60 protein-coding genes and 1 tRNA gene (1 of these 61 cut by a window edge) are annotated in these 54,683 nt (G+C 72.6%); 29 read left to right on the top strand and 32 right to left on the bottom strand.

The genetic code is table 11. The features are described from left to right. The 3 genes in view from ACZ4TR_RS16130 to ACZ4TR_RS16120 are tightly spaced (each overlapping or abutting the next) and all read left to right on the top strand, a layout consistent with a single transcriptional unit that may run on beyond the window. Positions 1-684: the 3' end of a LuxR C-terminal-related transcriptional regulator gene (locus ACZ4TR_RS16130; RefSeq protein ID WP_465287749.1), read on the top strand. 1,515 nt of this gene lie to the left of the window's left edge; 684 of the gene's 2,199 nt are visible here — the last part of the coding sequence; its start codon lies off the left edge, out of view; the stop codon is at positions 682-684. Next, positions 668-3,415, top strand: coding sequence for an ATP-binding protein (locus ACZ4TR_RS16125; protein ID WP_465287748.1), 2,748 nt, complete (start codon positions 668-670; stop codon positions 3,413-3,415). Before ACZ4TR_RS16130 ends, ACZ4TR_RS16125 begins: the two co-directional genes overlap by 17 nt. Next, positions 3,412-6,192: an AAA family ATPase gene (locus ACZ4TR_RS16120; RefSeq protein WP_465287747.1), complete on the top strand. Its 2,781-nt coding sequence runs from the start codon at positions 3,412-3,414 to the stop codon at positions 6,190-6,192. The genes ACZ4TR_RS16125 and ACZ4TR_RS16120 overlap by 4 nt, the downstream gene beginning before the upstream one ends. A 136-nt stretch (positions 6,193-6,328) precedes the next feature. Here the strand turns inward: ACZ4TR_RS16120 and ACZ4TR_RS16115 are convergent, their stop codons facing one another. Continuing rightward, entirely contained in the window at positions 6,329-6,976 is a 648-nt protein-coding gene (locus ACZ4TR_RS16115) for a response regulator transcription factor (protein WP_360669923.1), read from the bottom strand. A gap of 86 nt (positions 6,977-7,062) precedes the next feature. Continuing rightward, complete coding sequence (locus ACZ4TR_RS16110; protein WP_465287746.1) at positions 7,063-7,956, bottom strand: TIGR03619 family F420-dependent LLM class oxidoreductase; 894 nt, start codon at positions 7,954-7,956, stop codon at positions 7,063-7,065. A gap of 159 nt (positions 7,957-8,115) precedes the next feature. Here ACZ4TR_RS16110 and ACZ4TR_RS16105 point away from each other — a divergent pair, with 159 nt between their 5' ends. From ACZ4TR_RS16105 to ACZ4TR_RS16090, 4 genes are all read left to right on the top strand, one after another. Beyond that, a complete protein-coding gene (locus tag ACZ4TR_RS16105; protein ID WP_465287745.1) occupies positions 8,116-8,478 on the top strand; it encodes a DoxX family protein in 363 nt (120 codons plus the stop codon). Then, positions 8,475-9,353, top strand: a complete 879-nt coding sequence (locus ACZ4TR_RS16100) for an RNA polymerase sigma-70 factor (protein ID WP_465287744.1) — start codon at positions 8,475-8,477, stop codon at positions 9,351-9,353. The genes ACZ4TR_RS16105 and ACZ4TR_RS16100 overlap by 4 nt, the downstream gene beginning before the upstream one ends. Positions 9,354-9,842: 489 nt before the next feature. Beyond that, entirely contained in the window at positions 9,843-10,301 is a 459-nt protein-coding gene (locus ACZ4TR_RS16095; protein ID WP_364528512.1) for a hypothetical protein, read from the top strand. A 64-nt stretch (positions 10,302-10,365) separates the two neighbouring features. After that, positions 10,366-12,660, top strand: coding sequence for an ATP-binding protein (locus ACZ4TR_RS16090; RefSeq protein WP_465287742.1), 2,295 nt, complete (start codon positions 10,366-10,368; stop codon positions 12,658-12,660). Between the two features lie 155 nt (positions 12,661-12,815). On the opposite strand, the gene ACZ4TR_RS16085 is transcribed toward ACZ4TR_RS16090, so the two are convergent. The 7 genes from ACZ4TR_RS16085 to ACZ4TR_RS16055 form a co-directional block, all read right to left on the bottom strand. After that, entirely contained in the window at positions 12,816-13,628 is an 813-nt protein-coding gene (locus ACZ4TR_RS16085) for a hypothetical protein (protein ID WP_465287741.1), read from the bottom strand. Then, positions 13,625-14,254 carry a hypothetical protein gene (locus ACZ4TR_RS16080; RefSeq protein WP_465287740.1) on the bottom strand — a complete coding sequence of 210 codons (630 nt, stop codon included), beginning with the start codon at positions 14,252-14,254 and terminating at the stop codon, positions 13,625-13,627. The genes ACZ4TR_RS16085 and ACZ4TR_RS16080 overlap by 4 nt, the downstream gene beginning before the upstream one ends. Positions 14,255-14,302: 48 nt before the next feature. Then, on the bottom strand, positions 14,303-15,259 hold the full coding sequence (locus ACZ4TR_RS16075; RefSeq protein ID WP_465287739.1) for a hypothetical protein: 957 nt from the start codon (positions 15,257-15,259) through the stop codon (positions 14,303-14,305). Positions 15,260-15,545: 286 nt separating this feature from the next. Beyond that, complete coding sequence (locus tag ACZ4TR_RS16070) at positions 15,546-16,136, bottom strand: GTP-binding protein (protein ID WP_465287738.1); 591 nt, start codon at positions 16,134-16,136, stop codon at positions 15,546-15,548. Continuing rightward, positions 16,117-16,488 carry a DUF742 domain-containing protein gene (locus tag ACZ4TR_RS16065; RefSeq protein WP_465287737.1) on the bottom strand — a complete coding sequence of 124 codons (372 nt, stop codon included), beginning with the start codon at positions 16,486-16,488 and terminating at the stop codon, positions 16,117-16,119. Before ACZ4TR_RS16065 ends, ACZ4TR_RS16070 begins: the two co-directional genes overlap by 20 nt. Further along, positions 16,485-16,910 (bottom strand): roadblock/LC7 domain-containing protein, encoded by a 426-nt coding sequence (locus tag ACZ4TR_RS16060; protein ID WP_155545909.1) that lies wholly within the window; start codon positions 16,908-16,910, stop codon positions 16,485-16,487. The genes ACZ4TR_RS16065 and ACZ4TR_RS16060 overlap by 4 nt, the downstream gene beginning before the upstream one ends. A gap of 52 nt (positions 16,911-16,962) precedes the next feature. After that, on the bottom strand, positions 16,963-19,374 hold the full coding sequence (locus ACZ4TR_RS16055) for a sensor histidine kinase (protein WP_465287736.1): 2,412 nt from the start codon (positions 19,372-19,374) through the stop codon (positions 16,963-16,965). A 410-nt stretch (positions 19,375-19,784) separates the two neighbouring features. On the opposite strand from ACZ4TR_RS16055, the gene ACZ4TR_RS16050 reads away from it, so the two are divergent. The 5 genes from ACZ4TR_RS16050 (at position 19,785) to ACZ4TR_RS16030 (ending at position 23,766) form a co-directional block, all read left to right on the top strand. After that, positions 19,785-20,150, top strand: a complete 366-nt coding sequence (locus ACZ4TR_RS16050; protein WP_465287735.1) for a hypothetical protein — start codon at positions 19,785-19,787, stop codon at positions 20,148-20,150. 246 nt (positions 20,151-20,396) lie between these two features. Beyond that, entirely contained in the window at positions 20,397-21,791 is a 1,395-nt protein-coding gene (locus ACZ4TR_RS16045; protein ID WP_465287734.1) for a fatty acid desaturase, read from the top strand. Further along, positions 21,791-21,982 carry a ferredoxin gene (locus ACZ4TR_RS16040; protein ID WP_364520855.1) on the top strand — a complete coding sequence of 64 codons (192 nt, stop codon included), beginning with the start codon at positions 21,791-21,793 and terminating at the stop codon, positions 21,980-21,982. The genes ACZ4TR_RS16045 and ACZ4TR_RS16040 overlap by 1 nt, the downstream gene beginning before the upstream one ends. Before the next feature lies 1 nt (position 21,983). After that, entirely contained in the window at positions 21,984-23,138 is a 1,155-nt protein-coding gene (locus ACZ4TR_RS16035; RefSeq protein WP_465287733.1) for an NAD(P)/FAD-dependent oxidoreductase, read from the top strand. A gap of 1 nt (position 23,139) precedes the next feature. Continuing rightward, positions 23,140-23,766, top strand: coding sequence for a TetR/AcrR family transcriptional regulator (locus tag ACZ4TR_RS16030; RefSeq protein ID WP_364520857.1), 627 nt, complete (start codon positions 23,140-23,142; stop codon positions 23,764-23,766). 1 nt (position 23,767) lies between these two features. Here ACZ4TR_RS16030 and ACZ4TR_RS16025 read toward each other — a convergent pair whose 3' ends face one another. From ACZ4TR_RS16025 to ACZ4TR_RS16010, 4 genes are all read right to left on the bottom strand, one after another. After that, positions 23,768-24,592: a haloalkane dehalogenase gene (locus ACZ4TR_RS16025; protein ID WP_465287732.1), complete on the bottom strand. Its 825-nt coding sequence runs from the start codon at positions 24,590-24,592 to the stop codon at positions 23,768-23,770. Positions 24,593-24,603: 11 nt separating this feature from the next. After that, entirely contained in the window at positions 24,604-25,041 is a 438-nt protein-coding gene (locus ACZ4TR_RS16020; RefSeq protein WP_465287731.1) for a MarR family winged helix-turn-helix transcriptional regulator, read from the bottom strand. A 121-nt stretch (positions 25,042-25,162) separates the two neighbouring features. Beyond that, positions 25,163-26,368, bottom strand: a complete 1,206-nt coding sequence (locus ACZ4TR_RS16015; RefSeq protein WP_465288119.1) for a kynureninase — start codon at positions 26,366-26,368, stop codon at positions 25,163-25,165. Then, a complete protein-coding gene (locus tag ACZ4TR_RS16010) occupies positions 26,365-26,736 on the bottom strand; it encodes a DUF5997 family protein (RefSeq protein WP_364520860.1) in 372 nt (123 codons plus the stop codon). The genes ACZ4TR_RS16015 and ACZ4TR_RS16010 overlap by 4 nt, the downstream gene beginning before the upstream one ends. 42 nt (positions 26,737-26,778) lie before the next feature. Between ACZ4TR_RS16010 and ACZ4TR_RS16005 the strand changes: the two genes are divergently transcribed. Next, positions 26,779-27,492: a substrate-binding domain-containing protein gene (locus tag ACZ4TR_RS16005; protein WP_465287730.1), complete on the top strand. Its 714-nt coding sequence runs from the start codon at positions 26,779-26,781 to the stop codon at positions 27,490-27,492. 10 nt (positions 27,493-27,502) lie between these two features. Here ACZ4TR_RS16005 and ACZ4TR_RS16000 read toward each other — a convergent pair whose 3' ends face one another. Beyond that, on the bottom strand, positions 27,503-27,784 hold the full coding sequence (locus tag ACZ4TR_RS16000) for an early set domain-containing protein (RefSeq protein ID WP_364520862.1): 282 nt from the start codon (positions 27,782-27,784) through the stop codon (positions 27,503-27,505). A gap of 207 nt (positions 27,785-27,991) precedes the next feature. On the opposite strand from ACZ4TR_RS16000, the gene ACZ4TR_RS15995 reads away from it, so the two are divergent. Both ACZ4TR_RS15995 and ACZ4TR_RS15990 read left to right on the top strand, forming a co-directional pair. Next, on the top strand, positions 27,992-28,507 hold the full coding sequence (locus ACZ4TR_RS15995) for a hypothetical protein (protein ID WP_465287729.1): 516 nt from the start codon (positions 27,992-27,994) through the stop codon (positions 28,505-28,507). A 62-nt stretch (positions 28,508-28,569) separates the two neighbouring features. Then, on the top strand, positions 28,570-28,758 hold the full coding sequence (locus ACZ4TR_RS15990; protein ID WP_465287728.1) for a hypothetical protein: 189 nt from the start codon (positions 28,570-28,572) through the stop codon (positions 28,756-28,758). Positions 28,759-28,846: 88 nt separating this feature from the next. On the opposite strand, the gene ACZ4TR_RS15985 is transcribed toward ACZ4TR_RS15990, so the two are convergent. Next, positions 28,847-29,902, bottom strand: coding sequence for a hypothetical protein (locus ACZ4TR_RS15985; protein WP_465287727.1), 1,056 nt, complete (start codon positions 29,900-29,902; stop codon positions 28,847-28,849). 136 nt (positions 29,903-30,038) lie between these two features. On the opposite strand from ACZ4TR_RS15985, the gene ACZ4TR_RS15980 reads away from it, so the two are divergent. Genes ACZ4TR_RS15980 through ACZ4TR_RS15970 form a run of 3 tightly spaced genes read left to right on the top strand, consistent with a single transcriptional unit; the run spans position 30,039 to position 32,442 of the window. After that, positions 30,039-31,007 carry a hypothetical protein gene (locus ACZ4TR_RS15980; protein ID WP_465287726.1) on the top strand — a complete coding sequence of 323 codons (969 nt, stop codon included), beginning with the start codon at positions 30,039-30,041 and terminating at the stop codon, positions 31,005-31,007. Between the two features lie 47 nt (positions 31,008-31,054). Beyond that, on the top strand, positions 31,055-31,846 hold the full coding sequence (locus ACZ4TR_RS15975; protein WP_465287725.1) for a metalloregulator ArsR/SmtB family transcription factor: 792 nt from the start codon (positions 31,055-31,057) through the stop codon (positions 31,844-31,846). After that, positions 31,843-32,442 carry a dihydrofolate reductase family protein gene (locus ACZ4TR_RS15970; protein WP_465287724.1) on the top strand — a complete coding sequence of 200 codons (600 nt, stop codon included), beginning with the start codon at positions 31,843-31,845 and terminating at the stop codon, positions 32,440-32,442. The genes ACZ4TR_RS15975 and ACZ4TR_RS15970 overlap by 4 nt, the downstream gene beginning before the upstream one ends. 166 nt (positions 32,443-32,608) lie before the next feature. Here ACZ4TR_RS15970 and ACZ4TR_RS15965 read toward each other — a convergent pair. Beyond that, positions 32,609-32,682 (bottom strand) — tRNA-Ile (locus ACZ4TR_RS15965). A 187-nt stretch (positions 32,683-32,869) separates the two neighbouring features. On the opposite strand from ACZ4TR_RS15965, the gene ACZ4TR_RS15960 reads away from it, so the two are divergent. Next, positions 32,870-33,145 (top strand): hypothetical protein, encoded by a 276-nt coding sequence (locus tag ACZ4TR_RS15960; RefSeq protein ID WP_465287723.1) that lies wholly within the window; start codon positions 32,870-32,872, stop codon positions 33,143-33,145. A 60-nt stretch (positions 33,146-33,205) separates the two neighbouring features. Here ACZ4TR_RS15960 and ACZ4TR_RS15955 read toward each other — a convergent pair whose 3' ends face one another. Both ACZ4TR_RS15955 and ACZ4TR_RS15950 read right to left on the bottom strand, forming a co-directional pair. Beyond that, positions 33,206-33,727, bottom strand: coding sequence for a dihydrofolate reductase family protein (locus tag ACZ4TR_RS15955; RefSeq protein WP_465287722.1), 522 nt, complete (start codon positions 33,725-33,727; stop codon positions 33,206-33,208). A gap of 61 nt (positions 33,728-33,788) precedes the next feature. Then, positions 33,789-34,763, bottom strand: a complete 975-nt coding sequence (locus tag ACZ4TR_RS15950; protein WP_465287721.1) for a bile acid:sodium symporter family protein — start codon at positions 34,761-34,763, stop codon at positions 33,789-33,791. Between the two features lie 96 nt (positions 34,764-34,859). On the opposite strand from ACZ4TR_RS15950, the gene ACZ4TR_RS15945 reads away from it, so the two are divergent. Continuing rightward, positions 34,860-35,693: a LysR family transcriptional regulator gene (locus ACZ4TR_RS15945; RefSeq protein WP_465287720.1), complete on the top strand. Its 834-nt coding sequence runs from the start codon at positions 34,860-34,862 to the stop codon at positions 35,691-35,693. A 150-nt stretch (positions 35,694-35,843) separates the two neighbouring features. On the opposite strand, the gene shbA is transcribed toward ACZ4TR_RS15945, so the two are convergent. Both shbA and ACZ4TR_RS15935 read right to left on the bottom strand, forming a co-directional pair. Further along, positions 35,844-36,443, bottom strand: a complete 600-nt coding sequence (gene shbA, locus ACZ4TR_RS15940) for an RNA polymerase sigma factor ShbA (protein ID WP_465288118.1) — start codon at positions 36,441-36,443, stop codon at positions 35,844-35,846. Between the two features lie 146 nt (positions 36,444-36,589). Further along, positions 36,590-37,078 carry an RNA polymerase sigma factor gene (locus ACZ4TR_RS15935; RefSeq protein WP_465287719.1) on the bottom strand — a complete coding sequence of 163 codons (489 nt, stop codon included), beginning with the start codon at positions 37,076-37,078 and terminating at the stop codon, positions 36,590-36,592. A 160-nt stretch (positions 37,079-37,238) separates the two neighbouring features. On the opposite strand from ACZ4TR_RS15935, the gene ACZ4TR_RS15930 reads away from it, so the two are divergent. After that, the gene (locus ACZ4TR_RS15930; RefSeq protein ID WP_364520884.1) at positions 37,239-37,871 is read left to right on the top strand and encodes an endonuclease; all 633 of its coding nucleotides are present in this window, start codon (positions 37,239-37,241) and stop codon (positions 37,869-37,871) included. Positions 37,872-38,064: 193 nt separating this feature from the next. Then, entirely contained in the window at positions 38,065-38,328 is a 264-nt protein-coding gene (locus tag ACZ4TR_RS15925) for a WhiB family transcriptional regulator (protein WP_364520886.1), read from the top strand. A 176-nt stretch (positions 38,329-38,504) separates the two neighbouring features. Here ACZ4TR_RS15925 and ACZ4TR_RS15920 read toward each other — a convergent pair whose 3' ends face one another. After that, on the bottom strand, positions 38,505-39,482 hold the full coding sequence (locus ACZ4TR_RS15920) for an RNA polymerase subunit sigma-70 (RefSeq protein ID WP_465287718.1): 978 nt from the start codon (positions 39,480-39,482) through the stop codon (positions 38,505-38,507). 114 nt (positions 39,483-39,596) lie between these two features. Between ACZ4TR_RS15920 and ACZ4TR_RS15915 the strand changes: the two genes are divergently transcribed. Both ACZ4TR_RS15915 and ACZ4TR_RS15910 read left to right on the top strand, forming a co-directional pair. Continuing rightward, positions 39,597-40,337 carry an SDR family NAD(P)-dependent oxidoreductase gene (locus ACZ4TR_RS15915; protein ID WP_465287717.1) on the top strand — a complete coding sequence of 247 codons (741 nt, stop codon included), beginning with the start codon at positions 39,597-39,599 and terminating at the stop codon, positions 40,335-40,337. 205 nt (positions 40,338-40,542) lie between these two features. Beyond that, on the top strand, positions 40,543-41,742 hold the full coding sequence (locus tag ACZ4TR_RS15910) for an LCP family protein (RefSeq protein WP_465287716.1): 1,200 nt from the start codon (positions 40,543-40,545) through the stop codon (positions 41,740-41,742). A 4-nt stretch (positions 41,743-41,746) separates the two neighbouring features. On the opposite strand, the gene ACZ4TR_RS15905 is transcribed toward ACZ4TR_RS15910, so the two are convergent. From ACZ4TR_RS15905 to ACZ4TR_RS15855, 11 genes are all read right to left on the bottom strand, one after another. Next, a complete protein-coding gene (locus ACZ4TR_RS15905) occupies positions 41,747-42,937 on the bottom strand; it encodes an acyl-CoA dehydrogenase family protein (RefSeq protein WP_465287715.1) in 1,191 nt (396 codons plus the stop codon). 1 nt (position 42,938) lies between these two features. Further along, on the bottom strand, positions 42,939-43,850 hold the full coding sequence (locus tag ACZ4TR_RS15900; protein ID WP_465287714.1) for a 3-hydroxyacyl-CoA dehydrogenase NAD-binding domain-containing protein: 912 nt from the start codon (positions 43,848-43,850) through the stop codon (positions 42,939-42,941). Continuing rightward, complete coding sequence (locus ACZ4TR_RS15895; RefSeq protein ID WP_465287713.1) at positions 43,847-44,593, bottom strand: acetoacetate decarboxylase; 747 nt, start codon at positions 44,591-44,593, stop codon at positions 43,847-43,849. The genes ACZ4TR_RS15900 and ACZ4TR_RS15895 overlap by 4 nt, the downstream gene beginning before the upstream one ends. A 1-nt stretch (position 44,594) precedes the next feature. Continuing rightward, complete coding sequence (locus ACZ4TR_RS15890; RefSeq protein WP_465287712.1) at positions 44,595-45,338, bottom strand: crotonase/enoyl-CoA hydratase family protein; 744 nt, start codon at positions 45,336-45,338, stop codon at positions 44,595-44,597. A 90-nt stretch (positions 45,339-45,428) separates the two neighbouring features. Beyond that, the gene (locus ACZ4TR_RS15885; RefSeq protein ID WP_465287711.1) at positions 45,429-46,583 is read right to left on the bottom strand and encodes a CaiB/BaiF CoA transferase family protein; all 1,155 of its coding nucleotides are present in this window, start codon (positions 46,581-46,583) and stop codon (positions 45,429-45,431) included. Positions 46,584-46,698: 115 nt separating this feature from the next. Next, on the bottom strand, positions 46,699-47,604 hold the full coding sequence (locus tag ACZ4TR_RS15880) for a LysR family transcriptional regulator (protein ID WP_465287710.1): 906 nt from the start codon (positions 47,602-47,604) through the stop codon (positions 46,699-46,701). Between the two features lie 200 nt (positions 47,605-47,804). After that, a complete protein-coding gene (locus ACZ4TR_RS15875; protein ID WP_465287709.1) occupies positions 47,805-49,160 on the bottom strand; it encodes a HAMP domain-containing sensor histidine kinase in 1,356 nt (451 codons plus the stop codon). Then, the gene (locus ACZ4TR_RS15870) at positions 49,157-49,843 is read right to left on the bottom strand and encodes a response regulator (RefSeq protein WP_465287708.1); all 687 of its coding nucleotides are present in this window, start codon (positions 49,841-49,843) and stop codon (positions 49,157-49,159) included. Before ACZ4TR_RS15870 ends, ACZ4TR_RS15875 begins: the two co-directional genes overlap by 4 nt. A gap of 39 nt (positions 49,844-49,882) precedes the next feature. Then, positions 49,883-50,068 (bottom strand): hypothetical protein, encoded by a 186-nt coding sequence (locus ACZ4TR_RS15865; protein WP_465287707.1) that lies wholly within the window; start codon positions 50,066-50,068, stop codon positions 49,883-49,885. Continuing rightward, positions 50,065-50,469 carry a hypothetical protein gene (locus ACZ4TR_RS15860; RefSeq protein WP_364520908.1) on the bottom strand — a complete coding sequence of 135 codons (405 nt, stop codon included), beginning with the start codon at positions 50,467-50,469 and terminating at the stop codon, positions 50,065-50,067. Before ACZ4TR_RS15860 ends, ACZ4TR_RS15865 begins: the two co-directional genes overlap by 4 nt. A 67-nt stretch (positions 50,470-50,536) precedes the next feature. Then, positions 50,537-51,085, bottom strand: coding sequence for a TetR/AcrR family transcriptional regulator (locus ACZ4TR_RS15855; protein WP_465287706.1), 549 nt, complete (start codon positions 51,083-51,085; stop codon positions 50,537-50,539). Between the two features lie 23 nt (positions 51,086-51,108). On the opposite strand from ACZ4TR_RS15855, the gene ACZ4TR_RS15850 reads away from it, so the two are divergent. The 5 genes from ACZ4TR_RS15850 (at position 51,109) to ACZ4TR_RS15830 (ending at position 54,583) form a co-directional block, all read left to right on the top strand. Continuing rightward, positions 51,109-51,549 carry an SRPBCC family protein gene (locus ACZ4TR_RS15850; RefSeq protein ID WP_465287705.1) on the top strand — a complete coding sequence of 147 codons (441 nt, stop codon included), beginning with the start codon at positions 51,109-51,111 and terminating at the stop codon, positions 51,547-51,549. Positions 51,550-51,644: 95 nt separating this feature from the next. Continuing rightward, positions 51,645-52,016: a winged helix-turn-helix transcriptional regulator gene (locus ACZ4TR_RS15845; protein ID WP_364520913.1), complete on the top strand. Its 372-nt coding sequence runs from the start codon at positions 51,645-51,647 to the stop codon at positions 52,014-52,016. A 42-nt stretch (positions 52,017-52,058) separates the two neighbouring features. Further along, on the top strand, positions 52,059-52,820 hold the full coding sequence (locus tag ACZ4TR_RS15840) for an isocitrate lyase/PEP mutase family protein (protein ID WP_465287704.1): 762 nt from the start codon (positions 52,059-52,061) through the stop codon (positions 52,818-52,820). A gap of 40 nt (positions 52,821-52,860) precedes the next feature. After that, a complete protein-coding gene (locus ACZ4TR_RS15835) occupies positions 52,861-53,874 on the top strand; it encodes an aminotransferase class V-fold PLP-dependent enzyme (RefSeq protein ID WP_465287703.1) in 1,014 nt (337 codons plus the stop codon). Positions 53,875-54,001: 127 nt separating this feature from the next. Beyond that, positions 54,002-54,583, top strand: coding sequence for a hypothetical protein (locus ACZ4TR_RS15830; RefSeq protein ID WP_465287702.1), 582 nt, complete (start codon positions 54,002-54,004; stop codon positions 54,581-54,583). Positions 54,584-54,683 lie beyond the last annotated feature (100 nt).

Here is a 54,683-nt window from a genome sequence, read left to right as displayed (position 1 = left end):
TCCGGCCGGCGGCAGGACGAGACCGGCGTGGGCAACCCGGTGTTCGCGCCGTGGTGGTACGCCGCGACGCTGCTGCTCGTCCGGCAGGGCCGGCACCGGGAAGCGGCCGCGTGCGCCGAGCGTGGGCAGGAGCTCGCCGGGAGCTGGCCGACCGCGACCGCCCGGGGCCTGGTGCTGGCCGCCTGCGGCGCGGTCGCGTCGGGGACCCGGGCGGCCGAGCTGCTGGCGGAGGCGGTCCGGATACTGGCGGCTTCACCCTGCCGGATCGAGTACGCGCGGGTGGAGTACCTGCTGGGCAAGGCTTTGACGGGTGTCGGCGACCGCAAGGCGGCGCGCCAGCACCTGCGCCAGGCCGCGATGCTGTCCGCCTGTTCGGGGTGGTGCTCGATCGGCGCGCTCGCCCGCGAGCTGCTCGAGGAGTCGGGCGGCCGGCTGCGGAAACCGCGCGCCGACGTGCTGACCCAGCGCGAACGCGAGGTGGCCGGGCTGGTCGCCGGCGGGGCGAGCAACCGCGACGTCGCGGGCGCCCTGTTCGTCTCGCCGCGGACCGTCGAGCTGCACCTGACCAACGTCTACCGGAAGCTCGCCGTGGACAGCCGGGCCGAGCTGGCCGCGGCGCTGCGGGCGAGCGCGGGAGCCGCCGACACCGGGGCACCGAAGAGGACGCATGGGCTCGCCGGATAGCGACGAACGCCCGGCGCTCGCCCCGCCGACCCCGCCGGTCGCGGCGGGGCTGCCGCACCAGCGCGGCGTGCCCGGCCCGCGGCTGGCCGAGCGGGACGAGGAGTCCGCGCTGCTGACCGGGCTGGTCCACGGCCTGCCCGACGGAGGCCCGGCGGTCGTCACGGTCACCGGGGCGCCCGGCTCCGGCCGCAGCGCCCTGCTGGCCTCCGTCGCCGCGACCGCCCGGCACGCCCGGCTGCGCGTCGCCCACGTGCCGTGCTGCCCGTCCGACGGCACCCAGCCGTTCACCGTGCTGCACCAGGTCTTCACCGCGCTCGGCGGCGCGCTTCCCCCAGCGGCGGCCGGGAAGGGTGGCGACGGCGTGCCGGGCGGCCGCGTCCTCGGCGGCCTGTGCCGGGACCTGTTCGCCGCGGCCGGTGGCCGGCCGCTCGTGCTCGTCGTCGACGACCTGCACTGGGCCGACGCCGCGTCCCGGGCGTGGCTGCACACGCTTTCCGGGCTGCTGAACGAGATTCCGGTGCTGCTGGTGGTCAGCCAGGCCAGCGGGCTGGACACCTGGCGCCCCGCGGCCGCCGCGCACGGCATCCGGCTGCGCCCGCTCGGCGACGCCGCGGTGGCCGGCCTGGTGCGCGAGCGGCTGGGCGCGGGGGCCGGCGAGCAGGTGGCCGAGCACGCCGTGCGCGGCAGCGGCGGGAACCCGGCGGTGCTGACCGAGGGCCTGAACCGGCTGCGCATGGAACCCGCGTTCGCGCGGGAGGGGGCGGGACTGTTCACCCGGATCGCCGGGGAACGCCTGCTGCGCCTGGTCGACGGCCTGCCCGCCGAGCTCGCCGCCGTGCTGCGCGCCGTTTCCGTGTGCCAGGACGGCTTCGGCCCGGTGCTGCTGGCCGAGCTCGCCGGGTGCCCGCCGGAGCGGCTGGCCGCAGACCTCGCACGGCTGCGGGCGATCGGCCTGGTCACGGCGAGCGGCGGGCTGGCCGAACCGGACACCGGCCAGCGCGTGCTGGGCCGGATGACCGAGAGCGACCGTGACGCCTTCTTCACCCGCGCGGCGAAACTGGGCCACGAACACGGCGTCGCGAACGCCGCCGTCGCGGCGATCCTGCGGCGGACCCGCGTGATCGGCGAGCCCTGGGTGGTGGAGGTGCTGCGCGCGGCCGCCCGGCTGGGCCAGGACGGCGGCCGCGACGGGCAGGCGATCGCGTCGCTGAAGCGCGCCCTGCAGGAACCCCTCGAACCGGCGCGGCGCGCGGCCGTGCTGCTCGACCTCGGCGCCGCGGAACTGCTGCTCGACCAGGAGGCGGGCGATCGCCACCTGGCCCAAGTACTGTCCGAACTGGACGGTGCGGGCGAGCACCGGCTGGCGGCCGCGGACCTGCTCAACGCGCGAGGCGGGCTGAACGCGCGCACGCTGATCGCCGCGTTCCGCCGGCCGGACGTCCCGGCGGCGGACCGCGACACGCTGCTCGGCCTGTACTGGCTGGCCGACGGCGACCCGCAGGACCGGTCGACCGTCGGTGGCTACGGCATGCCACCCCTGCCGGACCGGCCGTCGGACCCGGCGCAGGCGGCCGTGGCCGCGGTGCTGCTGGCCCGGCGCGGCCTGCGCCCGGCCCGGGTGCGCGGGCTCGCGCGCGCCGCGCTGGCCCAGCCGATGGCGGAGGTGCGCTCGCTGACCGCGCGCGCCGCGGCGGTCCGCGCGCTGGTCCTCACCGGGGACCTCGCCGAAGCGGAGGCCCACGGCGAAGACGTGCTCGCGCAGGCGCGCCGCCGGTGCTCCCGGACACTGGTCGCCCGCGCCCTGGCCGAACGCGCCGAACGCCACCTCGCGGCGGGCACCCTCGACGAGGCGGCGGCCGACCTGGCCGACGCGCACGAGCTGGTCCCGCCCCGGCACTGGCACTCGATGCTGCGCGCCCGCGTGGTCGCGACCGAGGCGAGGGTGCACCTGCAGGCCGGCCGCGCCGACCTCGCCCGGCAGGCGCTCGAGCGCGATCCGGTCGAGCCGGAATCCGGGCTCGGCAGCGCGTTCCTGTTGTACGCCAAGGGGGCGGTGCTGCTCGGCGAGGACCGGCCGGGCCCGGCACTCGCCTCGGTGCGCGAGTGCGGCCGCCGGCTTTCCGCGTGGGGCTGGGAAAACCCGGAAGTCCTGCCGTGGCGGTCGGCCGCGGCGAAGTGCCTGGTGGCCTTGGGGGAACGGGAAGCCGCCCGGCTGCTGCTCGGCGAAGAGCTCGCCGCCGCGACCGCGTGGGGAACCCGGGCCGCCGTCGGCGGCGCGCACCTGGCCGCCGCGCTCACCCTCGGCCCCGAAGACGCCGGCAGTGCCGGGCACCTCGAGCGGGCCGTCGGGCTGCTGCACGGCAGCGGCAGTCACCTGCGCCACGCGACGGCCCTGGTGGAGCTGGCCGCGGCCGGCGGCGACCGGGCCGGCAAGCACCTCGCGGAAGCGGGCGCCTTGGCGGCGCGGTACCGCTGGCCGTGCGTCCTCGAGCGGCTGCACGAGCTGACCGGCCGTCCCGTGACGGCCAGGGCGCACGGGCTTTCCGAGGCCCAGCGCCGGGTGGCGAAGCTGGCCGCCGCGGGCACGTCCAACGCCGGGATCGCGGTGGAGCTCGCGGTGACCCGGCGGACGGTCGAGCTGCACTTGACCAATGTCTACCGCAAGCTCGGCATCGACGGCAGGCGGCAGCTCGCCGAGGCGCTCGCCGAAGGCGGGGAGGGCCGGCCGTGACGCTGCCGGAACGCGAGACCGAACTGCGCCGGCTGCGCGACGCGATCGCCGCGGCCGGGGCGGGCGAAGGCTCGGTCACGGTGGTCACCGGGCAGCTCGGCGTGGGGAAGACGGCGCTGCTCAAGGAAATCCTGCGTTCGGCGGAAGCGGACCCCGGCGGTCCGCGGGTGCTCACGGCGGCGGCGAGCCGGACCGAACAGGACTTCGACTTCGGGATCGCCTGCCAGGTGCTCGAGCCGCTGGTCGCCGAGGCGGACGCGGCCGCCGCCGACCGCTGGTTCGCCGGGACCGCGGGGGCGGCGCGGTGGCTCTTCCCCGGCGCCCCGGGCTGGCCGGGGTGGGAACCGGGCGACCACAACGACGTGCTGACCACGCACGGCCTGCTCGGCCTGCTCGCCGCGATCGGCGCCGACCGGCCGCTCGCCGTGCTGGTCGACGACCTGCACCTCGCCGACCGGCAGTCGCTGACCTGGCTGCGGCACTGCGCGCGGCGGATCCAGGACCTGCCGTGCGCGCTCGTCGTCGCGGTCCGCGAAGGCGACCCGGGGGCCGACCGGCCGGCGATCCGCGAGCTGTGGGAGCTGGCGAAAATCCGGATCCGGCCGGGGAACCTGTCCGAAGACGGCGTCGGGGCGGTGCTGCGCGCGACGTCCGACGGCCGGGCCGGCGACCCGCGCGCCGTGGCCGCCTGCCACGCGGCGAGCGCCGGAAACCCGTTGTACCTCAACGATGTCCTGCGCGGCGGCCCCTCGCACCAGCCCGGGCCGTCGGTGCTCAAGGAACGGCTTTCCGCCCAGCTCGCCGTGCTGCCGCCGGAGGTGGGCGACTCCGCCCGGGCGATCGCGGTGCTCGGCGAGCACGCCGAGCCGTGGCTGGTCGAACACCTCACCGGCGCCGACTCGGTCGCCGTCGCGGAGGCCGTGCAGGCCCTGCGCCGGCTGGGGGTGCTCGCCCCGGCGTGCCCGCCGCGGTTCGCCGCCCCCGTGCTGCGGACCGCGATCGAGGCGTCCATGACCGCGCAGGAGGACCTGCGGCTGCGGGTGCGCGCGGCGACCGTGTTCCACGACGCCGGGTTCGCCGCCGAGACGGTCGCGGCCCAGCTGCTCGAGGTGCCCGCGCCGTCGCCGTCGCCGTGGATGCCGGAAGAACTGCGCACGGCCGCCGACGCGGCGACCCGGCGCGGGGAGCCCGAGACGGCGGCGCGGTACCTGCGCCGCGCGCTGCTCGACCTGCCGCCCGACGGCCCGGAGCGCGGCTGGCGGCTGGTGGACCTGGCGCTCACCGAAGCCGCCTTCGACGTCTCCGCCGCGATCCGGCACCTCACGCAGGCCATCGGGCTGCTGCCCACCCCGCGTGAACGGGCCGAGGCGGTCACCCTGCTGCCGCTCTCGGCGTTCCTGCGGCCGGAGGCCGCCGTCCTCGCCGGCCGCGTCACCCCGGAGGACGCCGGTGGCCAGGCCGGGCTCCGCCTGGAGGCGCGGATCCGGCTGACCCGCTGCGACGACCCGGCGCTGCTCGCCGCCGCCGTCGACCGCCTGCGCGAGCTGGGCCCGGAGCCGCCGATCGCCACCCTCGCCGAACGCGAGCTGCTGGCGGTCCTGCTGCACGCGGCGACGCTGAGCGCCGGGATGCCCGCCGCGACCGTCGCGGAGCTGACCGACCGGCTGCTGCGCTGCGCGCCCGCGTCGTCCGCGGAGTTCGCGGGCACCGCGCCGCTGCTGATCATCTCCGCGCTCACCGCGGGCGCGCTCGGCCCGACGTCGGCGTGGCTGGAGAGCGCGGCGCGCGAACCGGTGTGCGGCCGCCCGGCGCGCCCGGCGTCGCTGATCGCCGCGCGCGGGGCGGTGCTGGCCCAGACCGGGCAGCTCACCCGCGCCCGGTCCACGGCCTGGGAGGCGTACGAGCTGATCGGCGGCAACCTGGGCGAAGCGCCCGAGTCGCTGGTGATGGCGCTGGTGGCGATCGCGGTGGTCACCCGCGACGAGCGGCTCGCCACGACGCTGGTCGAGCACTACGACGAGCACGCGCTGGGGCGCGTCGGCCTGCACATCCGGGCCGCGCTGCTGATGCTGCGCGGCGCGCTGACGGCGGTCGAGGACCCGCGGGGTGCGCTGGCGAGGTTCCTCGACTGCGGCGCGGCCCTGCACCGGGCGGGCTGGCGCAACCCGGCGCTGTACCCGTGGCGGACGTGGAGCGCCTGGCTCCAGCGACGCCTCGGCGACCCGGTGTCGGCCGCCGAGCTGATCGACGACGAGATCCGCTGGGCACGCTGCTGGGGCGCGCCGGCGCCGCTCGGCCGCGCGCTGCGGATCAAGGCGTCACTGTCGTCGGGCGCCGAGGCCGACCGCATGGTGGCGGAGTCCATCGAGACGTCTCGCGCGTCGGGGGACCGGCTGGAACTGGTCCGCGCGCTGCTGGCGGAGGGCGCGCTGCTGCGCGGCGGCGGGAAGGCGGGGGCGGAGGACCGCTTCCGCGAGGCCTACCGGCTCGCCGAGGGCTGCGGCGCACCGTGGCTCACCGGCCGCACGGCGGACGAGCCGGCCGGCCCGGGTACGGCGGCCGGCCCGTCGGCGGCGCTGAGCGAGGCGGAGGGCCGGGTGGTCGCGTTCGCGTTGGACGGGCTGACGAACGGCGAGATCGCGGCCGAGATCAACGTGACCCGCCGCGCGGTCGAGAAGCATTTGACGAGCTGCTACCGGAAGCTGGGCATTTCGGGCCGGGCGGAGCTCGCCGAGGTGTTTGGCGCGTGGGGGTTCGGGGCGCGCAGCAGCGCGTAGGCGGTCGTGTTCGGGTCGCTTCGGCGATGCAGTGAATGACTCATTACTGGCGTTGGGCGCAAGGAATGGGTCATTCACTGCATCCGGCGGCCCAGCCTGCGAGACCCGCGCTGCCCGCGAAGCCCGCCAGACTTGTTCAGCCCGCCAGACCTGCTTCATGCGCCAGCAAACCCGCCTGGGTGCGGTTGGCGCAGCCGAGCTTGGTGAGCATCCGCGACACGTAACTCTTCACCGTCGCCTCGGAGAGGTGCAGCTTTGCCGCGATGGCGGCGTTCGACATGCCCTCGCCGAGGCAGACCAGCATGTCGAGTTCCCGGTCGGTGAGGTCGGAAGTGCGCTCGCGCGCCTCCTGCGAGCGCTCGTGCTCGCCCGCCGACGCGGTGACCATCCGGCGGGCGGCTTCTTTCGACAGCACGGTGTGGCCGTCGGCGGCGACGCGGACCAGCCCGATCAGGTCCTCCGGGGGCGTCGACTTGAGCAGGAAGCCCGACGCGCCGGCCCGCAGCGCCTTGAGGACGTAGCTGTCGGTGTCGAAGGTCGTGAGCGCGACGACCGACGGCGGGTTCGGGAGCTTGACGATGCGCTCGATCGCGGTCAGCCCGTCCACCCCGGGCATCCGCAGGTCCATCAGCATGACGTCGGGCCGGAAGCGCCCCGCGGCCTCGACGGCCTCGGCGCCGTCCTGCGCCTGCCCGACGATGTCGATGTCCTCGGCGGAGGTCAGCACCGTACGCAGGTGCGCGAGCACCATCGGCTCGTCGTCGACGATCACCAGGCGGATCACGTTGTCGTCATTCCCTTGTGTGCGCACGCCTCGCAGTATCGCACTGTCCGGGCCGGCTCCGCCCGGACAGTGCGCTGCGTGGTGGATCAGCCCCTGGCGACCAGGTCCAGCAGTTTGCCGGTGAGGTCGAGGTGCTCGTCCACGCTGCTCGTCAGGTAGGTGAGGTCGACGAACGTGTGGTCCGGCTCGAGGGCCGCGACGATCTTCGTCACCGACTCGGCGATGAGCTCCGGCCCGGTGCCCGGCGCGGGGTTCACGCGCAGCGCCGCGCCGAGGGCCTTCGGGTCCCGCCCGGCGCGCTCGGCGTCGGCCCGGAGCTTGGCCAGGGTGGAGGTGAGCACGTCCGCGGGGAACTCCTCGGGGACCGACCACACGGGCAGCCAGCCGTCGGCCCGCTCGGCCACGCGCCGCAGCGACTTCTCGCCGAAGCCGGCGAGGTGCACCGGCGGCTTGCGCACCGGCTTGAGGCCGACGTGGGACTCGGCGATGGCGTAGCCGACGCCCTCGTGCGCCACGGTGTCCTCGGTCCACCAGGTCTCGAGCAGGTCGAGCAGGTCGTCCAGCCGCTTGCCGCGTTCGCCCATCGGGATCCCGACGGCCGTGTACTCGTCGGGGGACCAGCCGATGCCCAGGCCGGGCAGCAGCCGTCCGTTGCTGGCGACGTCGATGCTGGTGAGCAGCCGCGCGAAGTTCGCGGGCTGGTACTGGGTGGCGTTGATGGTGCTGGAGCCGAGGATGGCGGTCTCGGTCACGGCGGCGGCGACGGCCAGCGCGGTGAACGGGTCCTGGGCGGTGTGGAACTCCTCGGGCATGGTGTCGTAACCGGGGTAGGGAACGACGGGAGCGACCGGCGACAGCAGCCGGTCACCGACCCAGAGACTGGCCGCCCCGGCCTGCTCGGCTTCGCGCGCGTACCGGGCGATCCCGCCCGGCGTGGCGGCTGCCTTGCCGAAAACCGGAAGGCTGAACCCCAAGTTCATGAATTCTCCCCTGAAGAGCGAACGGATCTTGCCGACCCTGAAGCCAGTAGTACTCCCATTTAGTTGCTCGTTCAAGCACATCCGGCGCCCGCACCGCCGGGGCACGCTGTCACAATCTCCCGGAGCCCGGTGTCTTGAGGCCGACACAAGGGAGACCTCATGAACATCGCACTCTGGATCACCGCGGGCCTGCTCGCCGTCGTCGCCCTGACCGGGGGCGTCAGCAAGACTTTCGTGCCCCGGGCGAAGCTCGCCGCCACCCCCGGCGGGGAATGGACCGGCGAACGCGGCGACGGCTTCGTCAAGACGCTCGGTGTCCTCGAACTCCTGGCCGCGGCCGGCTTCGTCCTTCCCGCCGCCCTCGGCGTCGCGCCCGTCCTGGTCCCGGTCACCGCCGGCTGCTGGGTCCTGCTGATGATCGGTGCCATGGCCACCCACCTCCGTCACGGCGAGCCGAAGTTCGCCGCGCTGAACCTGACGTACCTCGCCCTCGCGGTCTTCCTCGCCTGGGGGCGCGCGTGACCGCCACCGAAGCCTTCGTCGCCCACCGCAACCTGCTCTTCACCGTCGCCTACGAGATGCTCGGCTCGGCGGCCGACGCGGAGGACGTCCTGCAGGAGACGTGGCTGCGCTGGGCCGACATCGACCTCGGGCAGGTGCGCGACCAGCGCGCCTACCTGGTCCGCATCACGACGCGGCTGGCGCTCAACCGGCTGCGCACCGTGAAACGCCGCCGGGAGGCCTACGTCGGGCCCTGGCTGCCCGAGCCGCTGCTCACCGCGCCCGACGTCGCCGAGAACGTCGAACTCGCCGAGAGCGTGTCGATGGCGCTCATGCTCGTCCTCGAGACGCTGTCGCCGACCGAGCGCGCCGTCTTCGTGTTGCGGGAGGTCTTCGACTTCGGCTACGACGAGATCGCCGCCGCCGTCGGCAAGACTTCCGCGGCGGTCCGGCAGATCGCGCACCGCGCCCGGAAGCACGTCGACGCCCGCCGCCCGCGCGAGACGGTGTCCGCCCGCGAGACCCGGGCCGTGCTGGAGTCGTTCCAGCGCGCGATGGAGACCCGCGACCTGCAGGGCCTGCTCGACGTCCTCGCCCCCGACGTCGTCCTGGTCAGCGACGGCGGCGGCGTCAAGCAGGCGGCCCTGCGGCCGATCGCGAGCGCGGACAAGGTCGTCCGCTTCATGACCGGCGGCATCGGCCGGACCGAAGCGGAGCTCACCAGCGCCCCCACGGTCGTCAACGGCAACCCGGGGCTGGTCCTGCGCCTGGACGGCGAGCTCGACGGCGTGATGGCGGTCCGCGTCGAGGGCGGCCGCATCACCGGCCTCTACTACGTGCGCAACCCGGAGAAGCTGACCCGCGTCGGGTCGGAGACCCCGCTGACCCTGCGGTGACCGGCGCGCGCCTTGCGTGGACCTCACGACGACCGCGCTGATGTGCTCGGCAACGGCGCGGACCCGCCGCGTGGTCGCGGCGCTCCTGCACCGCCGGCGAAGAGGCGGAGGTCGCCCGCCCGGCCGCGCCGACCGGGCCAGTGCCTCGCCGGCCGTGCCGTGGTGCGGGCGGATTCGCCCGCGTCGACAGCGCAGCCTCGACCGCTGCGGTCGCACCGGGCAATTCGCGCCCGCGGTGATGCCGGCGTGCGCTCGTCGTTGCCGCCGGTGCTCGGCCGACCCAGCACCAGGCCGGGACGGCGATCCGCGTCGAGCGCGGCCGGTCGGAGACCCCGTTGACCCTGCGGTGACCGGCGCCGGACAGTAGCGCCGCGGGCGCGGCATGTGAGGGCGGACAGGTATGGAGTCAGGTACTTGTACGGGTGTGGTGACGCGCGCCCCGGCGCAAGCTGGTCCGGCCCCCGATGACCGCAGGAGGTCGGACAACCCATGGTGCACGGCCGGTCGCGTCCCCTCCTCCGGGTCGTCGACTCCCCCGCGGACGTCCCGGAGCCGCGACCGGCCCCCATCGGGTCGCGCGACCGCTACGCCGACCTCGACGACCGGCGGCTCGCCGCCATCCTGGCCGCCGAGGACACCGCGGAAGAGCACGGCCTCAACCCGCACACCCGCAGCACCTGCTACGTCCACCGGTGCTGGGCGCACCAGTGCGTGGGCAACCCGCTGCACGTCCTCGTCGTCACCGGCCACCGGTGGTGCCGCCGCTGCGAGTGCCCGGTCGACGTCGCCGTCGACGAGACGCCGCCCGGTGCGGTGCACCTGTACTGCCCGCGGTGCGGCCAGGCCGGCTCCGCGGCCAACCGCGAGGTCCGCCAGGCCTGCCGCACGAGCCTGTCCGCCATGCACGGCGGCGACGCGCCCACGCTGTACCGCCTCCCCGACGCCTGAGGCGGTTGCTTCCTCCGAGGGGTCCGCATTGACCGGCCCGCACGGACGTCCTTACGGTGCACGGGTGGGGAAGACCGGCGTGGCGTGCGGCAGGGGCAACCTGCCCGCGGAAACCACGAGCTTCGTGGGACGCAGGTCCGAGGTGGCCGAGGTCAAGCACCTGCTGACGCGGGCCCGGCTGGTCACCCTGACCGGCGTGGGCGGCGTCGGCAAGACGCGGCTGGCCGTGCAGACCGCCGCCGGGCTGTCCCGGGCGTTCCCCGACGGTGCCTGGCTGGTCGAGCTCGCCGGGCTGCAGAACCCGGCGCTCGTCGCGCACACCGTGCTCGAAGCGCTGGGCGTCCACGACGAAACCGGCCGGGCACCGGCGCGGGTGCTCGCCGAGCACCTGCGGGACCGGCGGCTGCTGGTGATCCTGGACAACTGTGAGCACGTCCTCGCTTCGTGCGCCGCCCTGGCGCACGACCTGCTGCGGGCCGCACCCGGCCTGCGGCTGCTCGCGACCAGCCGGGAGCGGCTCGCGCTGGCCGCCGAGCACCTCTGGCCGGTGTCCCCGCTGCCGCTGCCCGAACCCGGCCGGCCGCTGCCCGGCGGGGCCTGGCTGCGCTATCCGGCGCTGACGCTGTTCGCCGAACGCGCGGCCGCCGTCGACCCGGGGTTCGCCGTCACCGCGGAGAACGAGGAGCGCGTGGCGCAGGTGTGCCGGCTGCTGGCCGGCATCCCGCTGGCGATCGAGCTGGCCGCCGTGCGGCTGCGGGTTCTGACGCTGGAGGAGCTGGAATCCGGGCTGGCCGACTGCTTCCGGCTGCCCGGGACGGTGAAGCGGGGCGGCGAGCCCCGGCACCAGACGCTGCTGGCCGCCGTCGACTGGAGCTTCACGCTGTGCACCCCGGCCGAGCGGCGCCTGTGGGCCCGGACGTCGGTGTTCGCCGGCGGCTTCGACCTGCCGGCCGCCGAGCGCGCCTGCGCGGGCGAGGACGTCCGCGCCGGGCTCGCCGGGCTGGTGGAGAAGTCGGTGCTGATCCGCGAGGGCGGCCGGTTCCGGTTGCTGGAGCCGCTGCGGCAGTTCGGCCGCGACAAGCTGACCGAGTCCGGGGAGGCGCCCGCGGTCCTGCGGGCCATGCGGGACCACTACCTCGAGCTGGCGGTGCGCAGCGAACGCGAGTGGTTCGGCCCCGAGCAGGCGGAGACCTTCCGCCGGACCCGCCTGGAGCACGCGAACCTGCGGGCCGCGCTCGACTACTGCCTGACGACGCCCGGCGAGCTCCAGACCGGCCTCCGGCTCGCCTCGACCCTCTGGTTCTACTGGGCGGGCTGCGGGGTCTTCGGCGAGGGCCGCCACTGGCTCGACCGCGCGCTCGCGCTGTCCCCCGGGCCGGGCGAGGAACGCGCGAAGGCGCTGTGGGTCAACGGGTACATCGCGACGTTGCAGGGCGACAACGCCGGCGCGGTCGCGATGCTGGAGGAGTGCCGCGCGTACGCCCGGCAGACCGGCGACGACGTGGCGATGGCGTACGCGACGCACCGGCTCGGCTGCAACCTGCTGGTCGGCGACGACCTCGGCGACGCGAAGGTGCTCTTCGAGGAAGCGCAGGCCCGCTACCGGAAGCTCGGCGAGCTCAACAGCAACGTGATGCTGGCCGGCATCGAGCTCGCCATCGCGTTGATCTTCCTGGGCGACCTCGACCGCGCGGGCGAGCTGTGCGAAGAGGCGTGCGCGACCGGCGTCGCCCACGGTGAGCAGTGGGCGCAGGCGTACGCGGTCTTCGTCCAGGCTCTCGTCGCCCTCGGCCGCGGCGACTTCACCCGGGCGGCCGGGTACGGCCGGCACTGCCTGCGCGTCAAGCGGAAGTTCCACGACCTGCTGGGCATCGTGCTGGCGATCGAGGTGCTGGCCTGGACCGAATCGGCCCGCGGCCACTGGGAACCGGCGGCGACGATGCTCGGGTCCGCCCAGCCGATCTGGCAGGCGGTCGGGTTCCCGATGTTCGGTTCGCGGTATTTCGGCGCCCCGCACGGAGAGTGCGAGACGCGGGCCCGCCGCGGGCTGGGGGAGGGCCAGTTCGACGCGGCCTTTCGCCGCGGCCGCGAGTTCGGGCTGGAGGAAGCGATCGCTTACGCGCTGGGGGACGCGACGCCGTCCCCGGCACCCGGCCCGGCGCGGTCGACGCCGCTGACGGACCGGGAGCACGAGGTGGCGCTGCTGATCGCCGACGGCCGGTCGAACCAGGAGATCGCGGACAAGCTGGTCATCTCCCGCCGGACGGCCGAGGGGCACGTGAACCGGATCCTGCGCAAGCTGGAGTTCGATTCGCGGAGCCAGGTGGCGGCCTGGGCGGCCCAGGCCTCCCGGCTTTGACGCGCGACTGCCGGACCGTGTTCCGGTGCCGTGGCACCGCCGGACAGGGGCCCCGGCCGGTCGCGCGGGCCGCACTTCCGCCGCAGTGAATGACTCATTCCTGGCGCCGGACGCCAGGAATGAGTCATTCACTGCATCGCCGGCCCGGCCAAGGCTCAGCCGAGCCGCTCGTCCCAGTCGGCGAACGCTGCCACCAGGCCGGCGGGCGCGTCGATCTCCTTCAGCTGCCGCAGCTGGTCCGCGATGTAGTACCGGTACAGCGGAACCAGCCCCGCCGCCAGTTCCGGGCGCAGCTCATCGGCGTCCAGCGGGTGTCCTTCCCGGACCCGCAAAGCCAGCCGCACCAGCGAACCCGCGGGGGCGTCCGGCCGGGACAGGTACCACTCGATCGCTTCGTCGTTGTTCGCCGCGCGACCGGAGGCCAGCGTTCCCGAGTACAGGAACCGGACGGGAAACAGCACCGCCTTCGTGAACCACACCGTGTCCACCAGCAGCCGGCGCGGCTCGCGGAACTCCGCGGTCACCTCGGGCGTCGCCAGGACCGCGATCGCGAACCGCGCGCTCTCCAGCAGCAGCTCCGAAGCCGCCGGGCGGGCGATCTCCGCGAGGACGTCCGAGCCGAGCAGGACCCGGCCGTGGTCGGCCAGCTGCAGGCGGTCCAGCGCCGGGAAGCGGCCGTCGTCGCGGCCTTCGCGCAACGCCGGCAGCGACGCCCAGAACACCGACAGCTTGCGGTGCAACGGACTCCGCTCCTGCAGCGACGCCGTCGTGTCCGCGATCGAGGAGCCGTCCGCGTCCGCCAGGACGAGCGCCAGGTCGATGTCGCTCGCCGCCGGGGCGTACCCGCCGTAGGACAGGCTGCCCAGCAGGTACGCGCCGATCAGGCGCTCTCCCAACGCTTCCTGGTACGCGCGGGCGGCTTCGGCGGCGACTTCGCGAGCGGCCGAGGCTGGGTCCGTGGAGGTCATGCCGCCACCGTATCGCGGCGGGCGCGTTCGGCGATGCGGTCCGACACGACGCCGATCACCTGCCACGCCCGGTCGAGCACCTCGACGACGTCGTCGACCGCCCAGTCTTCGCGGCGGCGCAACAGTTCGTAACCCATCTCGAGGTGCTCGACGTCGGCTTCGTCGTGCAGGTCGAAGTATTCGTCGTCGGGGAACGCCCGCGTCCCCGCCTGGCTGAACACCAGGCTGCCGGCTTCGAGGGCCAGGTGCGCCAGCACCGCGCGCTGCACGCCGGGCAGGGTCGCGAACTGGTCGACGAACCACGACGCGCCCGCTTCGATGACCGGGTCCCAGACCAGCTGCCGGTCGTCCGCGCGGCTGCGGGCCAGGATCTTGTCGTGCCCGATCTCCTCCTCCTGGTGCTCCAGGGCCAGCGCCCGCAGCTCCGGGTCGCTCTCGAAGGTGACCCGGGCGCTGATCATCCGCTGGAAGGCGTTCGACCACGGCTGCAGGTACGTGAGCACCGCTTTCTTGGTCTCGTCGGTGGTGCTCGCGTCGGTCAGCAGCCGGATCAGGTCCGACGTTCCGTACTCCCGTTGCCGCTGCTCGTTGTGGCGGGCTACACGCTCGACGTCCTGCTGGGTCACGATCGGCTCCTTACCTTGGTGCGACGGGAGATCATCTTTCCGGGGAGGCTAAGCAAGATCAACAGGCGCGAGGGAGCGGTCGTAGACCGGGAACCGGAAGTACGTGGTGACGTCGCCGCGCCGGCCCGCTGTGCGGTAGCTCACCAGCTCGAGGATCTTCGTCGTGGCCAGCGGTCCCGGGGCCAGTGCCGCGGTGAGGAGGCGGAACCGTCCCGGGTCGACGCCTTCGCGGTGCAGCAACGCGGCGGTGCGCTCCACGGCTTCTTCGTCACCCGACGCGAGATCGGGCAGGCGCAGGTAGGTCGTGGACTCGGCCGCGCGGTCCGCTCCGGACCGGAACGCGAGGCAGGTCAGGGCCGCCTCACCGGCGTCTTCCCGGTCACCGGCCAGGATCCGGTAGGCGGCGCTCGCGTCGTCGGCGTCGTGACGCAGCGCCACCGAGGCGACGCGGTTCACCTCGGCCAGGCCGGCGCCGTGGTTGCGGTAGTAGATCTTCACCCGGGCCTCGGCCTCGTCGGCCAGGTCCACCGCGAGGAATTCGATTTCCCGGGCGCCCTCGACGGCCTCGGCCCGGCGCCGGGTGGTGTCCCAGGCGGCCGCCATGCCGAGCCGGGCCATGGCTTCGGCCACGGCCGCCTCACGCTGGGCGTGCGGCCACGGGTAGAGCCCGAAGTAGGTCTTGTGGACGATCCTCGACGGCGGCCGCCAGGCGATGGAGTGCCACCGGGGAGCGGGCGACGGCCGGCCCCCGCGCGGGGTGAACACCTCCCGCACGTCCCGCAGCCTGCGGGAACCGCTTTCCGCGGGGACGTCCACGTCGTGGCCGAGGCTGTCGAACAGCACACGCAGCTCCGGGTACCGCCCGGACCAGTTCACCGACATCTCGGCCGGGAACCCGTCGTCCGCCACATAGGACGGGTGGGCCGGCGCGGGCCCGATCCGCTCGTGCGCCCACGGCGGCAGCAGGGCGCGCAGCATCCGCGTGGTCCGGACGGACTGCTCCACCGGGACCTCGAGCGCTTCACACGCGGTAGACCAGAGCCCGCACAGGAAGTCGCCGAAGAGACGACCCTGTGCCGGGTAGTTTTCCCTTGTATATTCAGGAAACCTTGGCACGTGAATCGTCACGTGCGGATGCTATCAGTTTGATGCTTGCTCAACTAAAAAGCTGCACCCGGGTGGTCCAACCAATTGCGCCATGTGGGTTTGCCGGTGTCCGACGTGGACACGCTCGGACACATCGGACACCGGCTTCGTCCGGACCGGACAGAGAGCGGACAAAGCGCAGGTCTCAGACCCGCACCGGCACCACGGTCATCGCGTGCTTGACCAACCGGATCAGCGCGAGCTTGCTCGAGTCCCTGTCACGCGCGTCACACATGACGATGGGCACCCGATCCGGGACGACCAGCGCCTCGCGGATCTCGTCGGCGGTGTAGCGCGGCGCGTTGTCGAAGCAGTTCACCGCGACGACGAACGGGATCTTCCGGCGTTCGAAGAAGTCGATGGCGGCGAAGCTGGTCTCGAGACGCCGGGTGTCGACGAGCACGATCGTCCCGATCGCCCCGCGCGCGAGGTCGTCCCACATGAACCAGAACCGCGCCTGGCCCGGCGTCCCGAACAGGTACAGCACGTGCCGCGGCGAGATCGTGATCCGGCCGAAGTCGAGCGCGACCGTCGTCGTGGTCTTCCGCTCCACGCCGGACAGGTCGTCCACCCCGGCGCTCGCTTCGGTGAGCACCTCCTCGGTGGTCAGCGGCGGGATCTCGCTGACCGAGCCGACCATGGTGGTCTTGCCGGCGCCGAAGCCGCCCGCGACGATGATCTTGACCGGCGTGGGGACCAGGTCGGCCCCGGTCCGGTCAGTACTTGATGAGGCCATCGAGAACCGCCTGGAGAGTTTCGAGGTCCGGCGACTGCGCCGGGTTGTGGGTGGGGGAGCGCGTGATCACGAGCCCGCGTTCGATCAGGTCGCCGACGAGCACGCGCACGACCCCCAGCGGGATCTTCACGTAGACCGCGATCTCGGCGACCGAAACGGGGTGGCGGCACAGCTGCACGATCGCCACGTGCTCCGGACCCAGCCCGACCGGCTCCTGCTCCGAGCGCAGGGTCATCACCTGCGTCGAGAGGTCGAGCCGCGCCGCGTCGGACGGCGTCCGCCCGCTGGTGATCGTGTAGGGCCGCACGAGCGGCCCGGCGGCCTCGTCGTACCAGCCGTCGTCCCCGCTCATGTGGCCTCCCGTAGGACGTGCGCCGCTTCACGCGGCGCGGACGCCATGTAGTCCCCGACCCGTTTGACCAGGCGGCTCATTTCGTAGGCGATCATCTCGACGTCGACGCTGTCCGCCGCCAGCACGGCGAGGCAAGCGCCCTGCCCGGCGGCCGAGACGAACAGGTAGCCGCGCTCCATCTCGATCATGTTCTGCAGCACCGGGCCGCGGTTGAACTGCTTGCTCACCCCCTTGGCCAGGCTCTGCAGGCTGGAGGCGATGGCCGACAGCTGGTCGGAGTCGTCCTTGCTCATGCCGGCCGACTTGCCGATCAGCAGCCCGTCGGCGGACAGCACGATGGCGTTCTGCGCGCCGACCACGCGGCTGACCACGTCGTCGAGCAGCCAGTTGAGATCGGGTTTGGGGTTCCCGTACTCGTTCATGCGTCAGAGACCTTGACTTTCCTCTGTGGACTTTCGTGTGTGCTGTCGCGGACTACGCATCGTCCGGCCCGCCCCGGCCCCGGCGCGTGCCCTTGTGGAACGCCGCCAGCGTGCGCGCGGTGCCCTCTCCGGGCGCGACGACTTCGTCGCTTTCGTCGGGTTCGGTTTCGAGCTGGGCGACGAGGTTCTGCTGGGGTTCGCGCCGGGGCAGCCGGGGCCGGTCGTCGGTCGGCGACGTCGGCCCGGCCGGTCCGCCGGTGGGGGCCGGCGCCGGCTCCGGGGCCGCCGGCGGCGCGGCCGGCACGGAGGGCAGCGGGTCGGGCGAGGTGAGCGCACGAGCCGGGTACGGCCTCGGCTTGGCCTCTCGCTTCATCGGGATCTGGCCGGTGAACGAGCTGGGCGTGTCCATGGAACCGAGTGAGCTTTCTGCCTGCGGCGCGGGTGCGCCCACCGGGGCGAGGACCGCGGTGGTCTCCGCCGGGGAGGCACCGGGCTCGGCCGGGACGTTCTCCTGCTGGCCGGCCAGGTGCTGGGACGGGATCAGCACGGTGGCCCGGAGGCCGCCGTAGCGGGACGGGTCGAAGGTGACGGTCATGCCGAGCTTCGCCGCCAGCCGCGCGACCACGAACAGGCCGAGGCTGGAGTCGGCCCGCAGCGCCATCGCGTCGAACTCGGGCGCCTCGGCCATCATCGCGTTCGCCCACTCGCGGACGCCGTCCTTCATGCCGAGCCCCTGGTCCGACACGTCGACGACGATCCCCCGCGCGACCGCGCGGGAGGAGACCTCGACCGGGGACCCGGGCGGCGAGAACGACGTCGCGTTGTCGACCAGCTCGGCGACGAGGTGGATCGTGTCGGCCACCGCGGCGCCCACGATCGCGACGTCGGGCACCTGCTCGACCTGGACCCGCGCGTACTGCTCGGTTTCCGAGACGGCCGCGCGCAGGACCTCCATCAGCGCCACCGGCTTGCGCCAGCGGCGGCCCGGCTGCTTGCCGCCGAGGATGATCAGGTTCTCGGTGGTGCGGCGGGCCCGGGCGGCGAGGTGGTCGAGCTGGAACAGCGAGGCCAGCTGCGTCGAGTTGTCCTCGCGGGCTTCCATCTCGTCGAGGATCTGCAGCTGCTGGTGGACCAGGACCTGGTTGCGGTGCGCGATGCCGAGGAACACGTTGTGCACGCCGCTGCGGGCCTTCGCCTCGCTCGCCGCCGCGTTGACGGCGGTCAGCTGGGCGGTGTTGAACGCTTCGGCCACCTGGCCGATCTCGTCGCGGCCGTGGTCGAGCTGCGGGAGCTCTTCCTTCAGGTCGACGGCTTCGCCGTTCTTCAGCCGCGCCACGATGTCCGGCAGCCGGTTGCGGGCGAGGTCGAGCGAGTCGTTGCGCAGCCGCGCGAGGCGGGTCATCAGGGCGCGGTCGACGAGCGAGCGGGACACCCGCACCGCGACGATGATCGCCGCCAGCGAGGCGAGCAGCGCCAGGATGCTGCCGATGATCACGTTGCGCAGCTGGGCGTCACCGGAGTCGATCGCGGCCGCGGAGACCTTGTCCGCCTGCGTGATGGCGAGGTCGTTGAGGGACTGCGCGACCTGGTTGGTCGCGTTCAGCCAGTCCGTTTCGGACACCGGCACGGAGTTCTGTTCGCTGGGCGACCACGGCCCGTGCTTGACGATCGCCACCTCGGCGGTGCCCAGCTGCTGCCAGGCGGTGCTCTTGGTCAGCGCCTGGTACTTGCTGCGGACGCTCGCGTCGAGGAACGGCTCGATCTGCGCCAGCTGCGTCCGGTAGGACCCGGACAGCTGGGCGAACTGGGCGAAGTCGTCGGGCGCGAAGGTACCGGCCGAGAAGGCCGTCGACACGAGCGACGTCTCACGCGACATGGCGTCCCCGGCGCGGAAGACCGAGGTCGCCGTGATGCCGCCGGTCGCCGCTTCGGCGTCGGGCACGATGCGGGCCTGGGTGTCGAAGAGGTTCGACGCCGCGTCCATCACGCCGTTGTAGTAGCTGTTGACCTGCGCGCGGTCGATGCTGCGGAAGCTGATCTGCGAGCGCAGCACGGGCAGCTGGTCGAACTGCGACTTCAGGGCGTTGACCTTGGCCGCGATCTCGTCCGGCGAGTTGGAGATCGTCGCGGCGAACGCGTTCTGGAGGGCGCCGAGCTTTTCGTCGGTCGCCTTCTGCTGCACCTGCAGGCGCCCCGGGCCGAGCGCCGGGTCGTCGAGGTACTGCAGCGCGGTCTGCCGTTCCTTCTGGAACTCGGCCAGCGCGGTGGCGGCGGGGATGGACACCTCGCGCACGGAGGCCGCGACCAGCCGGACGTAAACGCCGTTGAAGAGGAAGTAGGAGGAGACCGCGATCCACAGCACCAGCAGGGTGACACTGGGAATGAGAACGGTCCTGGTCAGCCTTTTGCGGATCGACTTGTCGTACGGCTTGTCCGACTCGTCCTGAGCGTCTTTGTTCTGCACGGCGGTTCACGAACTCCTGAGTGACGGTCGGCGATAAACGGGGACCCGGACGAGGAGGCGGACCCGACGAGTGGACACAGCTGCCGCCGTCACCCGTCTTCGCCTCACCCTCCGTGTTGCCGCGAAATCGATCAGGGTCCGTTTTTTACCACGAACCACTGAGGAGCGGTCGGGCTGACCCGGTCCGCGGACGGTTGTCCGGCGAGGGGCGAACGGCGTTTACCGAGTGCGGTGGGCCGACTACTCCCATTTCCTCTGGTAACGGGCCCGGGCGGAATTTCCGGATGCTTGCACGCTGGGCCGAACGGGTGAAAGTGAATTCGGCCGGCCGGTGTGCCGCGGGTCCGTGGCGCGGGAAGGAAGGGCGCACGCTGCCTTGCCGGCCCTGCGTCGCGGGTAGCGTGCGGCATATGTGCCGGTACGCCGAGACGGCCTACAAGGTCCACTACGTGTGCGTGCCGTGCCGCAAGAGCCACAAGTACGCGTGGGACGGCGCGGAGCACCGCTGTCCGGAGTGCCGCCGGCCGATGGTCTTCGCCGGGCACGACTTCGCGGCGCCTCCGCGCCGGGACGGCTCGGGCTGGGCGGCGGTCGCCGCGGTGCTCGGAGCCGGGTTGGCGTACGAGGGCTTCGAGCCTTGCGGTTGTGGCCGGGAGCCGAAGTCCCGCCCGCGGACCGCGGCCAGGGTGCGCGCCCGGCGGCGGATCGCCCGCCGCGAAGGACTGCCGGATGCCGATGCGCTGGGCGCGCGGGACCCGTCTGACCTCATCGGCTGACGGCGGCGCTTTCGTCCCGTACCGGGGGAGCTTCGCCGGAAGATGATCTTCCTCACGAAAACGCAACTGACAGCCGAGATTCCGGCTGCGGCAACCGGCGCGGGTGGGCGGGTCTGCACGTCTCCGGCAACGGCGAACGCGCGTCCCCTCACTCCGCGGCAACGAGCTTTACATCAAGCGAACTGTTGTCAATCGAGATGGACATCCTCTATCGTTCTGTAAACCCAGCCAACGGAGGAGGGTGTGATGAGCGGAGCAACGATCCCCGCCGGGTCCACCGAGCGGTGGCGCGACCGCAAGCGCTACCTGTGGCTCATCGGCCTGGTCGTGCCGTCCCTGGCGTTCCTCGCCATCGGCCTGCACGCGGCCACCGGCTGGCCGGGCTGGTTCTGGATCGGGCCCGTCGTGATCCTCGTGATCGTGCCGCTGATCGACCTGGTCGCCGGGCTGGATCGCAGCAACCCGCCGGACGACGTCATCGAACGGCTGGAGCGGGACCGCTACTACCGCTGGATCACCTTCGCGTTCCTGCCCGTGCAGTACCTCGGCTTCGCCGCCGCCTTCCGGCTGATCGCGCACGGCGGCCTGGGCGTCGCCGACAAGATCGGGCTCGCCGTGTCGATCGGCTGCATCGGCGGGATCGGCATCAACACCGCGCACGAACTGGGCCACAAGAAGGAAAGCCACGAGCGCTGGCTGTCGAAGATCGCGCTGGCGCAGAGCTTCTACGGCCACTTCTACATCGAGCACAACCGCGGCCACCACGTCCGCGTGGCGACGCCGGAGGACCCGGCGAGCAGCCGCGTCGGCGAAAGCTTCTACCGCTTCTGGCCGCGCACGGTCTTCGGCTCGCTGAAGTCGGCGTGGCGCCTGGAGCGCAAGCGCTACGCCCGCCGGGACAAGCACCCCTTCCGCCTCGGCAACGACGTCCTCAACGCCTGGCTGATGTCGGCCGTGCTGTGGGCCGCGATGATCGCGTGGCTCGGGGCGGGCGTCCTGCCGTACCTGGTGATCCAGGCCGTCGTCGGGTTCTCGCTGCTGGAGGTCGTCAACTACATGGAGCACTACGGCATGCTGCGGCAGCGGGTCGGCGCGCCCGGGAAGCGCCGTTACGAGCGCGTGGATCCCAGCCACAGCTGGAACTCCAACAACATCGCCACCAACGTCCTGCTCTACCACCTGCAGCGGCACAGCGACCACCACGCCAACCCGACGCGGCGCTACCAGACGCTGCGCGACTTCGCCGAGTCGCCGGTGCTGCCCACCGGGTACGCCGGGATGATCGTGCTGGCGCTGATCCCGCCGCTGTGGCGCCGGGTGATGGATCCGCGCGTGCTCGCCCACTTCGACGGCGACCTCTCCCGGGCCAACCTCCAGCCGGGCAAACGGGACAAGCTCCTCGCGCGCTACGGGACCCGCGTCACGATGGACGTCCGGGAGGCGGCCGACACGCGCGGCGACGCCGGCGAGGGCGGCATGTGCCCGGGCTGCGGGTACGTCTACGACGAGAAGCTCGGCGACCCGCGCGAAGGCTTCCCGGCCGGCACACCGTGGTCGGCGATCCCGGACTCGTGGTGCTGCCCGGACTGCGGCGTGCGCGAGAAGGTCGACTTCGTCGCGCCGGGCCGGGTGGGTGCGTGATGCGGATCGAAGCGGACCGCGGCAAGTGCGACGGCCTGGGCATGTGCGAAGCGATGGCGCCGGACTTCTTCGAGGTGGGCGACGACGGCACGGTCGCGGTGCTCGACGAACGCCCCGGCGAGGAACACCGGACCGACGTCGCCGCGGCGGTCGACTCCTGTCCCGTGCTCGCCCTGCGGCTGACGGACTGACATGACCTTGGTCGTCGTCGGTGCCTCACTGGCCGGGCTGCGCGCGGTGGAGTCCGCGCGCCGCACCGGGTACCGCGGCCGGATCGTGCTGATCGGTGCCGAGGAGCACCTGCCGTACGACCGGCCGCCGCTGTCGAAGGCGTTCCTCGACGCCGGCGGCCCGGGTCGCGTGCAGCCGTTCCACTCGGAAACCGTGCTGCGGGACGAACTCGGCGTCGAACTGATGCTGGGCGCGCCGGCCGAGAGCCTCGACACCGACGCACGCGAAGTGACCGTCGCGGGCGCGGCCGTGCGGTACGACGCCGTGGTCATCGCCACCGGCGCGACCGCACGTGGCCTGCCGGGGGCGCGCACGCTGTGGACGGCCGAAGACGCCCTCGCGGTGCGGGCCGCGCTGGAGGACGGCGCCCGCACCGTCGTGGTCGGCGCCGGGTTCATCGGCTCGGAAGTCGCGTCGGCGGCGCGCAAGCGCGGCCTGCCGGTGACGATCGTGGAAGCCTCGGCCGTCCCGCTCGCCCGCGCGGTCGGTGCGGAGGCCGGGGCCGAACTGGCCGGGCTGCACCACGCGGCCGGCACCGGGCTCCGGCTCGCCACCGAGGTCACCGCCGTCGAAGAGGGCGGTGTCCGGCTTTCCACCGGCGAGGTCCTGCCCGCGGACCTCGTGGTCGCCGGCATCGGCGCGGCGCCGGCCACCGGGTGGCTCGAAGGCAGCGGGCTGACGCTGCACGAGCGTGACCGCGGCGTGGTGTGCGACGCGACGCTGTCCGCCGGACCGCCGGGCGTCTACGCGGCGGGCGACGTCGCGCACGTGGCGAACCCGCTCTTCGACGGCGAGCCGATGCGGCCGGAGCACTGGACGAACGCGGCCGAGCAGGGTGCGGCCGCCGCTCGCCACGCGCTCGACCCGGCGTCGGCGCGCGCCCTCGAAGCCGTGCCGTACTTCTGGTCCGACTGGTACGGCCACCGGATCCAGTTCGTCGGCACCCCGCGCGCCGACGAGGTGGTGTCCGCCGGCGGGGTGACGCTGTACCGGCGCGGCGGCCGGATCGCCGGCGCGCTGACCGTCGACCGGCCGCGCGAGATCATGAAGTACCGCCGTCGCATTGCCGCGCGGGCGGCGTGGGCAGAGGCGCTGGCCTTCGCGGGTGCGGCCTAGGATGACGGTCATGAGCGCCGCACTCCCGGCCCCGCTCGAGGGGGGTCAGCACCGGCGGCCGATCATCACCGCGGCGATCGAGCTGACCGCGCGGTCCGGCTGGCCGGCGGTCACGATGGCCCGGCTGGCCGAGGTCGTCGGCGTGAGCCGTCAGACCGTCTACAACGAGATCGGCTCGAAGGCCGCGCTGGCCGAGGCGATGGTCGCGCACGAGCTCGACCGGTTCCTCTCGGTCGTCGCCGCCGCCTTCGACCGGCACGAAAGCGACCTGGTCGAGGCGATGTACGACGCCGTCCGCGCGGTGCTCGAGCTGGCCGACGACAACACCCTGCTACGCGCGATCGCCTCCGCCACGCACGGCACCGCGCCCGAACTGCTCCCGCTGCTGACCACCGAGGCGGGCACGCTGCTGACGCAGGCGAAGGCGATGCTCACCGCGCGCGTGGCCGCTTATCACCCGCCGCTCACCGGCGAGCAGGTCGGCGTCGTGATCGACATCGTCGTGCGCACGGTGCTCAGCCACGTCATGCAGCCGTCGGACACCCCGGCCCGGACCGCCGACGCGCTGGCGTGGGTCGCGGCCCGCGTCCTCGGGGTGGACGCGACCCCGCCGCTGCGGCACCGCTGACTCACCGGAGGGCGTGCCGGTCCAGCCACGCGGCGATCTCGGTGGCGATCTCCTTCGGCCGGTCCTCCTGGGCGTGGTGCCCGGCTTCCCCGCAGGCGACGACGTCGAGCGCGGCGACGTTCTCCCGGCACCACCGGGTCATGTCCTCCCCGATGAGCAGCGTGGGGGAGCCTTCGAACGTCATGAGCAGCTTCGGCGTGCCGGTGCTGGTCTTCAGCCACTCGTCGTAGGCCTCGATGCGGGGGATCAGCTCGGCCGGCTCGCCGCCGAGCGGCAGCTGCCGCGCCCACGCGAGGACCGGCCGGCGGCTCTCGGGCGTGGGGAACGGCGCGAGGTACGGCTCGAGGTCCGCCACCGGCGTCCGCACGCCACCGGTGAACGCCTGCCGCACGAACAGGTTCTGCGCCAGCACCATTTCCTCGCCGACACCCGGCGTGCGGATCTTGCGCGCCCGCTCCGCCGCCTGGGGCGACAGGTCGGCCCAGGCCATCGGCTTGACGATCGTCTCGAAGAACGCGACTCCGCGGACGCGGTCCGGGTGCCGGGCGGCGTGGTCGAACGCGAGCGCGCCGCCCCAGTCGTGGCCGACGAGGACGACGTCGTCCAGGCCGAGCGCGTCGGACCAGGCGTCGAGGTGGCGGGCATGGTCGTCGAACGAGTACGCGATGTCGGGCTTCGGAGACCGGCCCATGCCGATGAGGTCGGGCGCGAGCAACCGGCCGCCGCCGACGTGGGGGAGGACGTTGCGCCAGCCGTGCGACGAGCCGGGGTTGCCGTGCAGGAAGACGATCGGGGTGCCGGTGCCGGACTCTTCGTGGTGCAGCATGGGGTGTCCCTTCAGGGATCCAGTGGGGTGTCGAGGAGCAGGGTGAGCTCGCGGGCGAGGGCCGCGGTGCGGTCGCCGTCCCGGCCGCCGAGCGGCGCGAGGAGCCGGTCGAGCAGCTCGGCCACGGTCGCGATCGCGGGCTCGACGACGTCCCGGCCGCGGGCGGTGAGGGTCAGCCGGATCGTCCGGGTGTCCGCGGAGTCGCGGGTGCGTTCGACGAGCCCGTCGGTGTCGAGGGCGCGGGCGAGCTTGGAGACGTAGAGCGCTTCGAGTCCGGTGTGGTCGGCGAGTTCCCGCTGGCTCGGGGTCGTCCCGGCGCGCTCGAGGCCGAAGAGCGAGGAGAGGAAGACGTACTGGGCGTGCGTCAGCCCGACCGGCGCGAGGGCGCGGTCGACGGCCACGCGCCACTTCATGGAGAGTCGCCAGACGAGGTGCCCCGGAGTGCTCATGCCAAATACGGTACATGGCTACTAAGTACATGGCTACTGTTTGGCCTGGCGCAAGGTGGTCGTGAGTGGGAAACAGTGCTCTCACCCTGTTTCCCACTCACGACCGAGTGCGGCAGGGTGCTCAGGCGGCGAGTTCGCGGATGCGGTCCATGGCCGCCCGGACTTCGGTGAAGCCGGTGGTGAGCGGGCTCAGCCCGACGCGGATGCCGTCGGGACGGCGGAAGTCGATCAGCACGCCGTTCTCGATGAGCACCCGGGAAAGCCGCTCGGCGTCCGGGTGCCGCAGGGTGACGTGCCCGCCGCGGCGGGCGTCCTCGCGCGGCGAGGCCACCGTGAAGCCGAGCGGGACGAGCCACTCGTCGGCGAGGGCGAGCACCCACCGCCCCAGCGTGACGGCCTTGGCCCGCACGCGCTCGATCCCGGCTTCGGCCAGCAGCGCGACACCTTCCTGGACGCCCACCATGCCGAGCACCGGCGGGGTGCCGGACAGCGCGCGGCGGATGCCGGGCGCGGGCACGTAGTGCGCGGCCATGCCGAACGTGTCGGCCGCGCCCATCCAGCCGGTGATCGGCTGCCCGAACTCCGCGTGGTGGCGCGAGTTCACGTAGAGGAAGGCGGGCGCGCCGGGCCCGGCGTTGAGGAACTTGTACGTGCAGCCGACAGCGAAGTCGGCGCCGCCGGCGTCCAGCTCGACCGGGATCGAGCCGACGCTGTGGCAGAGGTCCCAGACGGTGAGCGCGCCCCGCTCGTGCACCAACCGCGTGATGCCCGCGAGGTCCGCGATCGCGGCGGTGCGGTAGTCCACATGGGACAGGACGACGGCCGCGGTGCGCGGCCCGGTGACCGCCGCGACGTCCGCACGGCCGACGTCGCCGGACTCGATCCACCGCACTGTGTGGCCGAGTTCGGCGGCGACGCTCTCGACGAGGAACCGGTCGGTGGGGAAGTTGGCGGAGTCGGTGACGATCTCGTCGCGCCCCGGCCGCAGGGCCGCGGCCGCCCGGAGCGTCTTGTACAGGCACACGGACGTCGAGTCGGCGACGATGGTCTGGCCGGGCGCGGCGCCGAGCGCGACGCGGCCCAGCTCGTCGCCGATCCGCTCGGGCAAGGCGAGCCAGCGCTCCTCCCAGGACCGGATCAGCCGGGCGCCCCACTGGTCGGCGACGAGCTCCTGCAGCCGTTCGGCGGTGGCGCGCAGGGGACGGCCCAGCGAGTTCCCGTCGAGGTAGGCGACGACGCCGGGGTCGGTGATCGGGACGAAGCGGTCCCGGAACGCGGCCAGCTCGTCGGCGGCGTCGAGCCGCGCGGCCTCCTCGAGCGTGGTCAGTGCTCCTTCTCCTTGACCCGCACGGTTTCCTTGCGCACCTCGGCGTGGGTGGCGCGTTCCCGCACCAGCCAGTCGGGGTTCTCCGTCTTGAGCGCGTCGATCTGCTCGGTGGTGAGCGCTTCGGTGATCCCGCCGCGGCTGAGGCCGCCGATGGAGACGCCGAGCTTCGCCGCGACGACCGGCCGCGGGTGCGGGCCGGTGCGGCGCAGCTCGCGCAGCCACTCGGGCGGGTCGGCCTGGAGCGCGTTCAGCTCGTCGCGCGAGACGACGCCCTCCTGGAACTCCGGGGGCGTGGCTTCGAGGTACACACCCAGCTTCTTCGCCGCTGTCGCGGGCTTCATCGTCTGGGTGGTCTTGTGCGACGTCATGCCGTCCAGGGTAGCCAGCGCCCCGCCCGGTAGCCTGACCCGGTGACCTCGTTCCGTCTCGCGTACGTGCCCGGCGCGACGCCCGCCAAGTGGGTGCGGACGTGGGCCGAGCGGCAGCCGGACGTGCCGCTGGAGCTGGTCCCGGTCGCCGCGGCCGGCGCGGCGGAGCTGCTCCGCGCGCGAGGTGCGGACGCGGCGCTGCTGCGCTCCCCGATCGACCGCGACGGCCTCCACGCCATCCCGCTCTACACGGAGACGACGGTGGTGGTCGTCGCCAAGGATCACCTGATCGCGGCGGCGGACGAAGTGTCCACAGCGGACTTGGCGGACGAGGTCGTGCTGCAGCCCCGGGACGACACGATCGAGTGGCCGTCCCTCCCGGGCCGGCCCGCGCTCTCCTGCCCGGAGACGACGGCGGACGCGATCGAGCTGGTGGCCGCGGGGGTGGGCGTGCTGGTGGTCCCGCAGTCCCTGGCCCGCCTCCACCACCGCCGCGACCTGACGTACCGGACGGTGACGGACGCGCCGCAGTCGAGCGTGGCGCTGTCGTGGCTCGAGGACGAGACGACGGACCTGATGGAGACGTTCATCGGCATCGTCCGCGGGCGCACGGTCAACAGCACGCGCGGCCGCCAGCCCGCGCCCGCGGAGAAGAAGCGCCCGGAGCGGAAGCCGCCGGCGGCGAAGTCGGCCGGGAAGCAGCCGGTCCGGCGCGGCGGCGCCCCGAAGCGCGGGAAGCCGCGCCGGAAGTCCTGAGGCGGCGGGTTCAGTTCGTCGAGTAGACGCAGTTGCCGTCCGCGCGGTCCGGCAGGTCGGGGTCGTCGAACCACAGACCGTCCTCCCCGAGGTAGCGGAACTGGATCACCGTTCCCGGCGCCACGTCCACCGACGCCGACCGGCGGCCGTTGGAGCGCGTCGTCAGGTGGTGGCGGCCCGGGGTCCAGTCGTTGAACGAGCCCACCACGCTCACGCGCCCGGGTGGTGCCCCGGCCGGGAGGCTGAACGTCACTCGCTGGGTGCCGGCCCGGCTCTTGCTGGTCTTGATCACGCTGCGACGGCCTTTCGGAGAGAGGAAACGGAGGGGCGTGCTCGGCACTGAGCGCCGACATGATGACACGACTGTGACGATTCGGTCACGTCGAGTGCCCAAAGGAGTTACAAGGCCGCTCAACGGTTCGCCTCCGACCGGGTGGTCCTCCCGCGATTCATGATCATCTTGCTGCCGGGTGGTCCGTCAGGTGCGAAACTTACTGCCGTGACCGTCATCGTCGATCGTCATGTCAAAGACCCGTGCGCCTGGCTCGGCGCCGTCACCGGGGACCTCGCCGCCGCATTGCCGGCCGACACGCGAGGGGTCCTCCTGACCGTGTGGGACGGGCTCGTCGCCGCCCGGCTCGCCGGCTTGCACGCCGCCGCGGCTTCGCCCCGATGGCGGGCCCGGCAGCGCCACGCCGAAGTGGCCGAGTTCGACCTCGCCGTCCAGCTGGCCCGCAACTGCGCCGTCGGTCCCGGCCTGGCCATCCCGGCCGGGCTGCCCGGAGCCGCGGTCGCTTGGCCCGCCGAGCGGGCCGACGCCGCGGTCGCCGCGATCATCTCCTTCTGCGCCACCGCCGAAACGATGCTGCGCCGGGCGGGCGAGCTGACCCCGGTGTGGGAGGACAGCCTGCTCGGGCCGGTCGCGCTGACCCGCTGGCTCGCCGACTCGTGGGAGGGCCGCCACACCGGCTGCCCGCTGCGGCTGCCGGTGCCGCCGCCGTCGTGGTGGCGGTGACCGCCGTCCGTCAGGGGAAGGCTGGGCCGGCCGAACCCGGCACCGGGCGAAAGGAGGCCGGGGTGGCCGGATCAGCTGTCCCGCCCACGAGACTCCCGCACGCGACCCGGGTGGCGGTGCGCGAGGTGCTGCTGGCCGAATTGGTGTCCGCCGGAACCCGGGCGCGAGCCGCGGGGTGCCCACCGGACGTGCTGTCCGACGTCCTGGACGCGCGGTTGCGTTCGGCGGCCGAGGACCACGAGTGCGGCTGAAGGGCACCTTGGGTGCAGGTGACGCGCTGAAGGGCACCTTCGTCCCGTCCGATGCGGGGAAGGTGCCCTTCGGCTCACCCGGGTTTCGTCACCGGCCGAGGACCGCGAGGACCGTCGTCACGATCCGGTCGAGCCGGGCCTCGTCGGCGAGCGCGGTGGCCAGCCAGTCGTCGCGGGCCGACCCGTTGTGCGGCAAGCGGTCCAGCGCGTCCCCGCCGGACCCGAACACGTGCCGGACGACCGTGGCGACCGCCGCCGCCGGGTCCTCGCCGCGGTCCAGCCGTGCCTCGATCGCGCACAACGCCTCCTCGGCGCGGGCGGCGAGCCGGACGTCGTCGGCCTCGTCCGGGCCGACCAGCTGCAGCGGGGCGGGCTCGGCCGCGCCGTCCGCCGGCATCGGGGCGACGGGCGCCCGCTTGTGCCCCAGCGGGCGCTCGACGTGCTCGGCGTACCACTTCGGCCGGCTGCGCATGGCGGCCAGGACCGTCCGCACCTCGCGGTCGAGCGTGTCGCGCGTGTCGTGGCCGCCCGGCGGCGCCCCGGTGACCTCGGCGCGGCGCGCGGCCCAGCCGTCCAGCGGCCACAGCTCGGCGCCCGCGGTCGCCGGCACCCCGGCCCACACCAGGATCTGGACGGCGAGGTCGCTCAGCCACCGGTCGCCGCCGAGGGCTTCGCCCAGCCAGGTCGGCAGGCGAGGCCGTTGCAGGGCCCCGATCTCGCCGCGCCGGCGCCGGTGCGCGTCGACCGTCGCCGGGCTCAGCCGGGTCGCCAGCCAGCCGTCGAAGTTCTCGATCGGGTCCGTCGCGCGCCGCAAAGCGTGCTCCACGACGGCTTCGACGTCGTCGTGGAAGCGGTCGAGGCAGTCGGGACGCAGCCATTCGAGCCCCCGGGCGCAGTCCGGGTGCCGGCGCTGCCGTTCCAGGGGCTTGGTGATCCGGGCGAAGACCAGGGGCCAGGCGACGCGGTACACCGCGCCGCGCAGCCGGGCGAGGGCGCCGGGCGGAGCGGCCGCCGCCGAGACCGCGAGCCGGCCGTCTTGGGCCAGCTGCCGGACGTCCGCGACGCCGATCGGCCGGGCAGACGGAAACGTGGTGTCGAGCAACTCGTCCTCCCCGATGTCGTCGACGGGGAAATGGTCGGTCAAAGGGGGAACGGGAAAAGGTCGCCGCCTGGCCGAATCACGCCGGAACTGGCCAGCGGCTGGCCACCCGGGAATCACCTGATCGGCGCAGCCCGCACCGCCGATCATGCGGAAGTGCGCGTGCCACAATGAAAATCCCATGGCACACGAGGACGGATTGCTGCGCGAGCTCACGACTTTGCGCCGCGGCTGGGGATTGGAAACCGAACGGCTGCGCGCCCGGCTCGGGCCGCTCGTTTCCGGCTGGTGCGAAATCCACCGGACGGCGAACGACCGCGACGCGCGGCGGGTTCTGCGCGACGCCATCGCCGCCGCGATCGCCGAGTTCCCGGCGGACGACCGGCTCGCGGTCACCGTCGCGCTGGGCATCGCCCCCGGCACGCAGCACGCGTTGCTCAGCGACCGCGTCGAGGTTCTCGCGGACCGGCTGCGGGTGTCCGAGCGCACGGCCCGGCGCCGGATCGACCGGTCGTTCGCGCGCCTGGCCGCCGAGATCGAGGCCGCCCTGCGGCCCGGCGACGGGATGCCCGACGACCCCGACCAGGGCTGGTTCGTCAAGCGGCTCCGGGCGATCGTCCGGCTGGACACCGCCGTCCCGGAGCTGATCGAAGAGCGGCAGATCGTGGCGGCCCGCGACGGGCTGAGCCGGATCTCCGCGCAGTTCACCGTGCCTCGCGTCGAGGGCGGCGACGGCGAACGGCTGGTGGCCGCCGACGCCCAGCACGGCGTCCGGATCACCGACGCCCAGCGGGTGGGCCAGCGGCACTTCCGCTGGCTGCTCGACCTCCCGCGGCCGCTGGCGCGCGGCGACACCCACACCTACGCCCTGGTGATCCGGGTCCGGGACGGCCTGCCCATCCGGCCGTCGTACGTGTTCGTGCCGCTGGTGACGTGCGAGTCGTTCACCGTGCGGGTCCGGTTCGATCCCCAGCGGCTGCCGTGGACGGTGTGGCGGCTGGACCGCGTCCCGCCCTCGGTGCTCGCCGACCCGGCCAACCCGGGACCGGCGCTGCCCCTCGACGGCGCGTGCGAGGTGGCGCAGGAGTTCACCGCGCCGCAGCTGGGCTACGCCTACGGACTGCGCTGGGTGCCTCAGGGAAGTCCCTGAGTGATATTCCTTGACATGAATATTCTGGCTTGTGAATACTCGGTTCCGTGGACGGGATCGCGGCAGCATTGGGAGACGCGGCGCGGTGGCGCCTCGTCGAGCTGCTCGCCGAACGTCCCCGGTCGGTCGGGGAGCTGGCCGAGCTGACCGGCCTGCGGCAGCCGCAGACCACCAAGCACCTCCAGACCCTGGCCCGCGCCGGGCTCGTCACGGTGTTCCCGCTCGGGCAGCGGCGCGTCTATGCCCTCGAAGCCGAGCCGCTGACGGATTTGGCTGGCCGGCTGGCGGATCTGGCGAAAGCGACCGAAGCGCACGCAGGAGAGCGGGACGTCGTGGCGCGGTACCGCGCGGCCGTCGAAGCGGAGACCGCGGCCGCGGACGAGGACCGGCGGGCGGACGGGCGGGAGTTCGCGTTCGAGCGCCTGCTGGCGGTGCCGCGCGACGTCGTCTGGCGGCACTGGACCGACCCGGCGCTGCTGGCGTCGTGGTGGGTGCCGCCGTCGATGACGGTCACGGCGTGCGTCCTCGAGCCGCGGCCGGGCGGGCGCGCGGTGCTCGCTTACCGCGACGCCGACGGCGAGTACCACTCCGAAGGCTGGGTGCGCCGCGCGACGGAGCCGGGGCGGCTCGCGTTCGACCTCGCGGTGACCGGCGAGGCGTCCTTCACCGGGCACTACGACCTCGAGCTGGTGTCGGTGCCGGGCGGCACCCGGTTGCGGCTCGGCTTGCGCATCACCGCGACGACGGTCGGGGCCGCTTCCGCCATCGCCGGCATCGAAACCGGCTGGGACCGGGTGCTCGACCACCTCACCGACGTACTCACCCAGGAAAAGGAATGATGACCATGACGGGCCGCAGAGTCACCGCGAACCTGAGCCTCACGCTCGACGGGCGCTACCACGGGCCGGGCGGGCCCGGCGACCTGGCCGCGATCGTTTCGTACGCGACGACCGAGGTGGCGCGGCGCCATCTCGGCCGGATCTGGGAGGGCGCGACGACGGCGGTGCTGGGCCGCCTCAACGCCGAGGGTTTCCTGGGTTTCTGGCCGACGGTGGCCGCCGACGAGAGCGCGGACCCGCGCGACCGCGGTTACGCGAAGTGGCTGGTGGACGCGGAAAAGGTGGTGTTCTCGACGACGTTGGCGGAGTCACCGTGGGAGCGCACCCGCGTGGTGGACGCCCCGGCAGCGGACGTCGTCAAGGACCTGAAAGCCACCGGATCGGGTGACATCCTGGTCAACAGCAGTGCAAGTGTCATCAAGCCATTACTGACGGCGGACCTGATCGACCGGCTGTATCTGATGGTGTGTCCCGAGATCGCAGGAGGCGGGCCACGGTTGTTCGACGACGGCCTGCCGCCGTCGAAGTGGCGCCTGGCCCACCACGAAACGGGCGAACTGGGGGAGACGGCCCTGGTCTACGACCGTGCACACTGAAGTCCTTTGTAGACATCCGAGCTGGTTTGCCGGCGGCACCACGACGATGGCCGGCGAACCGCGAAACGGGACCACCACGTGCCGGGTCCGGGGGTTGTCCCCGGGTGGATACCGCGGGCACCGGGAGCAATCCCGCAGGGATTGCGAACAGCAATCCCGCCTCGGGTGGGGCGGGCGGGGCTCGAACCCGCGGCCAAGGGATTATGAGTCCCCTGCTCTAACCAACTGAGCTACCGCCCCCTGGCCCCGGCGCGCAGGCGGCACGGGGATTTGCATTCGCACAGAAGACCCAGTTCGCTTCAAGTTATCACAGCGGCCATCCGGGGAGATCCGGTAGGCCAAACAGGTTGAAATGGCCGCCGACCGGCGCAAGCTCGTCTACCTTGCAAGGGCGTCACCGCTGAACGGAACGGCGGGAGGGTGGGCGATGGTCACGGCTCCGCGAGCCACCCCGCACGGCCCGCACGTGTTCCGGCTGGCGCTGCTCGACGCACTCACCGCCGGGGCGGGCCTGGGCTACCTGGCGCACCAGTACCGGGAGGCGCTCGTGGCGAACCTCGCGCCCATCGGCCTGGCCCTGCTGCTCGCGTTGGCACTGGGCCTGGTACTCCGCGCGGCGGCGCGGGTCCTGCGCCGGGCAAACCGGCGCGTGGACGCCATTTTCGCCGAGGAACTGCGGAAGCCGTCGCCCCGGCCCCGGTGAAGGTACGGATTCCGTTCGAACGCCGTCGGCGACCACCTGTACACAATGGACAGTGGCCGCTCACGCCACCCGGTACCAGAAGTTGCCGATCGACCCGGTGCAGCTCAGCTCCACGGGCTCGAGCCGCACCCGCGTCCCACCAGGGTGGTCGAACAGCCGGACGCCGTCGCCGAGCAGGATCGGTGCCACGTGGACCAGCACCTCGTCCAGCAGGCCGGCTTCGAGGCAGCGCCGGGCCGTCGTGGCGCCCAGCACCGCGACGTACCCGTCGCCGGCCGCCGCTGACGCCGCCGTCACCGCCTCGCCGAGATCCTCGACCAGGGTGAAGCCCGGCGAAGGCGCCGCCGAGCGGGTCACCACGAAGATCGGGCCGTTCCAGCGGCCGCCGTACACCTTGCCCTCCGCCGTCGTCGCCGGTGCGTACGTGTTGTGTCCCATCACGATCGCGCCGATGCCGCCGACCACTCGCTCGACGACCGGGTTCGGCCCGGCGTGCAGGCCGGCGAGCCACGTCATGTCGCCGGCGGGGCCGGCGACGAAGCCGTCGAGGGCCATCGTGATGTGGTAGAGGACCTTGGCCATGGTGGCGCCTTCCGGTAGAGGGTCACCGGTACCGACCGGCGCCGCCCGGTAAACTCATCGGTCAGGCGGGCACGAGTTCCGGCGCGGCCGAGGACGCGTACCGGCGGGCCAGCGTCGCGCACACGATCAGCTGGATCTGGTGGAACAGCATCAGCGGCAGCACGATCAACCCCACCTGCGCGTGCCCGAACAGCACCGTCGCCATCGGCAACCCGCTCGCCAGGCTCTTCTTCGACCCGCAGAACACGATCGTGATCCGGTCGGCGCGGGCGAAGCCCAGCACGCGAGCGCCCCACCCGGTCGCGCCCAGGACCGCCGCGAGCAGCACGCAGCAGACGCCGGCGAGCACGAGCAGGTGCGTCACGTCGAGCCGGTGCCAGATGCCCTCGACCATGCCCGCGCTGAACGCCGTGTAGACGACCAGCAGGATCGACCCGCGGTCGAACAGCTTGAGGGGCGCCGAATTACGCGTGATCCACGCGCCGATCCAGCGCCGCGCGAGCTGGCCCGCGACGAACGGCGCGAGCAGCTGCAGCACGATTCCGAGCACGGCCGAACCGTCGACCCCGGCACCGTCTCCCGACAACAGCAGCGCCACCAGCAGCGGCGTGAGCACGATCCCGGCCAGGTTGGACAGCGACGCGCTGCAGATCGCCGCCGCGACGTTGCCGCGGGCGATCGAGGTGAACGCGATCGACGACTGCACGGTCGAGGGCAGCACGGCCAGGAACAGCACCCCGGCGGCGAGCTGCGCGGGCAGCACCGACGGCGGCAGCAGGAACAGCGCCAGGCCGAGCAGCGGGAACAGGACGAACGTCGCGGCCAGCACGACCGCGTGCAGCCGCCAGTGCCGCAGCCCGTCCAGGGCCTCCTGGGGGGACAACCGGGCGCCGTACAGGAAGAACAGCAGCCCGACGGCGATCGTGGTGGCCGTGCTGAAACCGTCGGCGACCGCGCCCGAAGCGGGCAGCAGCGTGGCGACCCCGACAGTGGCGAGGATGGCGACGACGAACGGGTCGAGACGAAACCGGGACATGGATCTCCTTCCGGATCAATTCTCGGCGACGCCGTGCTCATTGTGAACCCCGATGACCAGACTGACTGTCATCGCGGATCGCGATAAAGTGGCCGGGTGCTCGACCCGCGCCTGTGCCGTTCGTTCCTCGCCGTCGCCGAGACGCGCAGCTTCACCGCGGCCGCGCGGCGGCTGGGGGTCGGCCAGCCGACCGTCAGCCAGCACGTCCGGCGCCTGGAGCGCGACTCGGGCGGGCTGCTCTTCGCCCGTGACACCCACACCGTCGAGCTCACTGCGCGCGGCCAGGCGATGCTGGGGTTCGCGCAGACGATCGTCGACACGGAGGAACGCGCGGAGCGGCACTTCCGCGGGGCCGAGCTGCGCGGGCGGGTGCGGTTCGGCGTCTCGGAGGACTTCGCGCTCGGCGAGCTGCCGGAGATCCTGCACCGGTTGCGCCGCAGTCACCCCCTGGTGGACGTCGAGCTGACCGTCGAGCTCTCGGACGTCCTGGCGCAGCGGCTGCGCGCCGGTCAGCTGGACCTCGTGCTGGGCAAGCGCCGCCCGGGCACGCACCACGGCCGGCTGCTCTGGCGGGAGCCGCTGGTCTGGATCGGCTCGGCCGCGACGGTGCTGGAGCCCGGCCAGCCGGTGCCGCTGGTGCAGTACCCGATGCCGTCGATCACGCGGCAGCTCGCCGTGGAGTGCCTCGAACGCGCGGGGCTGGAGTGGCGGGCCGCGTGCCAGACGTCGAGCCTCACCGGCCTGCGGGCCGCGGCGGCGGCCGGGCTCGGCGTCACCCTGCACGCGCGCAGCCTGGTGCCCGGCGACCTCGTCGAGCTCGACGGCCTGCCCGAGCCCGGCGACATCGAGTTCATGCTGCTGGCCCGCGAGTCGAAGGAAGGGCCGGCGGCGGCCCTGGAGCAGTTCGTCCTCGACTACGTGCGGCGCTAGTGTCGCGCGTGGCAGCTTGTTCGACGTCGGGAGCGGCCGGCACCGACTCGCGCACCGAAGCCGACCCCGCCCGGCAAGAGTTCCGGCGGCGCCGATGCAGTGAATGACCCATTCACCTCGTCCGATGCAGTGAATGACTCATTCATGGCATCACGACCCCTCTTCGCCGGTCAGCAGTCTTCGCAGCCGCAGCAGCGCGCGGTGCTGGGCGACGCGGACGGCGCCGGGCGTCGAGCCCACCGCCCCGGCCGCCTCCTCCGCGGACAGCCCGACGACCACCCGCAGCACGACGATCTCGCGCTGCTTCGCCGGCAGCACGTCCAGCAGCCGCGCCAGCCGCTCGTTCAGCTCGAACCGCAGGGCGTGCTGCTCCGGTCCGTCCGCTTCGGACACCCCGTCGGGGACCTCCGGGACGGGGTCGGCGTGGTTGCGGGCCGCGGCGCGGTGCGCGTCGGCGACCTTGTGCTGGGCGATGCCGTACACGAACGCGAGGAACGGGCGGCCCTGGTCGCGGTAGGACGGCAGCGCGGTCAGCACGGCCACGCACACCTCCTGGGCGACGTCGTCGGCCGAGGCGAACGACCGTTCGTGCCGGCCGACGCGCGCCCGGCAGTAGCGCACCACCAGCGGCCGGATGGTGGCGAGCAGGCGGGCGGTCGCGGCGTGGTCGCCGGCGATCGCGTCGGCCACCGGCTCGTCGTGCCGCCGCCAGTGCGAGGGGAAGGCCTCCGGGGGCTGCGCCGCGGCGATCTCCCGGACGAGGGCACGGCTGCGCACCCGGAGCAGGGTGCCCTCCACGTCGAGGCCGACGCGCAGCGAGTCGTGCAGCGCGGCGTTGGACTCCCGCAGCAGCTCGGTGATCGCGGGGTCCCCGTACTCGGTTGCCGGCATGGTGCTCACCTTTCCCTGTCCCGCTGGTCGCCGGGCCGTGCGGCCCGGTGGCGCCTGAGGCGTTCCCGCACGTGGCGGAGGTTGGAGCGGACGGTCGCGGGGGCGATGCGCAGCGCCGTCGCGATCTGCGTGGGCGTGAAGCCGTCGAGGGACCAGGCGAGGACCATCCGCTGCCGGCCGGGGAGGGACGCGAGCAGGTCGATGAGCTCCGCGTGCTGGTCGACCAGGGCGGCCAGCTTCTCGTCTTCGGCCGGGTCGCCATCCGGGGTCCAGTCCGTGCGGGCGTCGTGGACCGCGGCGAGCAGCCGCCCGGCGACCCGGCGGACCCAGGCCCGCGGGTCTTCGAGGGGCGGCCACACCTCGAACGCGTGCAGCATCGCCTCGGTGGCGATGTCGCGGGCCAGCCCGGCCTCGAACCCGGCCTTGCACAGGAACGCCACGAGCTGCGGGAAGTCGGCGCGGAAGAACGCGTCGAAATCGTCGTCAGCGCACACGGACCCCTCACCACCCCTCGCCCTCCACTGGAACAAGTGCGGTGAGGTGACCGCTACGTGTAACGATTCGATCAAGACTGCTCGAGAGGAGTAATGGACTGCTCCGGATCGGTGACGACCGGTGACGAATGGGTGCGGGCATCTCGGGTACCCGAACCCGATGACCCAGCGAGACACGGTCCGGCGCCTGCTCGAGGAGGCCGGGCCGACGTACGCCGCCGAGGCCGGGATCAAGCTCGCCGACCAGCCGGCGCCGCTGTACCGGCTGCTCGTGCTGTCGGTGCTGCTCTCGACCCGGATTCGGGCCGGCATCGCCGTCGACGCGGCCCGGGAGCTGCGGGCCGCGGGGATGGGCACGGCCCGGGCGATGGCGGACGCGACGTGGCAGCAGCGCGTGGACGCGCTCGGCCGCGCGCACTACAAGCGCTACGACGAACAGACGGCGACGGCGCTCGGCGAGGGGGCCCGGTACCTGCTCGACGAGCACGGCGGCGACCTGAGACGCGTGCGCGAGGCCGCGAACGGCGAATTCCGGACGCTGGCCCGGATGCTGGCGAAGGTGCCGCGGCTCGGGCCGGTGGGGGCCGAGATCTTCACCCGCGAGGTGCAGCTGGTGTGGCCGGAGTTTCGCCCGCACCTGGACCGGAAAGCCTTGCAGGGTGCGGAAAAGCTCCGTCTGCCGACGCAGCCGGGGCGGCTCGCGAAGCTCGTCGATCCGGGTGAGCTGGCCCACCTCGCCGCGGCCCTCGTGCGGGTCACGCTCGAGCGCGATCTCGCCGATCGGGTGACGTGATCGACATCGAGATCCCGGGAAGGAAGGCGTACTCTCATGTGTTGCAGTCTTGGTTGCCCGGAGGGTGAGCCGGGGACCGAAGCCAAAACCCCCTTGACCCACGCGGATACGCTCGCGCGTCCGCCGCGGTCAAGTCGGTTGACGCGCGACGACAATGGGAAACAGTAGAAGCAGAGGGAGGTGAACGAAGGAAATGGAAGCCACGATGACGGGCTGGGCGGACCTCGCGGCCTGCAAGGACGAGGACCCGGAACTGTTCTTCCCGATCTCCGCAGTGGGCCCCGGCGCCCGGCAGACGGCGCAGGCGAAGGCCGTGTGCGCGCGCTGCCCGGTGCGCGCCGAATGCCTCGGCTACGCGCTCGACAACGGCCTGGACCACGGTGTTTTCGGCGGGACCACCGCCGAGGACCGACGCCGGTTGACGCGCACCGCGCCGCAGCGGCACCGAGCTGCTTGATCCGCCGCCGGTGACCTCTTCCCGGCGGCCAGGAAGCGAAACACCGAAATCGGAAGAATTTCTTTCCGGCTGGTGTGCGCCCGGGCGGGTGATTCCCGTGAATCACCCGCCCGGGTTTTTTCGCGCCCTTCGCGGGTGATTGAGGCACTACCGAATGCGCATGCCGCTCAGCGGGCTCACTCGTCGTGCCACGTCTCCGGCAGCCCCCACACCGCCGCCGGAACGGACTCGAACGCGGCCAGTTCCGTGATCAATCCGTGTTCGATCGTCAACAGGGACACCCCGAACCAGCGGTACTCGTCCGCACCCGGGCGCCGGAGCCAGGTCGCCACGGCGGGCTGGCGGTTGGCGCGCGTCACCCGCATCCGGAAGCGGCCGACGCAGTGCGGTGACGCGGGGTCGAGCGACAGCGACAACGCCCGGACGATGGACGCCGCACTCGCGAACCACAGCTCGTAGGGCGGCATGACCGCGCGGGCCTCCGCGTGCAGCAGCCGGGCGACCGCTTGGGGATCGCCCTGTTCATAAGCCGCGATGAACTGCTTGAGTAGCGCGGTTTCCTGGGCCGTCGCGTCGCCGGCCGTCCACTCGGTACGGCGCGCGGGCAGTCGTTCACGCAGCGTCGCCCGGGCGCGCTGCAGCGCGCTGTTCGCCGACGCGACGCTCGTCTCCAGCAGGTCCGCGGTCTCCTTCGCCGACCAGCCGAGGACGTCCCGCAGGACGAGCACCGCCCGCTGCCGCGGCGGCAGGTACTGGACGGCGGCGAGGTAAGCGAGCTCGATGGTCTCCCGCTCGACCACGACGGCGTCCGGCCCGGCCTCGTCCAGCAACCGGTCCGGGACGGGCTCGAGCCACGGCAGATCGGCGGCCGGGAGAGGCCCGTCGGGCTCGCCGGCGGGCCCGAGCTGATCGGGCAGCACCCGCCGCGGCCGCCGGGCGAGGACGTCGAGGCAGGCGTTGGTCGCGATCCGGTACAGCCAGGTCCGCACGCTGGCCCGGCCTTCGAACCGGTCCCGGGCCTTCCAGGCGCGCAGGAAAGTTTCCTGGGCGAGGTCTTCGGCGTCGCTCAGCGAGCCGAGCATCCGGTAGCAGTGCACCTGGATCTCCCGCCGGTGCCGCGCGACGACCGTCTCGAAATCCGGAGCGTGACCCACTCGGGCACGCTAGCGCACACGCGCGGCGGGGAGCGGGTTCCGCGGGCCGCTTCCGCCGAGGACCTCGGGGCGGGTGCCCGCAGCACGGCCGTCGCGGGCTGGGAGACTGCCTCCGTGAGCGGAACGGTGCTGGTGCTGGGCGGACGCAGCGAAATCGGACTGGCCGTGGCGGAACGCCTGGCCGCGGACCACCGGCGGTTCGTGCTGGCCGCCCGCCCCGGTGCGGATCTGACCGCCGCCACGACCGCCCTGCGCGAAGCCGGCGCCGAAACCGTCGAAACGGCCGAGTTCGACGCCGACGACCTCGCCGCCCACGGCCCCTTCCTGGAGAAGATCGCCGCCGAGCACGGGCCGCTGGACGTCGTCGTGCTCGCCTTCGGCATCCTCGGCGACCAGGCCCGCGCCGAAGAAGACGCCACTCACGCCGCCGCGATCGTCCACACCGACTACGTCGCCCAGGTCGGCGTGCTGACCCACGCCGCGAAGCTGCTCCGCGCCCAGGGCCACGGCAGCCTCGTAGTGTTCTCGTCCGTCGCCGGGATCCGGGTGCGGCGCGCCAACTACGTCTACGGCTCGGCGAAGGCCGGCCTCGACGGCTTCGCGAGCGGCCTCGCCGACGCTCTCCACGGTTCGGGCGTCCACCTGCTGCTCGTCCGCCCGGGCTTCGTGATCGGGCGGATGACCGAGGGCATGAGCCCGGCGCCGTTCTCGAGCACGCCGGACCAGGTGGCCGACGCGACCGTCGCCGCGCTGCGCAAGCGCCGTGGGGTCGCCTGGGTGCCCGGCGTACTCCGTCCGGTCTTCTTCGGAATGCGCTTGCTGCCGCGCGCGATCTGGCGCAGGATGCCGCGCTAGCCGGACGTTGTGGCCACCGCCACAGCACGTTTTCGTGTGCGTGCCGGTACTTTGCGTCGCGAAATCGGCCGATCAGCCGGATTCGGCTCGGCCGATCGGGCAGCGTCACGAGCTTTCAACAAGTTTCTCAGCTGATTCCCAGCTAACCCGGTGATCCTCGAAGGAGGGGTCGGAGGTTCACCACAGGGAAGCAAGGGGAAGTGTCGTGCTGCTGTCGTCCCGAGGGCGTCGCATCGGCGTGCGGGTCGCGCTCGGCGTCGTGTCGGCGCTGGTGCTCGGCGCCACCGGGTACGCCTGGTCGCAGCTGAGCAAGCTCGACGACGGTCTCGTCACCGCCGACGTCATCCCGCCCGCGGCGCAGGTGGACGAAGACGACACGCCGCCCGGGGAACCGCTGAAGGTCGCCCAGAACATCCTGCTCGTCGGGATCGACGCGCGCACCGACACCTACGGCAACCCGTTGCCGCAGAGCCTGCTCGACGCGTTCCACGCGGGGGGCGGCGACGACGGCGGCGACACCACCGACACGATGATCGTGGTCCACATCCCGGCGGGCGGCGCGGCGGCGACGGCGATCTCGATCCCGCGTGACTCCTATGTGGACATCGCGGGTGGGTACGGCAAGCACAAGATCAACTCCGCGTACAGCCGCGGCAAGAACGCCTCGATGTCCGGGTTGCGCGCCCAGGGCCTGTCCGGCCCGCAGCTGGAGGTCGCGGCGAACGAGGCCGGCGCGAAGACCACGATCCAGACGATCGAGAAGTTCACCGGGCTGACGATCAACCACTACGCGGCCATCAACTTCGCCGGCTTCGACGCGCTGTCGCGGGCCGTCGGCGGGGTCGAGGTCTGCCTCAAGGCGCCGGTGCACGACAGCTACTCCGGCGCGGCCTTCCCGGCCGGCCCGCAGACGCTCTCCGGCGCGCAGGCGCTCGCGTTCGTCCGGCAGCGCCACGGCCTGGCCAACGGCGACCTCGACCGCATCGCGCGGCAGCAGGCGTTCCTGTCCGGGATGGCGAAGAAGGTGCTGAGCGCGGGCACGTTCACCGACGTGTCGAAGCTGAACGCCCTGGTCAGCGCGGTGCAGGGCGCGGTGGTGCTGGACAGGGGCTGGAACGTCCTGAGCTTCGCGCAGCAGCTGCGGGGGATGAGCTCGGGGGCGATCGCGTTCGCCACGATCCCGGTGCAGAGCCTCTCGCTGTCCACGCCGTCGGACGGCGACGCGGTGAAGGTCGACCCGGCGCAGGTCCAGCAGTTCGTCCGCACGGCGATCAGCACTCCCGAGGTCCAGGCTTCGGGCGACGACACCGCCGGCGGGGTGAAGCCGGTGGCCGCGACGAGCGCCACCCGGGCGCCGGACACGAAGCAGCCGGCGACCTCGGCGGCCGCCGGCTGCGTCAACTGAGTGTTCAGACGAACGCGGACTGTCCCGTGATCGCCTTGCCGACGATCAGGGTGTTCATCTCGCGCGTGCCTTCGAACGAGTAGATCGCTTCGGCGTCGGCGAAGAACCGCGCGACGTCGTAGCCGAGCACGATCCCGTTGCCGCCGAAGATCTCCCGGCTCCAGGCGACGACCTCGCGCATGCGGGAGGTGACGAACGCCTTGGCCAGCGACGAGTGCTCGTCCTTGAAGATCCCCGCGTCCTGCAGCCGGGCGAGCTGCACGAGCATGCCCCACGACGCGGTGATGTCGCCGAGGCTCTTCACGAGCAGGTCCTGCACCAGCTGGAAGCGGGCGATCGGGCGCCCGAACTGCGTGCGCTCCTGGGCGTAGGCCAGCGCGGCCTCGTAGGCACCGATCATCACGCCGAGTGCCTGCCAGGCGACGCCGCCGCGGGTGGCGCGCAGGATCTCGGCGACGTCGCGGAAGGAGTTGATGCCCTGCAGGCGGTTCGCCTCCGGCACGCGGACGCCGGTCAGGGTGATCTCGGCGTTCTCGACGATCCGGAACGCGGTCTTGCCCTGGATCTTCTCGGGCACGAAACCGGGGGTGCCCTTCTCGACGACGAAACCCTTGACGTGGTTGTCGTCGACGTCCCGCGCCCACACCACGACGTAGTCGGCGAAGGTCGCGTTGCCGATCCACTTCTTGGCGCCGTCGAGGATCCAGGTGTCGCCCTCTCGCTTGGCCGTGGTGCGCATGCCACCGGCCACGTCGGACCCGCCGAGCGGCTCGGTCATCGCGAACGCACCGATCTTGTCCATCGCTGCCATCTCCGGGAGCCAGCGGTCACGCTGTTCCTGGCTGCCTCCACTGTAGATGGAGTACATCGCGAGTCCGTTGTGGACACCGAAGAACGTCGCGACCGAGGCGTCGGTGCGGCTCATCTCCATCGCCATCATGCCGGTGAGGAGGTGGCTGACCGCGGGCTGGTGCTCGCCGTAGCCCTCATACGGCAGACCGGCGAGGCCGCTGTCGCGGAACATCCCGATGAGTTCCTTCGGGAAGGTGCCGGCCTCCCAGTTGTCGTTCACCAGCGGCTTGACGTCGGTGGTCATGAACTCGCGCGCCTTGACGAGCAGCTTGCGCTCGTCGTCGGGCAGCAGCGCCTCGAAGTCGTAGAAGTCGGCGGTGAGGTTGTCCTTGAGCGGTTCCATGTCAGTTCTCCTCCACTGCGGTCAACACTGCGAGCTGCTTGCGGTCGCGCGTCTCGGCGAGTTCCGAGTACGTGGAGGAGCCGTAAGCCTTTTCGACGGCTTCGATGAGCCGTTCCTGCTCTTCGGGGCTGTGGCTGGGATTGCCCAGGCCGGCCCACATCTTCTTCATCGACTTGCCGATGTGCTCGGCCATGTGCCGGTAGCCGCCGGGGCCGCCACCGAGGTGCGAGCCGAGGAACGGCCCGACGGTCGCCCAGCGGATGCCGAGCGAATGGGTGATGACCTTGTCCAGCTCTTCCGGGCTCACCACGCCCTGCTCGACGAGGTAGATCGCCTCACGGCTCAGCGCGTTCTGCAGCCGGTTGCCGACGAAGCCGGGGATCTCCTTGTGCTCCACCACCGGCGTCCGGCCGAGGAAGGTGTAGAAGTCGACGGCGGTCTCGACACTTTGCCGGCTGGTGCGCTCGCCGGGGACGACCTCGACCAGCGGGATCAGGTGGGGCGGGTTGAACGGGTGGCCGATGAGGACGCGGCTGCCGTCGATCTCGCCGGTGAACGCCGTCGAGGGGATGGCGCTCGACGAACTCAGCAACAGGGCGTGCTCGGGCGCTTCCGCGACGAGCTGCTTGAACAGGTCCTTTTTGAACTCGACGTTCTCGGGTCCGTTCTCCTGCACGACATCCGCGTCTTTCACCGCTTCGGTGACGTCGGCGGCGATGTGGACCCGGCTCGCCAGTTCTTCGGCAGTGGTGCCGAGGTGTGGGGCGAACGTCTTCAGCGCGTCGGCGACGGCGTCGGCGAGGTCCGGTCGCGGGTCGCTGACCCGGACGGTCAGGCCGTGGTGGGCGAACAGCGCCGTCCAGGACAGGCCGATGGTGCCGGCGCCGATGACCGCCGCGTTGCGGAACTTCATGACTGCGCTCCCTTCAGGTAGTCGAAGACCGGCTTGACCGGGGCGAGCGTCAGGTCGGTGAGGATGTGGCTCGCGGAGACGACCTCCAGCACGGGCAGGTCGGCCAGCGGGGCGAGAACGTGCTGGAAGAGCTGCAGCCGCGCGGGGCCGGTGTAGGCCTGCTTGACCACGACGTCGGTGATCTCGGTGCGGACCAGCTCCTGCACGCGCGGCGCGCCGTCGTAGCCCGGGATCGTCTTGAGCATGAACGTCGGGACGGTGATCTGGCGTTCGGCCTCGCGGACGTCCAGCTCGTGGTGCTTGTAGCCCATGGTCGCGGTCGCCACCCGGAGCGTCCCGTAGTCCAGCGTGCCCACCAGGACGCCGTTGTCGACGTAGAGGTCCGGGCTGCCGACGGTCTTCGGGTACGCGCTGACCTCGCGCCCGGACGCGGTCGCCGGGAAGTTGTCGAGGTACATCGCGTGCAGGTACTCGCCGCGCTCGCCGTCGAAGCTGACCTCGATCGCCTGGCCGGACTCGGTGTACGGGCCGTAGCCGGAGACGTCGCCCATCTTCATGACCTCGAAGCGCACCAACGGTTCCTCGACCTGAAGTGGCTCCGGGACGACGGCGCGCAGGGCGTCGGCGTCGGTGCGGTAGACGATGTTCAGGTACTCGCGGTCGGTGAACCTCGGGACCACGGGCGCGAACGCCGGGGCGGTCAGGGGAGTGGTCACGTGCCTGCGGACTTCGTCGATCTTCATGTCACTCACCGGTCCACTTCGGACTGCGGCACTCGGCGAAGGCGGTCATGCCCTCGCGGACGTCGTGGGACTGCATCAGTTTCTTGTTTTCTTCGCGCTGCACGGTCGCGGGATCCGCGGCACGCACGATCTTCTTCACAGCGGCCAAGGCCAGGGGCGCGTTCTCCGCCAGCTTCTCGGCCAGCTGCAGCGCGCCGGCGGCGGCGTCGCCGTCCGGCGTCACGCGGTTGACCAGGCCCAGCTCGCCGGCGCGACGGCCGGTGACGGGCTCGCCGGTGAGCAGGAACTCCATCGCCAGGTGGTGCGGGATCCGCTTCGGCAGCCGGAGCACGCCGCCACCGGCGGCGATCAGGCCGCGCTTGACCTCGGGGAGGCCGAACTTCGCGGTTTCCCCGGCGACGATGAGGTCGCAGCCCAGCGCGAGTTCGAACCCGCCGCCCATGGCGAACCCTTCGACCGCGGCGATCAGCGGCTTCGCCAACTCGGCCTCGGTCAGGCCGCCGAACCCGCGTCCCGGGATCTCCGGCGACTCGCCCTTCAGCGCGGCCTTGAGGTCCATGCCGGCGCTGAAGGTGTTCTCGGCGCCGGTCAGGACGCCCGCCCGGAGCGCGGCGTCGTGCTCCAGCTCGTCCAGCGCGGCGGCCAGCCCGGCCGCCACCGCGGCGTTGACCGCGTTGCGGGCCTGCGGCCGGTCGATCGTGATCAGCAGGGTGCTGCCGACCCGTTCAGTACGTACTTCACTCATGACTTCACACTTCCTTGACGCCACTTTCCCCAGGAAAGTGATCCGGAGGCGGCACCTCCGCTGCACTTTCACGTGAAAGTGCGGAGTTGGTCAGACCAGCTCGGCGAGGACTTCGGCGGTGTCCTGGCCGGCCAGCGGGGCCAGCCGGCGGATCGAGCCGGGCGTCGCGGAGAACTTCACCGGGATGCCGACCGTGCGGATCGCGCCCTCGCTCGGGTGCTCGACGGTGTCGAGCAGGTGGCCGTCGCGGACGTACGGGTCCTCGTGCGCGCGGTCCAGTTCGAGCACCGGCGCCATCGGGATGCTGTGCTTCGCGCAGACCTCGGCCCACTCCTCGGTGGTCAGCGCCGGGGCGCACGCCGCGATCTGCTCGCTCAGCCACTCGTTGTCGGCGCGGTCGATGGCCTCGCCGTTCACGCGCGGGTCGGCGGCGAGGTCCGGGCGCCCGGCCGCGGCGAAGAAGTCGCGGAAGTTGGCCGGGTTGTAGGGGATCACGCAGGCGAGGCCGTCCTTGGTGCGGACCGCGGCGTGGCCCTTCGTCATCGACAGCGCGAAGCCGGTGGGGCCCTCGGCCGGCTCGTAGGTGTGCCCGGCGAGGTGCTCGACCAGGTTGAACGCGAGCAGTGTGTCGGTCATCGGGATCTCGATCTGCTGGCCCTGCCCGGTCTTGTCGCGGTGGACCAGCGCCGCGAGCACGCTGTAGGCGATGGTCAGCGACGACACCTTGTCGCCGATGATCGTCGGCAGGTAGACCGGCTCGCCCAGCGCCCGGTTGGCGACGTCGACCAGGCCGGAGGACGCCTGCACGGTCTCGTCGTAGGCGGCGTTGCCGGCCTGCGGGGAGTCGCCGCGGAAGCCCTGCGCGTGGGCGTAGACCAGGCGGGGGTTGCGCTCGGCGACGTCGGCGTAGTTCAGGCCGAGCCGGCTCAGTGCGCCGGGCCGCATGTTGGTGATCAGGACGTCGGCGGTGTCGATCAGCTTCAGCGCCTGCTCGCGCTCGGTCTCGTCCTTGAGGTTGAGGGCCACGCTGCGCTTGTTGCGGTTGACGTTCAGGTTCAGCGGGGTCATGCCCGGCGTGGTGCGGTACTGGCCCACCCGCACGGTGTCCGCGGGGGACTCGATCTTGATCACGTCGGCGCCCAGGTCGCCGAGGATCTGGGCCGCGTACGGGCCCATGACCACGGTCGAGAGGTCGATCACGCGCACGCCGTCCAGCGGGCCGGTCGCGGTGCTGGTGTCCGTCATCGTTCGTCCTTTCGCGCCTTGCTGTTTCGCTCTACTTACGAACGTAGGCGCGTACTCCGCGAAAGGGAATGATCATGATACGAACAATGGTGTGACCGCAGTGGTCATACCATTCTCAGCTGATCAGCGGCTCGGCGAAGATGTCTTTCGCGGCTTCGACGAGTTCCCGCAGGTCGCCGTCGATGCGATCGCGGCGCCAGAGCAGGCCGGTGTCCAGCTGGGGACGGAAATCCGTGAACGGCAGGACGATGACGTTGTCGAGCCGGTAACCGTGCATCGGGCTTTTTTCGTCGAGCATGGAAATGGAAAATGCTTCGCCGCTGGAAATGATTTCGGACGTCCCGCCGTAGCCGGTGTTGGTCAGCCGGATGCGTTTCTTGACGCCGAGTTCGTTCAATTGGTGGTCGAGCTGGTCGAAGTACGCCGGGACGATCTCCCCAGGTGAGGCGACGTACGGGAATTCGGTCAGCTCGGCCACGGAAACGGAGTCGCGGCCGGCGAACAGGTCGGCCGGCACGACGGCGCCGAGCCGTTCCGACATCACCGGCACCTGCTCCAGCGCCGGGTCGCTGATCGGCAGCCGGGCCAGCGTCAGCGCGAGCTTGCCCTCGTGCACACCCTGGACGAGGTCGGCGGTGGTGCCGGGCCAGCGTTTGAGCTCGTAGCGCGCCTTGACCCGCTCGGCGAGGGCGTTGACGCGGTCCCGCAGGTCGGGGTGCACGCCGGCGGGCATGCCGAGGAAGACGGTGCTGCGCTGCGGCCGGGTCGCCTCCTCGAGCCGCCACGGAATGGCGCTGACCTGCTCGAGGACGTCCCGGGCGAGCGGCAGCAGCGCGGTCCCGGCGGCGGTGAGCGTGACGTGGTGGGTACTGCGGTCGAACAGCTGCTGCCCCAGCTCGTGCTCGAGGTCCTTGATCCGCTGGCTGAGCGGAGAGGCGGCCATGTGCAGCTTCCGCGCGGCGGCGGAGAAGTTCAGTTCCTCGGCGACCGCGACGAAGTAGCGCAGGTGCAGCATCTCCATCCCCCGACCCTAACGACCACCCGTGTCGTCCCCCCAATCACACGTGATGCCCCTCCAATCACGCGTGATGCCCGCTCAATCACAGGTGATGCCCGATACCGCACACCAGGTCCCGTGCGCGGCGGGGCATCTCGCGTGATCAGGGAGGCATCACGCGTGATTGGAGGGGCATCACTCGTGGTGGGAAGGTCGACACGTGTTCAGCGAGTGAGGGGGAAGGTGATCGTGAAGGCCGCGCCGCCCTCCGGGGCCGGGCCGGCGGTCAGGGTTCCGCCCATGCGGGTGACCAGGCCGTGGACCAGGGCCAGGCCGATGCCGGACCCGACCGGACGGCGGTCGCGGTAACGCGCGTTCAGTACCCCGCGCTCGAACGCCACCGGGTAGTCCTCCGGGGCCAGGCCCGGCCCGCCGTCGCGGACGGAAAGCGAAGTCGAGGAACCGGACACCGACAGCGAAAACACCATGGGCGCGCCGGCCGGGGTCACCCGCAGCGCGTTCTCCGCCAGCCCGTCCACGACCTGACGCAGCCGCCGCGCGTCGGCGACCACCGGCACCGGGGACGCGGGCGCCGACACCGACAGCCGCACGTCCTCCCGCGCGCACCGCAGCTGCCACACCTCCGCGCAATCGCGGACCAAAGCGGCCAGATCCACCGGGGCCGGATCCAGCCGGAACTCGTCCGCGCCCAGCCGGGCCAGCTCCAGCAGGTCCGTCACCAGGCGTTCCAACCGCACAGCCTCGCGCTGGATCGTCCGACCCGCGCGCACGGCGTCGTCACCGGATGCGACTCCGTCCGCGATCGCCTCGGCGAAGCCGGTCACGGCGGTCAGCGGCGTCCGCAGCTCGTGCGACACCGAGAGCAGGAAGTCCCGCTGCCGCGCTTCACTCATCGCCAGCGCGTCGGCCAGCGAGTTCAGCGACCCGGCGACCTCCGCGACCTCGCGCGGCCCCTCCACCGGCACCCGGACGTCCCGCCGCCCGGCGCGCAGCGATCCCGCGGCCAGCGCGGCCCGCCGCAGCGGACGGCCCAGCAGCCGGCCCGAGAACCAGCCCGCGAGCGCCGCCACCAGCAGCCCGATGCCCAGCGCGAGCGCGATGTTGCGCACCAACGCTCGTTGCGTCGCTTCAGCGCTGCGGGCCGGCTGCACCAGCGCGAACGCCGCCCCGCGCGTCCCGACCACCCGCGTCTCGACCAGGTACTGCGCACCCCCGGCGGTGACGCGCCCGGAGTGGTCCCCGCCGAGCCCGAGCTTGCCCGCGGCCTGCACGGCGACCGCGTCCCCGGCCGCCTGGCCGCCACCCGCGCGCCGGACCACGACGGAGATGCCCTGCCCGCGCACGACGTCGGCCACCTTGCCCACGCCGAGCCGGTTCCCGATGCCGGTCTCGTCGAGCTGCGACGCGACGACGTCGGCCTGCGCGGCCAGCGACGACTGCAGCACGTTGTCCGCCGTGGTCCGGATCAGCCGGGCCGCGACGAGCCCGGCCACGATCACCGCCACGCCCGCGACCGCGAGGCAGACCAGCGTGATCCGCCCGGCCAGGGTTCCTCTCATGCCGGGTCCGCCGCGTAGCCGATGCCGCGCACCGTCCGGATCGGACTCGACGCCCCCAGTTTCGCCCGCAGCTGCGCCACGTGGACGTCCACCGTGCGCGTGCCCGCCGCGGCGGCGTACCCCCAGACGGCGCTCAGCAGCTGGTCGCGTGAAAGCACCTGCCCCGGGTGCCGGAGCAGGTGCGTGAGGAGGTCGAACTCGGTGGATGTCAAGGAAATCTCGACGTCGCCCGCCCAGGCGCGGCGGCTGGTGAGGTCGACGCGCGCGCCGCCGACGGTCAACGCCGTGGGGGCCGGCGCCGCCCCCGACGCGCGGCGCAGCACCGTCCGGACCCGGGCGGCCAGCTCCCGCGGGCTGAACGGCTTGGTCAGGTAGTCGTCGGCGCCGATCTCCAGGCCCAGGAGGCGATCCAGCTCGTCGTCGCGCGCGGTGACGAACAGCACCGGCGTCCAGTCCCCGGCCGCACGCAGCGCCTTGCAGATCTCGATACCGTCCATTCCGGACAGTCCGATGTCGAGCACGATCGCCACCGGCTTGAGCCGCCGGACGGCGTCCAGCGCGCGGCCGCCGTCGGCCTCGACGTGCACGCCGAAGCCGTCGCGCTTGAGGTAGAGCGCCGCCAGTTCGGCGATCGCGGCCTCGTCCTCGACCACGAGGACGAGGCCGCGTCCCGGTGACCCCATGCCTGCTCCCGTCTCCGTCAGTGGGGAGACGCTAGCCGGTCAGGGCGAGCCATCGCTGTTCATGTCGGATTCGATGCCGTTGAGCGTCGACTCGATCCCGCTCAGCTCGGACGACGCGGGCGCGTTGTCGGAAGGCGACCCCATCAGGTTGTCGCGGCAGGCCGAGCAGCCGAGCGCGATGAGCGCGGCGGCCCCGACCGCCGCCGCGACCCTCGCGCCCCTCACTTGGCCGGCTTGCAGTGCGCGGACGCGAAGGCGTCGAGCTTCTGCTTGGCCGCGTCGATCTCCCCGGTCCGGCCCTGGCGCTTGGTGGCCCGCTGGTCGAGCTGGTCGGCGCGCTGGGTGTGGCCCTTGGCGCGCTGGTCGGCGGCCCGGGCCTTGAGGTTGGCGACCGAGCCGGTGATCTCGGCGCCGCCGTTGATCCGCGTCTTCAGGTTGTCGGCCTTCTTCTGCAGCTTCGGCACCCAGTCCGAGCAGACCTGCTGCGACTCCTCGGGGCTGAGCGTGATCGGCGCGACCGGCGCCGGCGACGTCGTCTGGGCCGAGGCCAGCGGCGCCGCCACCAGCAGGCAGGCCGCGCTCCCGCAGCCCGCCAGCGCCAGCCGCGTCCAGGTGGTTCCTCGCATCGTGTCTCCCTTGGGTGAGGTGCTTGCGGGGAGAACTTTCGCGGGGCGGTGTTCGGAGGGCGTCCGCCTAGTGTTCGGGCTTTGTAAAGGCGCGCTCGGACAGCGCGAGGAACGCCTCCATCGCCGCGTTCACGGCGCCGCGGTCGCCGGTCGTGACGAGGTCGAGCAGCAGGCCGCGCGTGACGGCGAGGCCGAGCCGCGCGTGGGCGGGCCGGTCGGCTTCGGGGACGCCCCGCTCGGCCAGCAGCGCCTCGATCGGGCCGAGCCAGTCCTGGATGACGCCGTCGAGGAACTCGGTGGTTCCCGGCGTGCCGCCGAGGGCTTGGCCGTAGAGCTGGAAGAAGAGCTTTTCGTTGGCCCGCAGGTCGTCCGCGGTCAGCCGGTGCCAGAACTCCGCCGGGTCGAGCTCGGCCAGCGCCGCCCGCTGCCGGGCCTCGACCTCCCGCGCCACGGCCGTGAGCAGGCCTTCCTTGGACCCGAAGTGGTAGATCAGCATGCGGTGGCTGGTGCCGAGCGCGGTGGCCAGCGCCCGCAGGCTCCGGTCCGCGCCGCCGTGGTGGGCGATGTGGTCGATCGCCGCGTGGAGGAGCTTCGCGCGCGGGCTTGCGTCGATCATGTACCAAATGGTACACGTACCAAATGGTACAGAGAATCTCGGTCCGCGGGGTGGCGGCTGCGGACGCCGACACGGTGTACGCCTTGTTGCGGGACGGCGCGAGCTGGCCCCGCTGGTCGCCCCTGGGCTCGTTCGAGCTGGTCCGCGAGGGCGAGGGCGAGCCCGAAGGCCTCGGCGCCGTCCGCCTGTTCCGGACCGGCGGCATCCGCTCGTACGAGAAGATCGTCGCGCTCGAGCCCGGCCGCCGGTTCGGCTACGCGCTGGACCACGGCCTGCCGCTGCGGGACTACGTCGCCCACGTCGACCTTTCCCCGGCCGACGGCGGTACGGAGATCCACTGGCATTCGACGTTCACGGCGAAGATCCCCGGCACGGGCTGGTTCTACCGCCGGTTCCTCGGCCGCTTCATCGGGCAGGTGGTCGCCGGGCTGGTCGACGCGGCCGGGGTGCGCGCGGCCTCATGAAGTGGCCGCAGGTGCCTGCGCGTCCTGGTCGGCACGCTGATGGCGGACACTGTCTGAACGGCGTGTTACTCTCCCCGGGAGAGTGAGGAGACGCCGTGCTGTCGAACCCGTACGACCGCAACTGCCCGACCCGCCAGCTGCTCGACCGCATCGGCGACCAGTGGACGGTATTGATCGTCGGCGCCCTCAAGGACGGCCCGCTGCGGTTCACCGAGATCGGGCACCGGGTCGACGGGATTTCGCAGAAGGTCCTGACCCAGACGCTGCGCAGCCTGGTCCGCGACGGGATCCTGACCCGCACGGCGTACGCGGTGATCCCGCCGAAGGTGGAGTACGAGCTGACGACGCTGGGCCGCAACCTGTCCGAGCCGCTGGAGATGCTGGACCAGTGGGCGCGGCAGCACATGACGGCGGTCCAGGAGTCCCGGGACGCCTACGACGCGGAGCACACCCCCGCGTCGGCTTGAGCTTCGGCGCTCGCCGAAGCGTCCCGCTCCTAGGTTCGGGTCATGGACGAATTCCGTGCCCTCCACCTCCCCGGCACACCGCTGCTCCTGCCGAACGCGTGGGAGTTCGGCGTCGGCGCCTTCCTCGCCGCCCAGGGCTTCCGCGCCCTCGGCACCACCAGCCTCGGCGTGTCCGCGGCGACCGGTGAGCCCGACGGCGCTCCCTCGACGCGGGACGCCACCGTCGCCCTGACCCGCCGCCTGGCCCGCCTCGACGTGCTGGTCAGCGTCGACATCGCCGACGGCTTCAGCGCCGACCCCGCCGCCGTCGCCGACCTGGCCGAGGAGCTGGCCGACGCCGGCGCCGTCGGCGTCAACCTCGAGGACGGCCGGGCCGACGGCTCGCTCGCCCCGGTCGAAGTCCAGGCCAGGCTGGTCCAGGCGGTGAAGGACCGCGTGCCGGGCCTGTTCGTCAACGCCCGTACGGACACCCACTGGTCCGGCGACCACGCGATCGAAACCGCCGAAGAACGCGGCAAGGCCTACGCGGCTGCCGGTGCCGACGGCCTCTTCGTGCCCGGCCTGGCCGACCCGGCGGACGTCGAGCGGATCGTCGGCCTCGGCCTCCCGGTCAACCTGCTGTTCCTGCCCGGCAAGGTCACCTTCGCCGGGCTGGCGGAGCTGGGCGTCGCGCGGGTCAGCCTCGGCTCGCTCCCGTACCGGATGGCCCTCGCGGCGGCGGCCGCGACGGTCCTGGCGATCCGGGGCGGCGGTGAGCTGCCGCTGGTCCCGCCGAGCTACGCCGACGTCACCGCGCTGCTGTAAGGGGTGAACTGTGTCGCGCGGATCTGCTTGGCTCGACGGCATGCGCGCCTTCGGAACCGACTTCGCCGTCCCGCCCGGATACCTGAACACGCCCAGCGTCGGCATCCCGCCGGCCCCGGTGGCTGCCGCGGTGGCCGAGTCGGTCGAACGGTGGCGCACCGGCGCGACCCGGCCGGGGGAGTTCGACCGGTACGTCGACCGGTCCCGGGCCGGGTTCGCCCGCCTGCTCGGCGTCGACCCCGGGCGCGTCGCGATCGGCGCGTCGGTCTCGCAGCTGGCCGCCAACGTCGCCGCCGCGCTGCCCGCCGGCACCCGCGTCCTCGCCGCCGAAGGCGACTTCACCAGCGTGACCTTCCCGTTCGCGGCCACCCCCGGCGTCACGGTGACCGAGGTCCCGCTGGAGCTGCTGCCCGAGCGGGTCGACGGCCACGACGTCGTCGCGGTGAGCGTCGTCCAGTCCGCCGACGGCCGGATCGTCGACCTCCCCGCGCTGCGGGCGGCCGCCGAAGCCGCCGGGGCGGCGGTGCTGCTCGACGCCACCCAGGCCGTGGGCTGGCTGCCCCTGGACGTCGCGTGGGCGGACTGGGTGATCGCGGCGGGCTACAAGTGGCTGCTGTCCCCGCGCGGCTGCGCGTGGCTCGCCGTGCGGCCGGACGCGCACGAGCGCACCCGGCCGGTCGCGGCCAACTGGTACGCGGGAGAGGACCCGTGGGCCACGGTCTACGGCCTCCCGCTGCGCTTGGCCGGCGACGCCCGCGCGTTCGACCTCTCGCCGGTCTGGCTCGCCCAGGTCGGCGCGGCCGCGGCGCTGGAGTACTTCGACGGTCTCGACCTCGCGCAGGTCGCGGCGCACAACACCGGCCTGGCCGACCAGCTGCTCGAGAAGCTCGGGCTGCCCCCGCGCGGGACCGCGATCGTCTCACTCGACGCCGATCCGGAGCGGGTCGCGGCGGCCGGGATCGTCTCGAGCGTCCGCGGCGGCCGGGTGCGGGTCGGATTCCACCTCTACAACACCGCTGACGACGTCGAACGCGTCTTACGTGCATTCGAGTGAACGCGGCCGAGGCGGTGAACTACCGTATGGCCCCGTGGTTGGTGCGCATTTCACCCCAGGCCCGTCCGACACGGCCCCGCTGGGCGCGGTGCCCCCGCAGCCCCGGCCCCCCGCGCCGGGACCGCCGGTGCGCGACACCCGGTCCCTGCTGCTCAGGGGCGCCGGACTGGTCGCGATCGCCGTCGTCTCCGGACTGCTCTGGTTCCTGATCCGGCACGACTCGGCCGGGGACGAGCCGGTGGCCCAGCCGCCGGCCCAGAACACCGGGAAGTACCAGTTCACGATGGTCGCCGGGCCGGCGAAGTCCAACGAGTGCGCGTCGAAGTCGTACGGCAAGACGCACGACTTCTTCCAGGAGAACGAGTGCCAGTCCCTGGTGCGCGCGCTCTACACGACGGAGTCGGGCGGCGCGAAGGCGCTGGTGTCGGTGGTGCTGGTCGGGATGCCGGACTCGACGAAGGCGAAGGAGCTCAAGGCGCTGACCGAGCGGGACAACACCGGCAACGTCACGGACCTGGTGAAGGACAAGACGTTCACGGGTTCCGGCGTCCCGAGCGTCAGCGGCGCGGACGCGGCGTTCGCCTCGCGGGTGGACGGCACGAACACGACGATCGTGCTGGCCGACTTCTACGCCAAGCACAAGGACAAGAACCTGATCGAAGCGATCGCCGACGACGCCCTGCGCCTGTCGGCCGACCTCAAGGGCTGAGGTTTCCGGCTCGGGGGGGGGGGGGTGGGGGAGGGGGTGGTTGTTGTGGAGGGAAGAGGGGGGGAGGTGGTCGTGGTTGGGGGGGGGTCGGGGGAGAAGG

The sequence above is a fragment of the Amycolatopsis sp. NPDC028719 genome (assembly GCF_055565395.1).
This window is presented reverse-complemented; position numbering and strand designations above follow the sequence as displayed.

Coding starts and splice junctions, on each gene's coding strand:
- ACZ4TR_RS16125 (WP_465287748.1), top strand. CDS start 668: ATGGGCTCGCCGGATAGCGACGAACGCCCGGCGCTCGCCCCGCCGACC.
- ACZ4TR_RS16110 (WP_465287746.1), bottom strand. CDS start 7,956: ATGAACTTGGGGTTCAGCCTTCCGGTTTTCGGCAAGGCAGCCGCCACG.
- ACZ4TR_RS16105 (WP_465287745.1), top strand. CDS start 8,116: ATGAACATCGCACTCTGGATCACCGCGGGCCTGCTCGCCGTCGTCGCC.
- ACZ4TR_RS16095 (WP_364528512.1), top strand. CDS start 9,843: ATGGTGCACGGCCGGTCGCGTCCCCTCCTCCGGGTCGTCGACTCCCCC.
- ACZ4TR_RS16085 (WP_465287741.1), bottom strand. CDS start 13,628: ATGACCTCCACGGACCCAGCCTCGGCCGCTCGCGAAGTCGCCGCCGAA.
- ACZ4TR_RS16070 (WP_465287738.1), bottom strand. CDS start 16,136: ATGGCCTCATCAAGTACTGACCGGACCGGGGCCGACCTGGTCCCCACG.
- ACZ4TR_RS16065 (WP_465287737.1), bottom strand. CDS start 16,488: ATGAGCGGGGACGACGGCTGGTACGACGAGGCCGCCGGGCCGCTCGTG.
- ACZ4TR_RS16060 (WP_155545909.1), bottom strand. CDS start 16,910: ATGAACGAGTACGGGAACCCCAAACCCGATCTCAACTGGCTGCTCGAC.
- ACZ4TR_RS16050 (WP_465287735.1), top strand. CDS start 19,785: ATGTGCCGGTACGCCGAGACGGCCTACAAGGTCCACTACGTGTGCGTG.
- ACZ4TR_RS16045 (WP_465287734.1), top strand. CDS start 20,397: ATGAGCGGAGCAACGATCCCCGCCGGGTCCACCGAGCGGTGGCGCGAC.
- ACZ4TR_RS16040 (WP_364520855.1), top strand. CDS start 21,791: ATGCGGATCGAAGCGGACCGCGGCAAGTGCGACGGCCTGGGCATGTGC.
- ACZ4TR_RS16035 (WP_465287733.1), top strand. CDS start 21,984: ATGACCTTGGTCGTCGTCGGTGCCTCACTGGCCGGGCTGCGCGCGGTG.
- ACZ4TR_RS16030 (WP_364520857.1), top strand. CDS start 23,140: ATGACGGTCATGAGCGCCGCACTCCCGGCCCCGCTCGAGGGGGGTCAG.
- ACZ4TR_RS16025 (WP_465287732.1), bottom strand. CDS start 24,592: ATGCTGCACCACGAAGAGTCCGGCACCGGCACCCCGATCGTCTTCCTG.
- ACZ4TR_RS16020 (WP_465287731.1), bottom strand. CDS start 25,041: ATGAGCACTCCGGGGCACCTCGTCTGGCGACTCTCCATGAAGTGGCGC.
- ACZ4TR_RS16010 (WP_364520860.1), bottom strand. CDS start 26,736: ATGACGTCGCACAAGACCACCCAGACGATGAAGCCCGCGACAGCGGCG.
- ACZ4TR_RS15980 (WP_465287726.1), top strand. CDS start 30,039: ATGGCACACGAGGACGGATTGCTGCGCGAGCTCACGACTTTGCGCCGC.
- ACZ4TR_RS15970 (WP_465287724.1), top strand. CDS start 31,843: ATGATGACCATGACGGGCCGCAGAGTCACCGCGAACCTGAGCCTCACG.
- ACZ4TR_RS15960 (WP_465287723.1), top strand. CDS start 32,870: ATGGTCACGGCTCCGCGAGCCACCCCGCACGGCCCGCACGTGTTCCGG.
- ACZ4TR_RS15955 (WP_465287722.1), bottom strand. CDS start 33,727: ATGGCCAAGGTCCTCTACCACATCACGATGGCCCTCGACGGCTTCGTC.
- ACZ4TR_RS15950 (WP_465287721.1), bottom strand. CDS start 34,763: ATGTCCCGGTTTCGTCTCGACCCGTTCGTCGTCGCCATCCTCGCCACT.
- ACZ4TR_RS15930 (WP_364520884.1), top strand. CDS start 37,239: ATGACCCAGCGAGACACGGTCCGGCGCCTGCTCGAGGAGGCCGGGCCG.
- ACZ4TR_RS15925 (WP_364520886.1), top strand. CDS start 38,065: ATGGAAGCCACGATGACGGGCTGGGCGGACCTCGCGGCCTGCAAGGAC.
- ACZ4TR_RS15905 (WP_465287715.1), bottom strand. CDS start 42,937: ATGGAACCGCTCAAGGACAACCTCACCGCCGACTTCTACGACTTCGAG.
- ACZ4TR_RS15900 (WP_465287714.1), bottom strand. CDS start 43,850: ATGAAGTTCCGCAACGCGGCGGTCATCGGCGCCGGCACCATCGGCCTG.
- ACZ4TR_RS15895 (WP_465287713.1), bottom strand. CDS start 44,593: ATGAAGATCGACGAAGTCCGCAGGCACGTGACCACTCCCCTGACCGCC.
- ACZ4TR_RS15890 (WP_465287712.1), bottom strand. CDS start 45,338: ATGAGTGAAGTACGTACTGAACGGGTCGGCAGCACCCTGCTGATCACG.
- ACZ4TR_RS15885 (WP_465287711.1), bottom strand. CDS start 46,583: ATGACGGACACCAGCACCGCGACCGGCCCGCTGGACGGCGTGCGCGTG.
- ACZ4TR_RS15880 (WP_465287710.1), bottom strand. CDS start 47,604: ATGGAGATGCTGCACCTGCGCTACTTCGTCGCGGTCGCCGAGGAACTG.
- ACZ4TR_RS15875 (WP_465287709.1), bottom strand. CDS start 49,160: ATGAGAGGAACCCTGGCCGGGCGGATCACGCTGGTCTGCCTCGCGGTC.
- ACZ4TR_RS15870 (WP_465287708.1), bottom strand. CDS start 49,843: ATGGGGTCACCGGGACGCGGCCTCGTCCTCGTGGTCGAGGACGAGGCC.
- ACZ4TR_RS15860 (WP_364520908.1), bottom strand. CDS start 50,469: ATGCGAGGAACCACCTGGACGCGGCTGGCGCTGGCGGGCTGCGGGAGC.
- ACZ4TR_RS15855 (WP_465287706.1), bottom strand. CDS start 51,085: ATGATCGACGCAAGCCCGCGCGCGAAGCTCCTCCACGCGGCGATCGAC.
- ACZ4TR_RS15850 (WP_465287705.1), top strand. CDS start 51,109: ATGGTACAGAGAATCTCGGTCCGCGGGGTGGCGGCTGCGGACGCCGAC.
- ACZ4TR_RS15840 (WP_465287704.1), top strand. CDS start 52,059: ATGGACGAATTCCGTGCCCTCCACCTCCCCGGCACACCGCTGCTCCTG.
- ACZ4TR_RS15835 (WP_465287703.1), top strand. CDS start 52,861: ATGCGCGCCTTCGGAACCGACTTCGCCGTCCCGCCCGGATACCTGAAC.